51 protein-coding genes (2 of these 51 running past the window's edge) are annotated in these 57,671 nt (G+C 70.1%); 40 read left to right on the top strand and 11 right to left on the bottom strand.

What is annotated here, in order from left to right; all coding sequences use genetic code 11:
• From QCZ28_RS02125 to QCZ28_RS02140, 4 genes are all read left to right on the top strand, one after another.
• Positions 1 to 1,127 carry the 3' portion of an IucA/IucC family protein gene (locus QCZ28_RS02125; RefSeq protein ID WP_279514955.1) on the top strand. Its footprint begins 472 nt before the window's first position, so only the last 1,127 of its 1,599 coding nucleotides appear in the window; its start codon lies beyond the left edge, outside the window; the stop codon is at positions 1,125 to 1,127.
• Positions 1,124 to 2,269 carry an alanine racemase gene (locus QCZ28_RS02130; protein ID WP_279514956.1) on the top strand — a complete coding sequence of 382 codons (1,146 nt, stop codon included), beginning with the start codon at positions 1,124 to 1,126 and terminating at the stop codon, positions 2,267 to 2,269. The genes QCZ28_RS02125 and QCZ28_RS02130 overlap by 4 nt, the downstream gene beginning before the upstream one ends.
• A 288-nt stretch (positions 2,270 to 2,557) precedes the next feature.
• Positions 2,558 to 5,260, top strand: a complete 2,703-nt coding sequence (locus QCZ28_RS02135; protein ID WP_279514957.1) for a hypothetical protein — start codon at positions 2,558 to 2,560, stop codon at positions 5,258 to 5,260.
• Positions 5,261 to 5,677: 417 nt separating this feature from the next.
• Positions 5,678 to 6,964: a cellulose binding domain-containing protein gene (locus QCZ28_RS02140; RefSeq protein ID WP_279514958.1), complete on the top strand. Its 1,287-nt coding sequence runs from the start codon at positions 5,678 to 5,680 to the stop codon at positions 6,962 to 6,964.
• 78 nt (positions 6,965 to 7,042) lie between these two features.
• Here QCZ28_RS02140 and QCZ28_RS02145 read toward each other — a convergent pair whose 3' ends face one another.
• Positions 7,043 to 7,480 carry an SRPBCC family protein gene (locus tag QCZ28_RS02145; protein WP_279514959.1) on the bottom strand — a complete coding sequence of 146 codons (438 nt, stop codon included), beginning with the start codon at positions 7,478 to 7,480 and terminating at the stop codon, positions 7,043 to 7,045.
• Positions 7,481 to 7,498: 18 nt separating this feature from the next.
• The gene (locus QCZ28_RS02150; RefSeq protein ID WP_279514960.1) at positions 7,499 to 8,962 is read right to left on the bottom strand and encodes a multicopper oxidase domain-containing protein; all 1,464 of its coding nucleotides are present in this window, start codon (positions 8,960 to 8,962) and stop codon (positions 7,499 to 7,501) included.
• A 336-nt stretch (positions 8,963 to 9,298) separates the two neighbouring features.
• Between QCZ28_RS02150 and QCZ28_RS02155 the strand changes: the two genes are divergently transcribed.
• The 3 genes from QCZ28_RS02155 (at position 9,299) to QCZ28_RS02165 (ending at position 11,684) form a co-directional block, all read left to right on the top strand.
• The gene (locus QCZ28_RS02155) at positions 9,299 to 10,375 is read left to right on the top strand and encodes a histidine kinase (RefSeq protein WP_279514961.1); all 1,077 of its coding nucleotides are present in this window, start codon (positions 9,299 to 9,301) and stop codon (positions 10,373 to 10,375) included.
• Entirely contained in the window at positions 10,372 to 11,052 is a 681-nt protein-coding gene (locus QCZ28_RS02160) for a response regulator transcription factor (RefSeq protein ID WP_245233539.1), read from the top strand. The genes QCZ28_RS02155 and QCZ28_RS02160 overlap by 4 nt, the downstream gene beginning before the upstream one ends.
• Positions 11,053 to 11,117: 65 nt before the next feature.
• Positions 11,118 to 11,684 (top strand): PadR family transcriptional regulator, encoded by a 567-nt coding sequence (locus QCZ28_RS02165; RefSeq protein ID WP_279514962.1) that lies wholly within the window; start codon positions 11,118 to 11,120, stop codon positions 11,682 to 11,684.
• Positions 11,685 to 11,736: 52 nt separating this feature from the next.
• Here the strand turns inward: QCZ28_RS02165 and QCZ28_RS02170 are convergent, their stop codons facing one another.
• Complete coding sequence (locus QCZ28_RS02170; protein WP_279514963.1) at positions 11,737 to 13,434, bottom strand: MFS transporter; 1,698 nt, start codon at positions 13,432 to 13,434, stop codon at positions 11,737 to 11,739.
• Positions 13,435 to 13,597: 163 nt separating this feature from the next.
• On the bottom strand, positions 13,598 to 15,136 hold the full coding sequence (locus QCZ28_RS02175; RefSeq protein ID WP_279514964.1) for an aminotransferase class III-fold pyridoxal phosphate-dependent enzyme: 1,539 nt from the start codon (positions 15,134 to 15,136) through the stop codon (positions 13,598 to 13,600).
• Between the two features lie 127 nt (positions 15,137 to 15,263).
• Between QCZ28_RS02175 and QCZ28_RS02180 the strand changes: the two genes are divergently transcribed.
• From QCZ28_RS02180 to QCZ28_RS02205, 6 genes are all read left to right on the top strand, one after another.
• Positions 15,264 to 16,289 carry a methyltransferase gene (locus QCZ28_RS02180; protein WP_279514965.1) on the top strand — a complete coding sequence of 342 codons (1,026 nt, stop codon included), beginning with the start codon at positions 15,264 to 15,266 and terminating at the stop codon, positions 16,287 to 16,289.
• 84 nt (positions 16,290 to 16,373) lie between these two features.
• The gene (locus tag QCZ28_RS02185; protein ID WP_279514966.1) at positions 16,374 to 17,492 is read left to right on the top strand and encodes a sensor histidine kinase; all 1,119 of its coding nucleotides are present in this window, start codon (positions 16,374 to 16,376) and stop codon (positions 17,490 to 17,492) included.
• On the top strand, positions 17,489 to 18,148 hold the full coding sequence (locus tag QCZ28_RS02190; protein ID WP_030329380.1) for a response regulator transcription factor: 660 nt from the start codon (positions 17,489 to 17,491) through the stop codon (positions 18,146 to 18,148). The genes QCZ28_RS02185 and QCZ28_RS02190 overlap by 4 nt, the downstream gene beginning before the upstream one ends.
• 109 nt (positions 18,149 to 18,257) lie before the next feature.
• Positions 18,258 to 20,333 carry a multicopper oxidase family protein gene (locus QCZ28_RS02195; protein WP_279514967.1) on the top strand — a complete coding sequence of 692 codons (2,076 nt, stop codon included), beginning with the start codon at positions 18,258 to 18,260 and terminating at the stop codon, positions 20,331 to 20,333.
• A gap of 88 nt (positions 20,334 to 20,421) precedes the next feature.
• Positions 20,422 to 21,543 (top strand): ScyD/ScyE family protein, encoded by a 1,122-nt coding sequence (locus QCZ28_RS02200; RefSeq protein WP_279514968.1) that lies wholly within the window; start codon positions 20,422 to 20,424, stop codon positions 21,541 to 21,543.
• Positions 21,544 to 21,673: 130 nt separating this feature from the next.
• Entirely contained in the window at positions 21,674 to 22,372 is a 699-nt protein-coding gene (locus tag QCZ28_RS02205) for a response regulator transcription factor (RefSeq protein ID WP_279514969.1), read from the top strand.
• Positions 22,373 to 22,388: 16 nt separating this feature from the next.
• On the opposite strand, the gene metK is transcribed toward QCZ28_RS02205, so the two are convergent.
• Complete coding sequence (gene metK / locus QCZ28_RS02210) at positions 22,389 to 23,576, bottom strand: methionine adenosyltransferase (protein WP_279514970.1); 1,188 nt, start codon at positions 23,574 to 23,576, stop codon at positions 22,389 to 22,391.
• 233 nt (positions 23,577 to 23,809) lie between these two features.
• Between metK and QCZ28_RS02215 the strand changes: the two genes are divergently transcribed.
• The 17 genes from QCZ28_RS02215 (at position 23,810) to QCZ28_RS02295 (ending at position 40,345) form a co-directional block, all read left to right on the top strand.
• On the top strand, positions 23,810 to 24,598 hold the full coding sequence (locus QCZ28_RS02215) for an AfsR/SARP family transcriptional regulator (protein WP_051708209.1): 789 nt from the start codon (positions 23,810 to 23,812) through the stop codon (positions 24,596 to 24,598).
• 81 nt (positions 24,599 to 24,679) lie between these two features.
• Positions 24,680 to 25,942, top strand: coding sequence for a beta-ketoacyl-[acyl-carrier-protein] synthase family protein (locus QCZ28_RS02220; protein ID WP_279514971.1), 1,263 nt, complete (start codon positions 24,680 to 24,682; stop codon positions 25,940 to 25,942).
• Positions 25,939 to 27,159 carry a ketosynthase chain-length factor gene (locus QCZ28_RS02225; RefSeq protein WP_279514972.1) on the top strand — a complete coding sequence of 407 codons (1,221 nt, stop codon included), beginning with the start codon at positions 25,939 to 25,941 and terminating at the stop codon, positions 27,157 to 27,159. The genes QCZ28_RS02220 and QCZ28_RS02225 overlap by 4 nt, the downstream gene beginning before the upstream one ends.
• Complete coding sequence (locus tag QCZ28_RS02230; protein WP_210866526.1) at positions 27,156 to 28,214, top strand: methyltransferase; 1,059 nt, start codon at positions 27,156 to 27,158, stop codon at positions 28,212 to 28,214. The genes QCZ28_RS02225 and QCZ28_RS02230 overlap by 4 nt, the downstream gene beginning before the upstream one ends.
• 15 nt (positions 28,215 to 28,229) lie before the next feature.
• Complete coding sequence (locus QCZ28_RS02235) at positions 28,230 to 28,556, top strand: antibiotic biosynthesis monooxygenase family protein (protein ID WP_030329365.1); 327 nt, start codon at positions 28,230 to 28,232, stop codon at positions 28,554 to 28,556.
• A complete protein-coding gene (locus tag QCZ28_RS02240; RefSeq protein ID WP_279514973.1) occupies positions 28,549 to 30,171 on the top strand; it encodes an FAD-dependent oxidoreductase in 1,623 nt (540 codons plus the stop codon). The genes QCZ28_RS02235 and QCZ28_RS02240 overlap by 8 nt, the downstream gene beginning before the upstream one ends.
• 4 nt (positions 30,172 to 30,175) lie before the next feature.
• Positions 30,176 to 30,517, top strand: a complete 342-nt coding sequence (locus tag QCZ28_RS02245) for a TcmI family type II polyketide cyclase (RefSeq protein ID WP_279514974.1) — start codon at positions 30,176 to 30,178, stop codon at positions 30,515 to 30,517.
• Complete coding sequence (locus QCZ28_RS02250) at positions 30,514 to 31,521, top strand: methyltransferase (protein WP_279514975.1); 1,008 nt, start codon at positions 30,514 to 30,516, stop codon at positions 31,519 to 31,521. Before QCZ28_RS02245 ends, QCZ28_RS02250 begins: the two co-directional genes overlap by 4 nt.
• Before the next feature lie 2 nt (positions 31,522 to 31,523).
• On the top strand, positions 31,524 to 31,985 hold the full coding sequence (locus QCZ28_RS02255) for a cupin domain-containing protein (RefSeq protein ID WP_081883721.1): 462 nt from the start codon (positions 31,524 to 31,526) through the stop codon (positions 31,983 to 31,985).
• Positions 31,982 to 32,239: an acyl carrier protein gene (locus tag QCZ28_RS02260; protein WP_030329356.1), complete on the top strand. Its 258-nt coding sequence runs from the start codon at positions 31,982 to 31,984 to the stop codon at positions 32,237 to 32,239. Before QCZ28_RS02255 ends, QCZ28_RS02260 begins: the two co-directional genes overlap by 4 nt.
• Positions 32,240 to 32,243: 4 nt before the next feature.
• Positions 32,244 to 32,714, top strand: a complete 471-nt coding sequence (locus tag QCZ28_RS02265; RefSeq protein WP_279514976.1) for an SRPBCC family protein — start codon at positions 32,244 to 32,246, stop codon at positions 32,712 to 32,714.
• Entirely contained in the window at positions 32,711 to 34,372 is a 1,662-nt protein-coding gene (locus QCZ28_RS02270) for an acetyl-CoA carboxylase carboxyltransferase subunit alpha (RefSeq protein ID WP_279514977.1), read from the top strand. The genes QCZ28_RS02265 and QCZ28_RS02270 overlap by 4 nt, the downstream gene beginning before the upstream one ends.
• Positions 34,359 to 34,796 (top strand): biotin/lipoyl-containing protein, encoded by a 438-nt coding sequence (locus QCZ28_RS02275; protein ID WP_279514978.1) that lies wholly within the window; start codon positions 34,359 to 34,361, stop codon positions 34,794 to 34,796. Before QCZ28_RS02270 ends, QCZ28_RS02275 begins: the two co-directional genes overlap by 14 nt.
• 2 nt (positions 34,797 to 34,798) lie before the next feature.
• Complete coding sequence (locus QCZ28_RS02280) at positions 34,799 to 36,184, top strand: acetyl-CoA carboxylase biotin carboxylase subunit (RefSeq protein WP_279514979.1); 1,386 nt, start codon at positions 34,799 to 34,801, stop codon at positions 36,182 to 36,184.
• A gap of 82 nt (positions 36,185 to 36,266) precedes the next feature.
• On the top strand, positions 36,267 to 37,802 hold the full coding sequence (locus QCZ28_RS02285) for a peroxidase family protein (protein WP_279514980.1): 1,536 nt from the start codon (positions 36,267 to 36,269) through the stop codon (positions 37,800 to 37,802).
• 105 nt (positions 37,803 to 37,907) lie between these two features.
• On the top strand, positions 37,908 to 39,353 hold the full coding sequence (ahcY, locus tag QCZ28_RS02290) for an adenosylhomocysteinase (RefSeq protein WP_279514981.1): 1,446 nt from the start codon (positions 37,908 to 37,910) through the stop codon (positions 39,351 to 39,353).
• Positions 39,354 to 39,367: 14 nt separating this feature from the next.
• On the top strand, positions 39,368 to 40,345 hold the full coding sequence (locus QCZ28_RS02295) for a carbohydrate kinase family protein (RefSeq protein WP_279514982.1): 978 nt from the start codon (positions 39,368 to 39,370) through the stop codon (positions 40,343 to 40,345).
• 58 nt (positions 40,346 to 40,403) lie between these two features.
• Here QCZ28_RS02295 and QCZ28_RS02300 read toward each other — a convergent pair whose 3' ends face one another.
• Positions 40,404 to 41,357, bottom strand: a complete 954-nt coding sequence (locus QCZ28_RS02300; protein WP_279514983.1) for a DMT family transporter — start codon at positions 41,355 to 41,357, stop codon at positions 40,404 to 40,406.
• Here QCZ28_RS02300 and QCZ28_RS02305 point away from each other — a divergent pair.
• Both QCZ28_RS02305 and QCZ28_RS02310 read left to right on the top strand, forming a co-directional pair.
• The gene (locus QCZ28_RS02305) at positions 41,356 to 42,750 is read left to right on the top strand and encodes a PLP-dependent aminotransferase family protein (RefSeq protein ID WP_279514984.1); all 1,395 of its coding nucleotides are present in this window, start codon (positions 41,356 to 41,358) and stop codon (positions 42,748 to 42,750) included. The two genes, QCZ28_RS02300 and QCZ28_RS02305, sit on opposite strands and share 2 nt — an antisense overlap.
• Before the next feature lie 177 nt (positions 42,751 to 42,927).
• Positions 42,928 to 44,313, top strand: coding sequence for a glycoside hydrolase family 6 protein (locus QCZ28_RS02310; RefSeq protein WP_279515291.1), 1,386 nt, complete (start codon positions 42,928 to 42,930; stop codon positions 44,311 to 44,313).
• An 86-nt stretch (positions 44,314 to 44,399) separates the two neighbouring features.
• Here the strand turns inward: QCZ28_RS02310 and QCZ28_RS02315 are convergent, their stop codons facing one another.
• The 5 genes from QCZ28_RS02315 to QCZ28_RS02335 form a co-directional block, all read right to left on the bottom strand.
• Positions 44,400 to 45,392 carry an NAD-dependent epimerase/dehydratase family protein gene (locus tag QCZ28_RS02315; protein WP_279514985.1) on the bottom strand — a complete coding sequence of 331 codons (993 nt, stop codon included), beginning with the start codon at positions 45,390 to 45,392 and terminating at the stop codon, positions 44,400 to 44,402.
• 51 nt (positions 45,393 to 45,443) lie between these two features.
• Positions 45,444 to 46,157, bottom strand: a complete 714-nt coding sequence (locus QCZ28_RS02320; RefSeq protein ID WP_030329342.1) for a PIG-L deacetylase family protein — start codon at positions 46,155 to 46,157, stop codon at positions 45,444 to 45,446.
• Positions 46,158 to 46,206: 49 nt separating this feature from the next.
• Entirely contained in the window at positions 46,207 to 47,466 is a 1,260-nt protein-coding gene (locus tag QCZ28_RS02325) for a nucleotide sugar dehydrogenase (protein WP_036410874.1), read from the bottom strand.
• 678 nt (positions 47,467 to 48,144) lie between these two features.
• Positions 48,145 to 49,008 (bottom strand): glycosyltransferase, encoded by an 864-nt coding sequence (locus QCZ28_RS02330; RefSeq protein ID WP_279514986.1) that lies wholly within the window; start codon positions 49,006 to 49,008, stop codon positions 48,145 to 48,147.
• The gene (locus tag QCZ28_RS02335; protein ID WP_279514987.1) at positions 48,947 to 50,167 is read right to left on the bottom strand and encodes an MFS transporter; all 1,221 of its coding nucleotides are present in this window, start codon (positions 50,165 to 50,167) and stop codon (positions 48,947 to 48,949) included. The genes QCZ28_RS02330 and QCZ28_RS02335 overlap by 62 nt, the downstream gene beginning before the upstream one ends.
• A 469-nt stretch (positions 50,168 to 50,636) precedes the next feature.
• On the opposite strand from QCZ28_RS02335, the gene QCZ28_RS02340 reads away from it, so the two are divergent.
• The 8 genes in view from QCZ28_RS02340 to QCZ28_RS02375 are tightly spaced (at most 17 nt apart) and all read left to right on the top strand, a layout consistent with a single transcriptional unit that may run on beyond the window.
• The gene (locus QCZ28_RS02340; protein WP_279514988.1) at positions 50,637 to 51,341 is read left to right on the top strand and encodes a 2OG-Fe dioxygenase family protein; all 705 of its coding nucleotides are present in this window, start codon (positions 50,637 to 50,639) and stop codon (positions 51,339 to 51,341) included.
• A 17-nt stretch (positions 51,342 to 51,358) separates the two neighbouring features.
• Positions 51,359 to 51,544: a hypothetical protein gene (locus QCZ28_RS02345; RefSeq protein ID WP_030329330.1), complete on the top strand. Its 186-nt coding sequence runs from the start codon at positions 51,359 to 51,361 to the stop codon at positions 51,542 to 51,544.
• The gene (locus QCZ28_RS02350; RefSeq protein WP_279514989.1) at positions 51,537 to 52,415 is read left to right on the top strand and encodes a RimK family alpha-L-glutamate ligase; all 879 of its coding nucleotides are present in this window, start codon (positions 51,537 to 51,539) and stop codon (positions 52,413 to 52,415) included. Before QCZ28_RS02345 ends, QCZ28_RS02350 begins: the two co-directional genes overlap by 8 nt.
• A complete protein-coding gene (gene argC, locus QCZ28_RS02355; protein ID WP_279514990.1) occupies positions 52,412 to 53,440 on the top strand; it encodes an N-acetyl-gamma-glutamyl-phosphate reductase in 1,029 nt (342 codons plus the stop codon). The genes QCZ28_RS02350 and argC overlap by 4 nt, the downstream gene beginning before the upstream one ends.
• Entirely contained in the window at positions 53,431 to 55,278 is a 1,848-nt protein-coding gene (locus QCZ28_RS02360; RefSeq protein ID WP_279514991.1) for a M20/M25/M40 family metallo-hydrolase, read from the top strand. The genes argC and QCZ28_RS02360 overlap by 10 nt, the downstream gene beginning before the upstream one ends.
• Entirely contained in the window at positions 55,278 to 56,051 is a 774-nt protein-coding gene (locus QCZ28_RS02365) for a 1-deoxy-D-xylulose-5-phosphate synthase N-terminal domain-containing protein (RefSeq protein WP_279514992.1), read from the top strand. Before QCZ28_RS02360 ends, QCZ28_RS02365 begins: the two co-directional genes overlap by 1 nt.
• Positions 56,051 to 56,959, top strand: coding sequence for a transketolase (locus QCZ28_RS02370; RefSeq protein ID WP_279514993.1), 909 nt, complete (start codon positions 56,051 to 56,053; stop codon positions 56,957 to 56,959). Before QCZ28_RS02365 ends, QCZ28_RS02370 begins: the two co-directional genes overlap by 1 nt.
• Positions 56,956 to 57,671: the 5' portion of a family 3 encapsulin nanocompartment shell protein gene (locus QCZ28_RS02375; protein ID WP_279514994.1), read on the top strand. It continues 166 nt past the right edge of the window; only the first 716 of its 882 coding nucleotides appear in the window; it begins with the start codon at positions 56,956 to 56,958; its stop codon lies off the right edge, out of view. The genes QCZ28_RS02370 and QCZ28_RS02375 overlap by 4 nt, the downstream gene beginning before the upstream one ends.

Below are 57,671 nucleotides of genomic sequence, written 5' to 3' on the forward strand. Positions count from 1 at the left end.
GCCACCCGCACCACCCGACCCCGAAGTGGCGCAGCGGCGACCCGGACAGCTGGCGGGCGTACGCGCCGGAGTTGCGCACGGCGTTCCGGCTGCACTGGCTCGCCGTACCGGACGACCTGACCGCCGACGCCGGGCCGTTCGACGCGCTCGTGGCCGCGCTCGACCCGCCCCGGCCCCCGCGCGGGCACCGCGCCCTGCCGGTGCACCCCTGGCAGCTGTCGCTGGTACCGCCCACCCACCCACTGCTGCGCGACCTGGGGGCGGCCGGTGTGCCGGTCCGGCCGACGGCGAGCGTCCGCACCCTCTACGCCCCCGAGGCCGACCTGTTCGTGAAGACCAGCCTGCACGTGCGGATCACCAACTGCCTGCGCAAGAACGCCCGCTACGAACTCACCGGGGCGGTGGCGCTCACCGACCTGCTGGCCCGGGTGCCGCTGCCGGACGGGGTGGGGCTGCTCGCCGAACCCGCGTACCGCACTGTCGACGTCGCCGGCCCCGACGAGGCGTACGGGACGATCCTGCGCGGCGGTCTGTGCCCGCACCTGCGTCCCGGCGACACCCCGGTGCTGGCGGCGGCACTCGCCGGCGCACCGCTGGTGACAGCGGATCCGGTCGCCTGGTGGCGGGCGTACGTCGACCTGCTGGTGCCGGCGGTGCTGCGCAGCTGGCTCAGCCACGGCGTCGTGCACGAGGCGCACCTGCAGAACGTGGTCGTCGTGCTCGACCGGGACCGTCGTCCCGTACGCATGCTGCTGCGCGACCTGGAGGGGGTGAAGCTGGACGCCGACCGGTGGGCCACCTGGCCGGACGGCGTCCCGGCGCAGGTCCGTTACGGTCCCCGCGCCGCCCACCGCCGGATCGTGTACTGCCTGTTCGTCAACCATCTCGGTGGGATCAGCGGGGCTCTCGCCGACGCGCGGCCGGGAATCGAACTGCGGCTGTGGCAGGAGCTGCGGAGCGTCGTCGAGGCGGTCGCCGCCGACCTCGGTGATCCCGCCGAGCTGCGCGTGCTGCTCGACGGGGAGCCGTTGCCGGCCAAGGCGAACCTGCTGGTCCGCTGGCGGCGCGACGCCGACCGGGCCGCGCCGTTCGTGCCGGTGCCGAACCCGATGGGTGGGCCACGATGACCCGACCGGTCTACGTCCACGACCTCGACGCGCTGGCCGGGCAGGCCCGAGCCGTCCGGGCGGCGCTGCCCCCGCCGGTCGAGCTGCTCTACGCGGTCAAGGCCAACCCGGATCCCGGTGTGCTGCGAACCCTCGCCCCGATCGTCGACGGGTTCGAGGCCGCGAGCCGGGGCGAGCTGCGCAGGCTGGCCGAGGTGCTGCCGGGACGGTTGCCGGCCGCGTACGCCGGGCCGGGCAAGACCGACGCGGACCTCGCCGCCGCGCTCGACGCCGGGGTGCACCGCATCCACGTCGAGTCGCCCACCGAGCTGGCCCGGCTCGGCGCGCTCGCCACCGCCACGGGCCGGTCGGCCCAGGTGCTGCTGCGGGTGAACCTGCCGGTCGACGCGCCGGGCGCGAGCCTGGTCATGGGCGGTGGGCCCAGCCCGTTCGGGATGGACCCGGCCGACGCCGTCGGGTGGGCCCGCCGCCCGCCCGCCGGCATCGACGTCCGCGGAATCCACGCCCACCTGGCCAGCGGGATGGACGCACCGCTCGCCGCGACGGTCGCCGCCGCGGTGGTCGACTGGGCGGTGGCCGAGGTCGACGCCGCCGAGGTCGACGTCGGCGGCGGCATGACAGTCGACTACACCGACCCCGACGCGCGGTTCGACTGGGAGGGCTACGGCCGGGCCCTGGCGGACGTCCTGGACAGCTACCCGGGAGTGCGGTTGCGCATCGAGCCGGGCCGGTCGGTCACCGCCCACTGCGGGGCGTACCTGACCGAGGTCATCGACGTGAAGCGCTCCTACGGCGAGTGGTTCGTGGTGGTGGCCGGCGGGACGCACCACCTGCGGACACCGGCCGCGAAGGGGCACGCTCAGCCGTTCACCGTGCACTCGCGACAGGGTGCCGCCGGTCCCCGTACCGACGGCGGGCCGGTCACCGTGGTCGGGCAGCTCTGCACCCCGAAGGACGTGCTGTCCTTCTCCAGCACCGCCGGGCCGATCGGCGTGGGCGACGTGCTGGCCTTCGCCATGGCCGGCGCGTACGCCTGGAACATCAGCCACCGTGACTTCCTGCTGCACGAGCCCCCACTTTTTCGTTTCGGCGATCCGAGCCGGATTGCTGCCGAGTGGGCGGAACGGGAGCTGCGGGCCTGAATCGCGTGGTAAAGGCGCACGAATTGCCGGCTAGATCCACATAGGATCGCACGGCGAAAAATAGATGTCGGCCGTCGTTACGATGACGCGAAACGGTGTCGATCAAGGTGCCGTCAAGTGGAGGTATCCGTCCAAATGAAGCGCATCGGATCAGCGATGCTGGCATCCGTGGTGGGTGTTGCTACCGTCGTTCTGGCCACCAGCCAGCCGGCCCTCGCTGCCACCTCGGTCAATCTGCCTCTGTCGAGCTGGGCCTACCTCGATTCGCAGAGTCCCAAGACAAAGTTCGTGAACCCTGCGGTCGCGCCGCCCGTCGGTACCCTGCTCGACGACGCGAACAAGGCGCACACCTACCGCTCCTACTTCACCTATGACCTGACTCAGCTCAAGGGCACTGTCGTGCACAACTCGTACCTGTACACGTACGAGGACACCGTTACCGACTGCTCCACCGCCGCGACGATCGAGTTGTGGCGGACCGCCCCGGTCAAGACCGGCACGAGCTGGAACAACCCGCCCGCCGAGCTCGACAAGCTGATCTCCGTCAACCGCGGCGAAGGTGCGTACTACTGCCCCGGCTACCTGGGCATCGACATGGTGTCGACGCTCAACGCCGCGCTCGCCCGGCACGAGAAGTCGATCACCATCGAATACCGGATCACGGCAGCCCAGGAGGCGGACCCGCGGGCCGGCCGAACCTTTCAGCAGCCGACGCTGAGCTCCACGTCCAACCACCCGCCAACGGTGACCGAACCGCGCCTCGAGAGCCCGACCCGGCCGTGCGGCACTGTCGACAAGCCTTCGCCGGCCGCGGCCTCGACCCTGTTCAAGGCCACCGTGAACGACCCCGACGAGGGCGACTCACCGTCGATCCTCTACGCGATCTGGCCGGTCGACCACCCGGACCAGCGCCGCGAGTTCTCCAGCTACAACTACGGCACGGACCTCAACCAGTACGCCGACGGCGAGCTTCTTGCCTGGCAGGCACAGGCCCGCGACTACTATGACGCCGGCCCGTGGAGCAAGGTCTGCTACCTCGTCATGGACAAGACGGCACCGGCGAACCCGCCGGCCGTGGCCTCGAAGGTCTACCCCGAGGGCATGACTCCCGGTGGGGGCACCGGCCTCAAGGGGAAGTTCCGCCTCGACGCGGGCGGCGACCTCGACGTGGTCGGGTTCGCGTGGCGTGACTCGAGCGGTTACAGCGGGCAGGTCAAGGCGCGGCAGCCGGGCGGCACGGCGGTTCTCGGATACACCCCGAAGCGGGGCTGGCTCGAGGAGCTGACAATCACCTCGGTCGACGCGGTGGGTAACCGGGGGCCGGAGAGGCGCTACCGCTTCAACGTCGCCGAGACCGCGCCGAGCGTAGAGATCGAAATGGGTGGGGTCGGACTCGCGAGCACGCTCGCCTTCACCGCGAGGAAGCCCGAGACGACGGCTTTCGGCTATCAGATCAAGAGTGGCCCGGAAACCCGGGTGCCGGCCGTCGACGGCGGAGCCACCGGTCAGCTGACGTTCACCGCGACCGGCGAGGTCGAGGTTGTCGTCAGCAGCTACGTGAAGAACAAGCTCATCGGTCAGGACACCCTGCGGGTCTACGTCACCGACGCTCCCGGGGTGGAGTCGGCCGAGTTCAACTTCGACACCGACCAGATCGCCGGCAAGACCGGATCGTTCACGTTCACGCCGCGCAACAGTGACGTCGTCGCCTACGAGTACGTCCTGGACGACGTCACGCAGACGGTCCAGGCGGCTGCGGATGACACAGTGGTCGTACCGTGGACGGCGACCGCAGGCTGGCACGTCATGGTCGTGCGGTCGGTACGGGCGGACGGCGAGAGGTCGATGGAGACGTACCATCAGTTCAACGTCATCGACGCGGTGCCGCACCTGTACTCGCAGACGCTTGAACATCTGAACCGGATCGACGGCATCGGCCTGCCGGTGGAGTTCTATGTGAGCAGCCGGCTGCCGGACGTGACCGGGTTCGCCTACCGGTTCGACGGCGGCCCGGAGGTCGCGATCGCCAGCGGCGGGGGTAGCGCGGACTTCACCGTGACGCCGACGCACATCGGTGACAACACGCTGATCGTCCAGGCGCTGCTGGCCGACGGCACCCGGTCGCCGGAGAAGACCTTCACTTGGCAACCGTTCGAGGCGCCGGTGGTCACCACCGACCCGGCGAACGGCGGTGCGGAAGGTCAGCCGATGACGCTGACGTTCCGCTCGGCGTTGCCGGACACCAAGGAGTTCCGCTACTCGCTGGACTACAGCGAGTATCAGACCGTCGCGGCGCGGGCGGATGGCACGGCGACCGTCTCGTTCACACCGCAGTCCGGAGGCGGCTGGTTCTCGGCCCGGGTCACCGGTGTCGCTCAGGACGGAACGACGTCCCCGGAGCGCGCGATGACGGTCCCGGTCCGCGACACGCGGGTCTCGGTGTGGAGCGAGTTCTCCGAGTGGAGCCCGAGGGGTGGCATCGGCGTACCTGGCGACTTCAGCTTCAGCACCTCATGGACTCCCGAGGTGGTGGAGTACCGCTACCGGCTCAACGACGGCCCGGAGCTGAGCGTTCCCATCGGGGACAGCTGGAACACAGTGGTCACCGTCGTGCCGGACCGGAACGGGCTCAGCATTCTCACCGTGCAGGGCCGCACCGAGGACGGACGGCTCTCGCCGATCACCGAATACCCGTTCCAGGTCGGCACCGCGCCGTACGTCTTCTCCGAGGAGTATCCGCAGAGCATCCCCGGCGGCGGAGTGGGCGTCGAGGGCCGGTTCGAGTTCAGCGGCGGTACGACCGGAATCACGTCGTTCGAGTACACCATCGGCGGCGTCCCCGGGACGGTCGAGGCCAACGCCGAGGGTCGCGCGTCGATCACCTGGACGCCGACCGAGGCAACCGGCACCTACCTGGTCGTCAAGGGCCGCAAGGCCGATGGCAGCACCACCGACGAGGTCTGGTACTTCGTTGTGGTGCAGTCGGGCTGATCGGCCCAGGCATCTTCAGCAGCTGCCGAGTGACGCCCCGCAGGCCGATGAGCGCCTGCGGGGCGTCGCCGATTCGACGCACGGTCGCCCCGCCGGACGGTCGATGCGGATCAGCATGTTATCGATAACCTGCTATCTTTCACCCGGGAGTGAAGGGCACGCTCCCGGTCACCTGAGCCAGCCGGTGAAGACGCGCCGAGGGGCCCGCCCCTTCCGCCGCCTTCCCGGTCGGTGACCAGTCCGGGCCCCCGTCGATGCCAGGCGACAGTGGTTGGTCGCCGGACGACAATGCTCCGGCCGCATGCCCAGCTCCGACGCCCCACCGCAGGCAGCCCGGCGCCGACGGGTGGCGGCAGCACGCCCTGTGCCGCTGCCCAGCCACGAGCACCAGACGCCGAACGGCAAGGAGCCCAAGTAATGCTGAGACGTAGGTTCTTCCTCCCATCCATCGCGGCCGCGGCGCTTCTCCTCGCGGCCACCACCGGCGGCGCGTTGAGCGGCGGCCTCGGTGCGACAGCGGTGGCCGCCACCAACGGCACCCTCGCGGCGACCGCCGGCTGCGGCAAGGCCCCCACACTCGCCAGCGGGACCCGGACGATCCAGAGCAGCGGACAGAGCCGCACGTACAACCTGCGGATCCCGGACGGGTACGACCGGAATCGCCCGTACCGACTGATCTTCGGCTTCCACTGGTTGAACGGCTCGGCGAACAACGTCACCTCGGCCGGCTACTACGGCCTCCAGCCGTTGTCGAACAACAGCGCGATCTTCGTCGCCCCGCAGGGCATCAACGCCGGCTGGGCCAACACCAACGGTCGGGACCTGACCCTCTTCGACGACATCTCCCGGCAGATCGAGAACGACCTCTGCGTGGACACCACCCAGCGCTTCGCTCTGGGCTGGAGCTACGGCGGGGCGATGAGTTACGCGGTGGCCTGCGCCCGGCCCACCGTCATCCGCGCGGTCACCGTGATCTCCGGTGCCAACCTCAGCGGATGCAACGGCGGCACCCAGCCCGTCGCCTACTTCGGCATCCACGGCATCTACGACAGCGTGCTGAACATCTCGCAGGGGCGACAACTGCGCGACACGTTCGTCCGGAACAACGGGTGCACCGCGCAGAGTCCGCGCGAGCCGAGTCGGGGCAGCCTCACCCACATCACCACCGCCTACTCGGGTTGCCGGGCGGGCTACCCGGTGCAGTGGGCGGCCTTCGACGGGGACCACACGCCCAGCCCGGTCGACGGGTCGGGCAGCCCCAACGACTCGCGGACCTGGACCTCGGGTGAGATCTGGAGGTTCTTCAGCCAGTTCGAGTCGACCACGCCGCCGACCACTCCGCCGCCGACCGACCCGCCGCCCACCGACCCGCCGACGACTCCGCCGCCCACCGGCGAGCCGGGCACCTGCACTGCCACCTACCGGACGTTGAACACCTGGCCCGGCGGTTACCAGGCCGAGGTGACAGTGGCCAACAACTCCACGGCTGCCCTGACCGGCTGGACCGTGGGTCTGACCCTGGCCAGTGGTCAGGCCATCAGCAGCCTGTGGAGCGGCGTCAACACGGGCACCACCGGCAGTGTCACCGTCAGGAACGCCCCCTACAACGGCACTGTGGGTCCGAACGCCTCGACCAACTTCGGCTTCACCGCCACCGGCAACGGGGCCACCGCACCCAGCAGCGTCACCTGCACCAGCCCCTGACCGAGGGCAGGATGAGGGCCCGGAGCCGACCGACTCCGGGCCCGACATCCGTTGGCGGCTGCCGCCGGCGCTACCGGCTCACGCTTCGTTTTCCAGCAGGTCGCGCAGGGCGTCGAGGGCGGCGATCTCCTCCTCGAAGGTCTTGCCGACGACCGGCCCGAGGAAGCGCGACAGCCCGCTCGGCTGCCACGCCAACTTCAGCGTGAGGTTCGTCCCGCCGCCGCCGTCGGTCGGCGTGAGCGTGTATTCGCCCTGGGTGCGTACCACGCTGCCGGTGGCCTGGAAGGCCAGTCGCCGTCCCGGCTCGAACCCGGTCACCTCGTAGTCGGCCGGGATGCGGCTCCCGCCGGGGCCCTTGAGCCCCTGTCGGTAGCGAGCGCCGACCCCTTCGCCCGAGACGCGGGCGACGTCGAGCACGTTGGGACGCCAGCGTGCGTCGTTCTCGCCCCGGGCGAGGAAGGCGAAGACGACCTCGGGAGTCCGTCCGATCTGCACAGTCTTCTCTGCAGAGGGCACAAGAAACCTTTCTCAGGGTCAGGGAACGATCTTCATCTGTGCCATCATCCCACTCGCGGAATGGTCGATCATGTGGCAATGGTAGACATACCGGCCAAGGTACGGCCCGAATGTCGCCTGGAGCCGGACAGTCTCACCCGGTCCCACCGAGATGGTGTCCTTCAGCCCGGCCTCGCCCGGGGCGGGCGGCTGGCCGTTGCGGCTGAGCACCCGGAACTGGACCAGGTGCGGGTGGAAGTTGTGGGGGATGCCGAAGAGCGTGTCGCCGTTGGTCACCGTCCACACCTCGGTGGTGTTGCGTTTGATCTCGGTGTCGACACGGTCGGCGTCGAACTGCTGCCCGTTGATGAGGAACTGGCCGGTCGCCGGGTTGAGGTTGAGCGTGAACGCCCGTTCCTTCGTGGCCGTCGGCAGCGCGGAAATGGTGCTCAGCCGGTCGGGCACCCGGCTGGCGTCGGTGGCGGTTCGGTTGACGTCGAAGCGCAGCACCGGCCCGGCCACCGTGTCGTCGAGGAAGACCTGGCTGCCGACCGGGAACGCGCCGAAGTCGACGACGATCTCGATCCGTTCGCCGGGCGTCAGGCTCCACGAGCGGATCGGCGTCGGCCCGGCGAGCAGCCCGCCGTCGCTCGCGATCTGGGTGACCTCGGCGTCGTTGCCGAGCCGCAGGGTGAACGTGCGGAGGTTGGACGCGTTGACGAAGCGCAGCCGGTACTTGCGGGCGGCCACCTGGAAGAAGGGCTGCGGCTTGCCGTTGGCGAGGATCGTGTTGCGGAACTGGAAGTCGTCGTGCTCGAAGACCAGGCTCGCGTCGTCGGCGAACCGCGCGTCGCGCAACATGATCGGGACGTCGTAGTTGCCGGACGGCAGCCGGAGGTCGGCCTGGGCCGGGTCGTCGATCAGGAAGAAACCGGCGAGCCCACGGAACACGTGCTCCGCCTCCATGTGATGGGCATGGTCGTGGTACCAGAGCGTGGCAGCCCGCTGCTTGTTGGGATAGCTGTAGATCCGGCTCCTGCCCGGGTCGAGCACGTCGGTCGGGAACCCGTCGCTGCTCGACGGGGTCTGGCCTCCGTGCACGTGTACCGCGGTCGGCATGTCGAGGTGGTTGCTGTGGGCGATGACCGCGAGCCGACCCGTCTTGACCCGGAACGTCGGGCCGGGGAACAGCCCGTCATAGGTCAACACCTCGGTACGCGTCCCGGGCAGGATCTCGGCCTGAGCCTTACGGGTGGAAACGACGTAGAAGTCGGTGTTGCCTACCGAGGCGATCGGCTGCTGCACGGGCGGTATCGGCATCCGGACAGTGAACGGTGCGGCGGCGGCCGCGACGTGCGCCGTCCCCCGGTGGCCGGTGTGGGCGCCGTGGGCCGGCGTCGCGGGCGGGGTGGATCCGCGCGCCGCTGCCGCCGCGGTGGTCGTGACCAGCGCGGCTGCGCCCGCGGTGGCGCCGGCCTTCATGACGTTGCGTCTGCTCACCATTGGTCGCTCCGCTCCTGATGGGTCGAGGTGTCGGGGGAACTGTCGCGGAGGTCCCTCAACGCGGCGTCGAAAGCTGATAGCGGCGAAGTGTGGATTTCACCTTAAGTTTTGGTGTGACTACCAAAAGCTAAGCTTCGATGCTTCCAACGGTGTGTGGTGAGACCGTAGACTCGTGCGAGTAGTCGGCCGTGACAACTCGTAGAAGGCCGATCCGATCTGAGTGCTTTGTCGCCCGCGCAGGGGGGAGCCGGGCGACACGGCGGGCAGCCGGCGCTGGGGAGAGCCGTTCGTGCCCGCACCTGGGGAGCAACAAGGGCACACACCGGGGGATCCGCAATGGTGTATGGAAACGATGCGCTGCGGAGGACCGCTGCCGAGGTTCTCGAACGCAGGCGTCAACCGATTCTCGCCGCCTACCGTCAGCGTCTCGCCGCTGCGACTGATGATCTCGGCGCGGCCGCTGACCTGGTCGACAGTTACACGACGCAGGTCGACGTCCTGGTCCGGGAGACGGTCGTCGAGATTGGTCGCGAGACGACCGACCCGCTGTCGGCACCACCGCCGACGTCGCCCACCGAGGGCGTCGACCTTCACCCACGCGAGTGCTTCCGCGCTGTCGTCGCGCTGGCCGACATCCTGCTGGCCGACGCGCTGGAGCAGTTGTGTGGCCGGCCCGACCAGGGCGCGATCCTGGCGCTGGTCGCCGACGCGCTCACCCGCACGACACTGACCCGGCTGCTCGACGCGAGTGCGCGCTACGCCGCCGGCCTGATGAACGAGGTCCACCAGGCGCAGATCGCGGAACGCTCGCTGATCGCGCGCGAGTTGCACGACCGACTGGGCCACAGCCTCAGCGCGGCGTACCGCAACCTGGAGGCGCACGAGCTCGCCCAGGAGCGACACGGAGGCGACGTCGACCGCCGGGTGGTCATCGCCCGGGAGTCGCTCCATGACGCGGTCGGCTACCTGCGGGTGCTCATCGCCGATCTTCGCCTCTCCCAGCCGCTCGGGTCCCTCGACGAGGCGCTCGCCAACTTCCTGTCGACGGTCGAGACGGGCGAGACACGCCTGCACACCGAGATCAACGGCGACGAGTCGTGGGTGCCGCCCGAGGTGCTCGACGAGGTGTTCCTGGTCGTCCGCGAAGCGCTGCGCAACGCGGTCGCCCACGCCGGTGCCCGAGTGATCCATGCGGTCGTCGACATCACCCCGCACGAGCTGCGGGCGACCGTCGTCGACGACGGGGTGGGCTTCGACCTCGCGGCGGAGCGCGACGGTTCCGGCCTGCGCGCGATGGCTGAGCGCGCGGCCGCCGTGGGCGGTCGCCTCGCGGTGCGAGCGGCGGGCCGCCAGGGCGTGTCCGTCGAACTCGTCGTGCCGTTGCTCGCCGTCGGGGCGGGGGCCGGCCGGTGACCGCGACGATGGTCGAGCCGACCCGCATCGTGCTCGTCGACGACCACGTCGTGGTTCGCGACGGCCTCCGGGAGATCCTCGACGCCCAGCGTGACCTCGTTGTCGTCGGCGAGGCCGGCGACAGCTGTGCGGCGGTCAACGAGATCCGCGTCCGCCAGCCCGACATCGTGCTGCTCGACGTGCAGATCCCCGGCGACGGGGTGACCACGACGGTGCGCCGGATCCGTGATGTCGCCCCGGCGAGTCGGGTCATCATCCTCAGCATGTTCGACGGCCCGACGCTGCTGCGTGAGTTGTTGACCCTTGGCATCTGCGGCTATCTGCTGAAGAACTCGACGCGCCAGGAGTTGGTGGCGGCGATCCGCCGCGCCCGCGCCGACGACGCTCCGGTGATGCTGGCAGTGTCGCGCGAGAGCCTGACCCAGGTGCAGGGGCCGGTGCACAGCACACTGTCCGACCGCGAGCGCGAGGTGCTGCAGTTGGTCGGTCAGGCGATGAGCAACGCCCAGATCGCCGGGCGGCTCTGCCTGTCGGAGGCGACGGTCAAGCGCCACCTGCGCAACATCTTCGCCAAACTCGGTGCGGTGTCGCGCATCGACGCGGTCAACCGGGCCATCGCGGCTTCGCTGATCGTCCTGCCGAGGCTGTGCGTCGACCCGACGTTTCACGGGGGATAGCAGGTTGCTCAAGGATTGCTCTGCGCAACTTGCCCGCAAACGGGCACTCGTGTTGGACTAATGCCGTGAATAGCACTCGCCTGTTCGTGCTCGGAGCGCTCGCGCGTGGCGGCCCCATGCATGGGCACCAGATCCGCCGGGCGGCCCAGGTCGACCGTACCGAGCTGTGGAGCGACGTCAAACCGGGGTCGCTCTACGGCGCGCTGCACCGGATGCAGGTCGAGGGCGTCATCGAGGCGGTCCGGACCGAGCAGGAGGGCAACCGGCCCGCCCGCACGATCTACGCGCTCACCTCGGCCGGCGCGGCGGAGCTGATCGACCACCGCGACGAGGCGTTGCGTGACACCAAGCTCCGCCACGACCCGGTCGACCTGGCCCTGCAGAATGTGATCGATCTCGGCGAAGAAGCGCTCCGGGCCATCATCGTGGCGCGTCGGCAGGCCCTCGCCGCGCAGCTCGACTCGTGGCTGGCGCTTCGGGAGATCGCGGCGCCACACATCCGTGGTCTGGAGTGGACGACCTTCCGTCATACCGAGCTCCGACTCCGTACCGAGCTCGCCTGGCACGACGAGCTGCTGGACCAACTGCCCGAGCTGATGGCCAACCAACCGACGTCGATGACCACCTCGTGACGGTGCCAGCCCCGACCCCGGGGGCATCTGCGGGGCCGGGGCTGGCGGCATGTCACCGGGCGGGCTGGCGGGTGGCGGTCACGTTCCAGTCGGGCTTGCTCGCCTCGGCCCAGGGCTCTTCGGGCCGGCGCGGCAGCAGGTAGACGAGAAGGAACGTGAGGATCACGCCGACCAGGACGGCGCCCACCGTGAACTGGACCGCCCGGTTGAAGTTGGTCTCCAGCGCCGATGAGGCAGCGCTGTCGAAGGCCGCGCCGACCGGACCCGGTGCCGAGTCCGCACAGCCGGGCGGCGTGGCCGTCGGATCCGACGCGCGGGACTGGCGGATGAAGCAGTCGGCGAAGGCGGTCGTCGCCGCGCTCGCCTCCGCCGGTGGCAGCCCCGCGGCGACAAGCGACGCCTGAAGCTCCGGGCTGGCCTTCTCCGCGGCCGTGGCCGAGTAGGAGCCGAGCGTTCCGAAGAGGACCACGCCCGCCACCGCGACGCCGACAGCCTGGCCGAGACGCTGGGCGGTGCCGAGCACGCCGCTGGCCGCTCCCGCGTCCTGCCAGGGCACGCCGGCCAGCACGATCTCGACGCTCGGCGCGATCACCAGGCCCGAGCCGAAGCCGGCGAAGAGCAGGGCCGGCAGCAGTTCGAGGCCGGAGCCCCACCAGTGGATCGTGGCGATGATGCCCACCATGCCCACGATCACGATGCCCGCGCCCAGCATCAGGACGCCCCGGCCGAGGGCACGGGCGATGTTGTCGGAGATGGCCGCGCCGACGAGTGTGCCGAACGAGAACGGCAGCAGGATCAGGCCGGTCGTCAAGGCGGACTTCTCCAGGCCGATCTGCAGGTGCAGCGAGAGTGCGAAGAGCAGGCCGATGAAGCCCGCGAAGTAGCAGAGGCTGATGCCGACGCCGGCGGAGAACGAGCGGTGGGCGAACAGGCGCATGCTCACCAGCGGAACCTGGGCGCGTCGGGCGCGGCGCAACTCCCATGCGGCGAAGGCGGCCAGCGCGGGCAGCGCTGCTGCCATCGAGACGAACGTCCAGGCCGGCCAATCCAGCCGCTGGCCCTCGACCAGGGGAACGGCCAGCAGCAGGACGGCGGCCGAGACGAGCAGCATGCCGATCACGTCGAGCCCGCCGCGGCGGCCTCGCGACTCGGGCACCAGGATCAGCGCGGCGACGAACGTGGCCAGGCCGATCGGCACGTTGAGCAGGAACACCGGCCGCCAGTCCCAGCCGCCGAGGTCCCACGCGATCAGCAGGCCACCGAGGAGCGGGCCGCTGGCGGTCGCGATGCCGCCGATCGCGCCGTAGATGCCGTAGGCCTTACCCGTCTCCTTCGCCGGAAACGTGGTCTGGATCAGCGCCAGCACCGGCGGGTTGAGGATGCCGGCCATCATGCCCTGCACCACCTGGAAGGCGATCAGCTGGTTGGGTGTGGCCGCGAGCGCCGACGCCGCCGACGCGAGCGTGAACCCCGCGACGCCGATGAGGAACAGCTTGCGGTGGCCGAAGCGGTCGCCGATCCGGCCGGCGGGGATGAGCAGCAGCCCGTATCCGAGCGCGTAGCCGGCGATGACCCACTCCATCGCCGTGTAGGTCGAGCGGAGGTCGCGCTGGATCGGGGCGACCGCGACATTGACGATCGTCGTGGCCAGCAGGATCATGAACGCCCCGGCCAGAACGACGGCCAGGATCAGCCATCGGCGCGGATTGGGTGGCGCGGCGCTGTGCTCGTCGGTCCAGCTCTCCGTCATCGCGTTCCTCCTGAAGTCGGACGGGGGTCGACAGCGGACCCACCTTCCGACTACACGCCGTCGCGTACGATTAGTCAAGTACGGCTATTTGCGTATGACCTCTACGGCACATGAGGAGGGCCCGGGTCAGAAACTGACCCGGGCCCGGTGACGCAGGGTGCGGTTACGACCAGTCGGAGGAACCCGAGCCCCACTCGGCGGAACCCGAACCCCACTGGGACGTCGCCGGCCACGCCAGGTCGAAGGGGAAGTCGTTGGCGCGCAGCTCCAGCGTGCTCTCCAGTACGGCGTCGGTCAGCCGGTCGACGTCGGCGTCGCTGTGCGCGCCGCCGGCGAAGAACATCGGCATGCCGAGCGTGTAGATGCCGCGCTTGCGCAACAGCAGCGTGAGGATGAACGTCGCGGGGTTGAGCGCCCGCGAGTAGACCCGGTAGTCGGTGTAGGAGTCCTCCGGGAGGAACTGGAAACACCCGATGTAGTCGCCGAACCCCACCATCCGCAGCGGAATCCCCTCGGCCGCCCGGAACGCGGCCAGCCGCGCCTGGACCCGGTCGATCCTGGCGCTGAGGTCGGTGTAGTAGGCGGGCCCCTTGTCCCGGAGCAACTGGAGCGTGGCCAGCGACGCCGCCACCGACAGGTAGTTGCCGGTGTGGCTGCCCTGCAGACCGGTCTTCTGGCCGAAGTCGGTCCACGACTGCCCGCTGGTCTGCGAGATGTCGAGGATGTCGGCCCGACCGCCGATCGCCGACAGCGGCAGCCCGAGCCCGCTGATCACCTTGCCGTAGGTGACGAGGTCCGTCGGAATGTCGAACTTCTGCGCGGCGCCGCCGAGCCCCGACCGGAAACCCGTCAGCACCTCGTCCAGGATGAACGGCACCCCGAGCCGCCGGGCGGCCACCGCCACCTCACGGATCATCGGGATCGTCGTCTCCTCGAACGGGAACGACGAAGCGGCCGGCTCGGCGAGGATGCAGGCCAACTCGCCCGCGTGGCGCTCGATCAACTCCACGGCGAGCGCGGTGTCGTTGGGCAGGATCAGCAGGTCGCGCGGCTCGGCCGGGGTGACACCGGCGAACGCCGAGACCAGCGGGATGCCGTCCTTGCCGATCTCCGGGAACGGCACCGCCGGATGCCCGTGATACCACGGTGCGGTGTTGTGGACGGCCAGGTCGTGTGACCCGTGCAGGGTGCCCTCGAACTTGGCGACCATCCGCCGCCCGGTGAACGCACGGCAGAGCCGGATCGCCGACTGGGTGGCGCCCGTACCCGAGTGTTGGAAGGCGAACTTCTCGTTGTGCGGGAGGATCTCCCGCAGCAGCGTCGCGAGCTCCAGCTCCAGCGCGTTGGTGTAGCCGTTGCCGGTGCCCTTGCCGAGGCGCTCGCGGACGAAGTCGACGACCGGGGCCGGGTTGTGACCGTGCAGCGCCTGAGCCCCGTACCCCATGTGGCAGTCGAGGTAGTCGTTGCCGTCGATGTCGGTCAACGTCGAACCGCTCGCGGTGGCCGCGATGATCGGAAACGGCGGCGCCTGGAACGGCCAGAACACGTGCGCGGCGGCGTCGACCGCCCGCAGTTGCTCGACGTGCGCGGCCGAGGCACCCTGGCGCGCGCCGATCTCGCCGAACAGCTCGTAGACCCACTTCTGCTGCATGAGGTCCTGAATGACCTCGATCGCTCCGCGCTCCTGGTGGCTGGCGCCCATCGTGTCCCCTTCGCATGGCGGCCGTGACAGGCGCAGCCTGCGCGCGCCCACTCGAACCTGACTGGAGAACGGGTCGATCGACGTGGTTTCGAGCCGGTCTCGAGCGCCGTCGTCGAAGCTCGCCGCCATGACGGAAAATCGGGTCAATCTCTACTCGCTGACCGACACGATCACGCCGTGGGCAGTGCGGGCCGCGGCGACGCTCGGCCTCGCCGACCTGATCGCCGCGGGCACCACCACGCTCGACGAGCTCGCCGCGGCGACGAAGGCCAACCCCGACGCGCTGCACCGGCTGCTGCGCTACCTCTCGGTGCGCGGCGTCTTCAAGGAGACCGAACCCCGGGTGTACGCCCTGACGGAAGCGGCCGAGTTCCTCAAGACCGACCACCCCGCCGCCCAGCGCCCCTGGCTCGACGTCGACTCGATGGCCGGCCGGATCGAGGGCACGTTCAGCTCGCTGACCCACTCGATCCGCACCGGCGACGCGGCGTACCCGGTGCGTTACGGCATCGAGTTCTGGGACGACCTGGCCACCAACCCCGACCGGGCCACGTCGTTCGGCGCGCTGATGGCCACCCACGCGAGCTACTTCGACCAGGTCGTCCAGGGCTACGACTGGAGCACCGTCAACCACGTCGTCGACGTCGGCGGCGGCACCGGCGCCCTGCTCACCGAGATCCTCAAGGCCCAGCCGCACCTGCGTGGCACCGTGGTCGACCTGCCGGGCGTCGTCGAGCAGGGCCGGGCCCGGTTCGAGGCGGCGGGCATCGCCGACCGCGCCGAGGTGGTCAGCGGGAGCATCTTCGACCCGCTCCCGGCCGGCGCCGACATCTACATCCTGTCGAACGTGCTGCACGACTGGAACGACAGCTCCGCCGAGAGGATCCTCCAGCGGGCGGCGGACGCGATCGGCACGACCGGGAAGGTGCTGATCGTGCAGATCCTGGTGAAGGACGAGAACGACAACTTCCCCGAGGACCCGGCCCGGCTGATGTTCATCACCCAGATGGACCTGCGCCTGCTCTCGCTGATGGCCGGCAAGGCGAGGACCTGGCGCGAGTACGCCGAACTGGGCGAGAAGGCCGGGCTCCGGGTGGACGGCAGCACGGTGATCCCCACCGGGCAGACCCTGTTGACCCTCCGTCGCGGCTGAAGGGGCACGGGCCCCTTGCTGACGGATTCCGGTTAGGAAGGGGCCCGCGTTAACGGACCGTGCGCGCGTCGTACCGTTGCGGACATGACCCCGGCCATCCGACGGATCGCGATCGATGCCCTCATCGCGGTCGTCGTCGCGGCCGTCGTGGCGGTGGCGATCCGGGTCGCCGACGAGCCCGGCGCCCGGCCGCCGGACGCCCGCGCCTACGCGATCGGCGCGGTGATCGGGCTGCTGCTGGTCTTCCGGCGCCGCTGGCCGCTGCTGGTGCTCGTCGGCTCGGTCACCGCACTGATGATCTACTACGCGCTCGAGTACCCGGGCATCCCGCCCGCCCTCCCGCTGGCCGCCGCCCTCTTCTCCGTCGCGGCCGCCGGCCGGTTCACCTGGGCGCTCGTCGTCGCCGGGTTCTTCGTCGTCCTTGAGCTGATCATGCGTTACACGCTGCTCGGCGAGGGCTTCTTCCCCGCTCTGTCGGCGACGCTCGAAGAGGGCTCGCTGCTCGCGGCCGTGGTGCTGCTCGCCGAGACGATCCGCACCCGCCGGATCCGGCTGGCCGAGGCGCAGCAGCGCCTCGCCGTGATGCGCCAGGAGCGTCAGCACGAGGTGGCCCAGGAGCGGCTGCGCATCGCCCGCGAGGTCCACGACGTGCTCGGCCACACGATCGCCGCGATCAGCGTGCAGGCCAGCCTCGCCGACGACATCTTCGACAGCAAGCCGGCCGAGGCGCGGGCCGCCCTGCGGAGCATCCGGGGCGCGGCGCGCGACGCGATGCACGAGGTCCGCTCGGCGATCGGCATGCTCCGCGACGCCGGGGAGGTGCCCGACCTGGCCCGCGTCTTCGCTGTCGCCGAGCAGGCCGGCGTGAAGGTGCGCTCGGGGGTCGCCGGCATCCCGCGCCCCATCCCGCCGGAGGTGGCGCTCTCGGTCTACCGGATCGTGCAGGAGTCGATCACCAACACGGTCAAGCACGCCGAGGCGACCACCGTCGACGTCACCATCACCTACGCCGGTGACGCCGTCACGGTCGAGGTCGTCGACGACGGGGTCGGGGCCGCGGCGAGCCGGCGGGGGCACGGCGTGGCCGGCATGCGGGAACGGGCCACGGCCGCGGGCGGATCGCTCGATGTCGGTCCCCGGCCGGAGGGCGGGGGGTTCCGAGTGGCAGCGCGGCTGCCGGTCGAGGTGGAGGAGACAGCGTGACGATCCGGATGGTGCTGGCGGACGACCAGACGCTCGTGCGGGCCGGCTTCCGGGGCCTGCTCGACCACAGCGACGACCTGGAGGTGGTCGGTGAGGCGTCCAACGGCGCCCAGGCCGTCGAGATGGTCGCCGCGACCCGGCCCGACATCGTGCTGATGGACGTGCGGATGCCCGTGCTCGACGGGGTGAAGGCCACGGCCGCGATCGTCGAGCGGTTTCCGGCCGTGCGGGTCATCGTCCTGACCACCTTCGAGCTCGACGAGTACGTCTTCGAGGCGCTGCGGGCCGGCGCGAGCGGGTTCCTGCTCAAGGACATCGAGCCCGACGAGCTGCGCCAGGCGGTCCGGGTGGTGGCCGGCGGCGACATGCTGATCTCGCCGCGGGTGACGAGCCGGTTGGTGAGCGCGTTCGTCAGCAAGGTGGCCCCGGCGCCGGTCGACGGTGGCCGGCTGGCGGTGTTGACCGACCGCGAGCGCGAGGTGATGAGCCTGGTGGCCAGTGGGCTGACGAACGAGGAGATCGGGCGCCGGCTGTCGATGAGCCCCGCCACCGCCCGTACCCACGTGCACCGGGCCATGGTGAAGCTCCGCGTCCGCGACCGGGCGCAACTCGTCGTGCTCGCCTACCAGACCGGGCTCGTCGCGCCCGGCAGCTAGCCGACTACGGCAGCTGTTTCGCAGCGGCTCCCGGCTACGGTGATCGCCGTACCCCCCGGCCGTTCGTCAACGGATGTCGGGTGGTGCGCCCGCTCCGTATGTTGGCGTCATGTTTGAGGTCGGAGAGAACGCCGACGGGATCCTGGCCGGGGTCCTGTTCCTGATCTGGCTGCCCGCGGCGATCCTCGCCACGCGGTTGGCCTGGCGGCCGACGCCCGCGGCGCTGCGGACCAGCGCCCGTCGGCTGCTGCGCCTGCTCGTCGCCGCGCTGGTGGTGCTGGTCCTCAAGTGCGTCGCGATCGGGCTGATGCTCGCCGTCGACTGGATCTTCGCGGACAACCGCGTGATCGTGCAGATGCCGCTCCTGCTGCTGCCGATGCTTGCCGTCGCCGTGTGGACCGTGCCGGGCCTGCGCGCTCTGGCCAACCGCGACGACGCACCGATCGACGCCGAGACGCGCGCCGCCGTCGCCAACCCCAGATTCGTGGTGCCGGTCCAGGTGACGGCCGTGGCGACGGTCGTTGGCGTCTACTTCGCGTACGTGTCCCGTCCGGTCCCCTCCTACCTCGACGACATCGCGACGCACGCGGCGCCGATCCTGTTGTCGGTGGTGGTGCTGTGGCTCTGGCAGGGGCACCGCCTGCGGGTCGTCACCGCCACCGACTTCGCGCGCCGTGGCCGGCGGGCCGGCGCCCTGCGGGCCACCGCGCAGGCCGCCGTCGTGGTGCTCGTCGTGGCCGCCGGCATCACCTACGTGGCGCAGAGCAGCAGGCTGCCCGACCGGATGAGCATGATGTCCCACGACAACGTCGACTACGGCGGTGGCCCGTCGTTCGGGCACGGCGGTCACGGCGGGGTCTCCGTCGACGACCTGCGTGGGCCGCGGACCGGCAAGCCCAACAGGGCCTTCACCCTGACCGCGAAGAACGCCACGGTACGGCTGTCGTCCGGCACCGAGATCAACGCCCTGACGTACAACGGGCAGTCGCCCGGGCCGGAGCTGCGGGTCCGTGAAGGCGACCTGGTCGAGGTGACGCTGCACAACGAGATTCCCGACGAGAACGTGACCATCCACTGGCACGGGCTCGACGTGCCCAACGGCGAGGACGGCGTCGCCGGCGCGACGCAGAACGCGGTGGAGCCGGGCGGCACCTTCACCTACCGGTTCCTCGCCGAGCAGGTCGGCACGTTCTGGTACCACACCCACCAGAACCCCCTTGAGGCGATCCGGAGGGGACTGTTCGGCGCGCTGATCGTCGAGCCGCGCGACGGCCCACCGCCGGGCGAGCGGGACGTCGTGGTGATGGCGCACGAGTGGCGTACGCCGGACGACAACATCGTCTCGTTCGGCACCAGCGACACCCTGCAACGGCAGGAGATCGCGCCGGGCACGCCCGTGCGACTGCGCCTGATCAACACCGACAACAACCCGTCGACCGACAGCCGCCCACGGTCGTTGACGGTCAACGGCACGCCGGTGCGGGTCGCCGCGATCGATGGTGTCGACGTCAACGGTCCGACCCCGCTGACCAACCCGAGATTCGGGTTGGCGACCGGTGGACGCTACGACGTGACGTTCACGATGCCGGCGGGCTCGGTTCGGCTGACCGACCTCGCCAACCGCGACGCCGGGCTGGTCCTGGCGCCTCCCGGTGACACCTCGACGCCGAAGATCGTCGACGACGGCGATCCGTTCGACCCGCTCTCGTACGGCTCCGGCGGCTCGCGACCCTTCGACACGGGCTCGTCGTACGACCGCTCGTTCACCCAGCTCCTCGACGACCGGTTGTCCTTCTACAACGGCGGCCTCCACCTGGTGCCGATCATCAACGGGCACAGCTTCCCGCACACGCCGACGTTGATGGTCCGGATGGGCGACGTGGTCAAGGTGCGGATCGTCAACCGCAGCCACCAGAACCATCCGATGCACCTGCACGGCCATCACGCGTTGGTGTTGTCCCGCAACGGGGTCGCCGCGACCGGGTCGCCGTGGTGGATCGACAGTCTCGACATCATCCCCGGTGAGATCTACGAGATCGGCTTCAAGGCGGACAATCCGGGGCTCTGGATGGACCACTGCCACAACCTCGACCACGCGGCCAACGGCATGGTGATGCACCTCGCCTACGAGGGTGTGAGCTCCCCCTACGAGCTGGGGCGCGGCACCCCGAATCAGCCGGAGTAGGCGGGCCTGTCGAGCCTCCCTCCACCGGGCCTCGAGGCAACGCCGGCAGCGTCGAACGCATCCGAACCCCTCTTGCTGAGGAGAACCCATGCTCGACGCGATGCGACGAACGCTGTCGCTGGCCGTGCCGCTGGTACTGGTGGCCGGCATTGCCGCGCCCGCCACCGCGGCCACCTCGACCACCGGGCGACTGACAGTTGTCGCCCGCAACCTCGACAACCCCCGCGGTGTCGCCATCGACCGCGCCGGCACCGTCCTCGTCGCCGAGGCCGGGGTCGGCGGCGACGACGTCTGCATCCCCGGCACGTTCGGCACCAACCTCTGCTACGGCTCGACCGGGGCGATCACGGCGGTCCGTCACGGCTGGCAGAAGCGGGTCGTGACGGGCCTGCCGTCGCTGCGCAGCACCGGCGCCGGTTTCTCCGTGTACGGGGCGCACGACCTGGCCTTCGATCGGCAGGGCAAGCTGCTGGTGGCGATGGGCTACAGCACCGACCCGGTCTCGCGTGACCTGCTCGGTGCGGCCGGAGCCGCGATGGGAACGATCCTGCGGGTGGAGGGGAAGCGCCACTGGTCGGTCCTCGGCGACCTCTCCGCCTACGAGGGGCAGCACAACCCCGACGGCGTCATCCCGGAGAGCCAGCCCTACGCCGTCGTCGCCGACGGGCGTGACATCTACGCGCTCGACGCGGCCGCCAACGACGTGCTCCGGATCGACAGGCGCGGCGTGGTCACCACCGAACACGTCTGGCCGCAGGAGCAGGTCCCGGCGCCGCCGGAGTGGGGCCTGCCGCCCGGCTCGACGACGCCGATCCAGTTCGTGCCGGTCACCATCGCCAAGGGACCGGACGGCGCGCTCTACATCGGACAGTTGACCGGGCACCCGTTCCCGAACGGCGGCGCGCGGGTGTGGCGGCTGGTGCCGGGGCAGGATCCGACGATCTACGCGACCGGCTTCACCAACATCATCGACCTCGCGTTCGACAAGCGGGGCCGGCTGGTCGTGCTGGAGATCGCGAAGAACGGGCTCAGCTCGGGAGACTCCACCGGTGCGTTGATCCGGGTGGAGCGCGACGGTAGCCACCGGGAGTTGGCAAGCACCGGTCTCGACTCCCCGATGTCGTTCGCCATCGCCGGGGACGGCAGCTTCTACATCGCCAACAAGGGCCTCGGCATCGGTGAGTTGGTCCGTCTGTCCATCCGAGACTGACAGAGTCGCGCGGCGATCGTGGCGTTCTTCGTGTCGGGAGGGCGCCACGATAGCTGCGGCGTCATACGCCCGCGATACGGTGCGACATCATGGGCACGTTGGCGGCGGGGGACGGGGTCTGGGGGTTAGGTTGACGCGGTCCGACGACGGGTCTCACGCCGGCGCCACCACCATCCTCATCGTCGACGACCATGCTCTCGTCCGCGAGGGGTTGCGCTGGGTGCTCGAGGTCCACGCCGACCTCGACGTGGTCGACGAGGCGGGCGACTCCGCCACCGCGGTCGCCAAGGCGGCGTCGGAGCGCCCCGACGTGGTGTTGCTCGACGTGGAGATCCCCGGTGACGACCCGGTGGTCACGGTGCGCCGCATCCGGGAGGTGTCGCCCGACAGCGCCGTGGTCATCCTCAGCATGTACGACAGCCCTGACCTGCTGCGCCGTCTGATCGCCGCCGGGGTGCGCGCCTACCTGCTCAAGAGCGTGGGTCGTGAGGAGCTGGTGGCCGCGATCCACAAGGCGCGGGACGGCAGCGGCTCGGTGCTGCTTTCGGTCTCCGGTCAGAGCCTGGTGCAGGTGCAGAGCGCGGAGTCCGCCATGCTGTCCGCCGTCGAGCTGGAGATCCTCCAACTCGCGGCCGAGGCGATGACCAACGCTCAGATCGCGCGCCGGCTCGACCTGACCGAGGCCACTGTGAAGAGCCACCTGCGTCGCATCTTCGCCAAGCTGGGCGCGGTCTCCCGCATCGACGCGGTCAACAAGGCGGTGGCAGCGTCACTGGTGACGCTGCCACACGACCGGTTGGTGCCACGTCCTCGTCGGCCGTCGCGCTAGGGGCCGGGAAAGTCCCTCAGCAGGCGGCCTTGAGGTCGGCGGCACGGTCCGTGCGCTCCCAGGTCAGGTCCGGGAGTTCCCGGCCGAAGTGGCCGTAGGCCGCCGTCTGCTGGTAGATCGGCCGGAGCAGGTCCAGGTCCCGGATGATCGCCGCGGGACGCAGGTCGAAGACCTCGCCGATCGCCTTCTCGATCCGGTCGAGCGGCACCGTCTCCGTACCGAACGTCTCCACGAACAGGCTCACCGGGTGGGCCTTGCCGATCGCGTAGGCGACCTGCGCCTCACACCGTTCCGCCAGGCCCGCGGCGACCACGTTCTTCGCCACCCACCGCATCGCGTACGCCGCCGACCGGTCGACCTTCGACGGGTCCTTCCCCGAGAACGCGCCGCCACCGTGGCGGGCGTACCCGCCGTAGGTGTCGACGATGATCTTTCGTCCGGTCAGGCCCGCGTCGCCCATCGGGCCACCGATCTCGAACCGGCCGGTGGGGTTGACGAGCAGCCGGTAGCCCTCGGTGTCGAGGTCGAGCGCCTCCAACTCCGGCGTGATCACGTGGTCCCGGATGTCGGGGGTGAGCAGTTCGTCGAGGGAGATGTGGGCCGCGTGCTGCGTGGAGACGACGACGGTGTCGAGCCGTACCGGGCGGAGGCCGTCGTACTCGACGGTGACCTGGGTCTTGCCGTCCGGTCGCAGGTAGGGCACCGTCCCGTCCTTGCGGACGGCGGCCAGGCGACGGGCCAGGCGGTGGGCCAGCGCGATCGGCAGCGGCATCAGCTCCGGCGTCTCCGAGCAGGCGAAGCCGAACATCATGCCCTGGTCGCCGGCGCCCTGGGCGTCGAGCCCGCTGCCGGACGAGCCGTCGCGCAGCTCGATCGCCGTGTCGACGCCCTGGGCGATGTCGGGGGACTGGGCGCCGATCGAGATGCTGACGCCGCAGGAGCCGCCGTCGAAGCCCTTCTTCGACGAGTCGTAGCCGATACCCAGGACGGTGTCCCGCACGATGCGCGGGATGTCGGCGTAGGCCTGCGTGGTGACCTCGCCCGCGACGTGGACCTGACCGGTGGTGATCAGGCTCTCGACGGCGACCCGGCTGTGCGGGTCCTGCGCCAGTAGCGCGTCGAGGATCCCGTCGCTGATCTGATCGGCGATCTTGTCGGGATGACCTTCGGTGACCGACTCGGAGGTGAAGAGGCGGCGCGACATGTGTGACTCCTAACCCAGGGAGCGTGCGGGCCCGGCGAGTCTTCCCTCCTGCGGTGGAGGTTGCCTGGAGGAAGCATCGAGCGATCAAAGGGGTATCCGCCGTACAACTTTCGACACGCATCGATCCTCGGAAGAACCCGCGATGTCGCTACCCGCGGTCGTTCCGACCCACTCCGCCACCTCCATAGCTTGAGAGCGTCTCGACGAGTGCTCTGGGGAATGGGGGAACCACTGTGGTCAGGTACGAGATCCTCGGGTCGCTGGAAGTGATCCACGAGGGCCGGATCTGCACGCCGACGCCGCCGAAGGTGCGGACCGTGTTGGCGCTACTGGTGATGCGGGCCAACCGGGTCGTGCTGGTCGACTCGATCATCCGGGAGCTGTGGGGTGACGACCCGGCGCGGAGCGCTGTCACCACTGTGCAGACCTACATCTACCACCTGCGCAAGCTCTTCGCGAAAGAGGGCATCGAGACCCCGGACCGGACCGTGCTGGAGAGCCGCGCCCGCGGCTACCTGCTGCGGGTGGAGCCGGGCCAGCTCGACGCCGAGGTGTTCGAGACGTTGCTCGACCAGGGCCGTACGCACATCGAGTCGGACCGCCCCGAGGAGGGCGCCGAGGTGCTGCGACGGGCGCTGGCCATGTGGACGGGGCCGGTGGGCGCCAACGTGACGTTCGGGCCGGCGCTTGAGGCGCACGCGATCCACCTGCAGGAGCAGTGGATCCGGGCGTTGGAGCTGCGCATCCAGGCCGACATCACGCTCGGCCGGCACCGCGAGCTGATCGGCGAGCTGCGCTATCTGGTGGGCACGTACCCGCTCAACGAGTGGTTCCACCGCCAGCTCATCGTGGCGCTGAGCCGGTCCGGACGCCGTGGCGAGGCGTTGCAGGCGTACCACCACCTGCGCCGGGTGCTCAGTGAGGAGTTGGGCCTGGACCCTTCGCCTGACCTCCAGCGGCTCCAGCGGGAGGTGTTGGCCGCCGGCGGGCCACTGCGCCCGGGGCTCGCCAGGGCCTCGTGACAGGCCCTCGACCGACGCTCCAGCGCCGTTCGACCGGCCGTCCCTAGCTTTCACACGGACATCGCGGCCAGGAGGTCTTCCATGACGAGCACATCCGACCGTCGGGTGGTCATCACCGGGACAGGCGTCATCGCCCCCGGCGGGCTGGGCACCAAGGCGTTCTGGGAACTGTTGACCGCTGGCCGCACGGCCACCCGTACCCTGTCGTTCTTCGATGCGACCCCGTTCCGGTCGCGGGTGGCCGCGGAGGCCGACTTCGACCCGGTCGCCGAGGGCCTGTCGCCGCAGGAGGTCCGCCGGATGGACCGGGCGGCCCAGATGGCGGTGGTCTGCACCCGGGAGGCGCTCGCCGACAGCGGCTTCGAGGCCGCCGACCCGACCCGGGTCGGGGTCAGCGTCGGCACGGCGGTCGGGGCCACGATGAGCCTCGAAGAGGAGTACGTCGTGGTCAGCGACGGCGGCCGGAAATGGCTGACCGACCACCGGTACGCCACCCCGCACCTCTACGACTACCTGGTGCCGAGCTCGTTTGCCCGGGAGGTGGCGTGGTCGGTCGGTGCGGAAGGTCCGGCGACGGTGATCTCCACCGGCTGCACGTCCGGCCTCGACTCCGTCGGTCACGCCCGGGAGCTGATCCGCGAGGGCTCGGCCGACGTGATGATCGCCGGCGCGACCGACGCCCCGATCTCGCCGATCACGGTGGCCTGTTTCGACGCGATCAAGGCGACCACGGCCCGCAACGACGACCCGAGGCACGCGTCGCGGCCCTTCGACAACAGCCGCGACGGCTTCGTGCTCGGTGAGGGTTCGGCGATGTTCGTCCTCGAAGAGCTGGAGCACGCCCGCCGACGGGGTGCGCAGGTCTACGCCGAGCTGGTCGGGTTCGCCTCGCGCTCCAACGCGTTCCACATGACCGGCCTGCGACCCGACGGACGGGAGATGGCCGAGGCGATCCGGGTGGCGCTCGCCGACGCCCGGCTGAACGGCGACGCCGTCGACTACATCAACGCGCACGGCTCGGGTACGAAGCAGAACGACCGGCACGAGACGGCGGCGTTCAAGCGCAGCCTCGGCGACCACGCATACCGCACGCCGGTCAGCTCGATCAAGTCGATGATCGGCCACTCGCTCGGCGCCATCGGCTCGATCGAGATCGCGGCGTCGGCCCTGGCGATCAAGCACGGCGTGGTGCCGCCGACAGCCAACCTGCACGAACGCGACCCGGAGTGCGACCTCGACTACGTGCCGTTGACCGCGCGCGAGCAGCAGACCGACGTGGTCTTGAGCGTGGGCAGCGGCTTCGGCGGCTTCCAGAGCGCGATGCTCCTGGCGCGTGTGGCATGACCACCGTCGTCACCGGGGTCGGGGTGGCCGCGCCCAACGGGTTGGGGCGCGACGCCTTCTGGGCGGCCACCGTCGCCGGGGTGGGTGGCATCGGGCCGATCAGCCGTTTCGACCCCTCGGATTACCCGGCGCAGTTGGCCGGCGAGGTTCCCGGCTACGAGGCGGCCGAGCACATCCCGAGCCGGTTGATGGCGCAGACCGATCACATGACCCGGTTGTCGCTGACGGCGGCGCAGTGGGCACTGGCCGACGCGTCCGTCGACCCGTCGGCGCTGCCCGAGTTCGGCATGGGCGTGGTCACGGCCAGCGCGTCGGGCGGTTTCGAGTTCGGCCACCGTGAGCTGGAGAAGCTCTGGAGCAAGGGCTCCGAGCACGTCAGCGCCTACCAGTCGTTCGCCTGGTTCTACGCCGTCAACACCGGTCAGATCTCGATCCGGCACGGGATGCGGGGGCCGACCGGGGTGCTCGTCACCGAGCAGGCGGGTGGGCTCGACGCGGTGGCGCAGGCCCGGCGTCAGGTGCGCAAGGGCGTGCAGCTCGTGATGACCGGTGGGGTCGACGCGTCGCTCTGCCCGTGGGGTTGGACGGCCCAGCTCGCCAACGGCCTGCTCAGCACGGGGCGGGATCCGGCCACGGCGTTCCTGCCGTTCGACGTCAACGCGTCGGGTTACGTGCCCGGCGAGGGCGGGGCGATCCTCGTGCTGGAGGACGCGGACGCGGCGGCCCGGCGCGGCGCCGCCGTCTACGGGGTGATCGCCGGGTACGGCGCGACGTTCGACCCCCGGCCCGGCTCCGGCCGACCGCCGGGTCTGCGTCGGGCGGCCGAGAGGGCGGTGTCCGACGCCGGTCTCACGCCAGCCGACATCGACGTCGTCTTCGCCGACGGCGCCGGGGTCGCGGAGCTCGACCGCGTCGAGGCCGAGGCGATCAGTGCCGTCTTCGGCCCCCGGGGGGTGCCGGTGACCGCGCCCAAGACGATGACCGGCCGGCTCTACTCGGGCGGGGCGGCGCTCGACCTGGTCTCCGCGCTGCTGTCGATCCGACACGGCGTCATCCCGCCCACCACCAACATCCGCCAGCCGGCCGAGGGCCTGCGACTCGACCTGGTGCGCGACGTCGCGCGGGAGACACCCGTACGCGCGGCGCTCGTGCTCGCCAGGGGCTACGGCGGGTTCAACGCGGCCATGGTCGTGACCGACGAAAGGAATGGACGATGACCGACGCCAGCCTCGCCGCCGTCGCGAACTTCGACGAGCAGCAGGCACTTGACCTGCGTGAACGGCAGATCGCGGTGCTGGGAAGCGCCAAACAGATCGCCAACGTGATCTACGTGGTCACCGAGCTCGGCGTCGCCGACCTGCTCGTCAACGGGCCGGTGCCGGTCGCCCAACTGGCGGCGGCGACCGAGTCACACGAGGACGCGCTGCGCCGGATCCTCCGCGCCGCCGCGGCGGTCGGCATCTTCGACGAGCAGGAGGACGGGTCGTTCGCGCTGACGCCGCTCGGCGAGGGGCTGACGTCGGCCCGGATCGGCGGGCTGCGGCCGATGGTGCAGTTCAGCGGCGCCGACTTCAACCGCCTCCCGTACGCGGAGATCCTGCACAGTGTCCGGACCGGCGAGCCGGCCTTCAACAAGGTCTTCGGCATGGGCTTCTACGACTACCTGCAGGCCCACCCGGAGGCCAACCGGTTCTTCGAGGGCTTCATGGCGCACTGGAGCCGGCGGCTCGCCGACCGGTTCGCGGCGGAGTTGGCACCCGAGCGGTTCGGCCGGATCGCCGACATCGGCGGTAGCAACGGTTACTTCCTGGCCAAGATGCTCCAGCGCCACCCCGAGGGCACCGGCGTCCTCTTCGACCTGCCCGAGGTGGTGGCCGACGCCGAGCCGCTGCTCAAGGAGCACGGCGTCACCGAGCGGGTCGAGGTGCGCGGCGGCGACTTCTTCACCGACGAGCTGCCGGCCGGCGCCGACGCGTACATCCTGAAGTCGATCGTCCACAACTGGCCGGACGACACCTGCGTCACGCTGCTGCGTCGGATCCGGGCGGCGATCGGCGACGCCGACTCCCGCCTGATCGCGATCGACCAGATCGTGCCGCCGCGCAACCAGTGGGACCACGCCAAGATCATCGACATCGACATGCTGGTGCTCTTCGGCGGCAAGGAGCGCGACCTCCGCGAGTGGCAGGCGCTGTTCACCGCGTCCGGTTTCGAGCTGGTCAACACCCCCGCGTCCCGCGGCTGGGCCCTGCTCGAAGCGCGTCCGATCTAGGAAAGGAAGCCCGCAATGGCACACATCGGCATCGACCAGCCGGTCGTGACGATGGTCAACGTCTTCACCGTCGAGCCGGCCAACCAGCAGAAGCTCGTCGACATCCTGATCGAGGCGACCGACACGGTGATGTCCAAGGTCGACGGGTTCGTGTCGGCGAACATCCACGCCAGCCTCGACGGCACCCGGGTCGTCAACTACGCGCAGTGGAAGAGCGAAGAGCACTTCACCGCGATGCTGCAGAACCCCGAGGTCCATCCGCACTTCGGCGAGGTACGCGCGATCGCCACGCCGGAACGCCACCTCTACAAAGTCGTCTACACGGAGGACGCTCATGTCTGACGGAAGCACCGACGTCCTGATCGTCGGCGGTGGCCCGGTCGGCCTGTCGACCGCGCTCTTCCTGGCCCGTCAGGGGATCCGGCCGATCCTGGTCGAACGTCGGCCCCGGCTGTCGACGATCCCCCGCGCGACCGGTCTGCACGCCCGCACGGTGGAGATCTTCCGCACCGTCGGCCTGGAGCCGGCCGTGCAGGAGGCCGGCATGAAGATCGTCGGGCCGGGCGCCGAACTCGACCTCGTCCGCGCCGGCCGCGCCACGCCACTGGTCATGCTCGGCGCCCAGTCGCTGGCCGACCTCCACAAGTCGTTCGTCATGGAGGCCCACGACGTCGACTACGACGCGTTCACCCCGAGCTGGCCGATCTGGTGCGGCCAGGACCACTACGAGCCGCTGCTCTTCGACGCCGCCGACGAAGCGGGCGCGGAGATCCGCTTCCAGAACGAGCTGGTCGGGCTGGTCCAGGACTCCGACGGCGTGACGGCGACTGTCAACGACAACGGCACCACCCGCACGATCCGGGCGCGTTACGTCGTCGCGGCCGACGGCGTGAAGAGCCCCGTCCGCGACATGCTCCAGATCGGAAACCGCAGCAACGGTGTCGCCGGGAACTTCGTCAGCATCATCTTCCGCGCCAAGGTCGACCTGCCCGACACCGCACCACGGTTCACCCTGATCTACCTGATGAACCAGCTGGCCCAGGGCCTGCTGCTCTTCATCGAGCCGGGGCGGTGGATGTTCGGCGTCAACTACTACCCCGAGCGGGGGCAGTCGCCGGCCGACTTCACGCCGGAGCGCTGCGTCGAGCTGGCCCGCATCGCCGCCGGCGACCCCGAGCTGGAGGTGGAGGTCGAGTCGGCCCAGCCCTGGGACGCGCGGCACATGGTCGCCGACGCGTACCGGTCGGGGCGGGTCTTCCTCGCCGGCGACGCCTGTCACGCGCATCCGCCGGCCGGTGGCTTCGGCGTCAACGCCGGCATCCAGGACGCGCACAACCTGGCCTGGAAGCTCGCCGAGGTGCTCCAGGGGCACGCCGACGAGAGCCTGCTCGACTCCTACGAGGCCGAGCGTCGGCCGGTCGGGGCGGCGACCGCCGACCAGGCATGGATGCTCTTCCGCACCCGGGGTCAGCTCGCCGACGAGGACAAGGCCGCCTATCGGGACTTCGTCATCGTGACGATGGGCTACCGCTACACCTCGAACGCGATCGTCGGCGCGCCCGCCGACACCGAGCTGCTGCCCCGCGAGCTGAGCTTCACCGGCCAACCCGGATCACGCGCGCCGCACGGCTGGGTCGACCACCACGGCAGCCGGGCCTCCACGATCGACGTGCTGACCGAGGGCTGGACGCTGGCCACCGCCCCCGGCGACGGCACCTGGCTCGCGGCGGCCCAGACCGTCGCCTCGCAGACCGGCGTCCCGATCCGGGCACTGACCGCCGGCCCCGACGGCGACCTCGCCGACGACGGCTCGTGGCTCGCCAGCTGTGGCGTCGGCACCGGCGGCGCGCTGCTGGTACGCCCCGACGGCATCGTCGCCTGGCGTAGCGCCGGCCCGGTGGACGACGCGGCGCAGACCCTGGCCGCCGCCCTGGCCACGATCCTGCGGGGAGCGTGAGCAGATGTCCTACCGCGCCCTCATGGTCATGCGGATGGCCCCCGGTCACGCCGACGCCGTCGCCGAGCTCTTCGCCGAACACGACAAGGGCGACATGCCCCACGTCGTCGGTATCTCGCGGCGCACCCTCTTTCGCTACCAGGACCTCTACATGCACCTGCTCGAGGCGGACACCGACGTCTTCGACAAGCTCCTCGCGGCCCGCGCCCGCGCGGACTTCCAGGAGGTCAACCGCCGCCTCTCGGCCTACCTGCAGCGCTACGCGCCGGACAGCATGACCGAGCTGCAGGACTCGAAGGCCACGCCCTTCTACACCTGGAGCCCCGAGACAGGGAGCATCACGTGACGCTGACCCGCCGCGACATCAACGACATGATGCAGGCATACAAGAAGACGAGCCTGCTACGTACCGGCGTCGAGCTGGGCGTCTTCGACGCCCTGGCCGCGGGCCCGGCGACGGCCGGTGGGCTCGCCCCGAAGCTCGGCATCCACCCGCGCGGCGCGCGCATCCTGCTCGACGCGCTCACCGCGATCCGCCTCACCGACCGGACCGGCGAGCACTTCTCGCTCACCCCGGCGGCCGCCGACCACCTGGTCAGCACCCGTCCGGACTACCTGGGCGGGATGGTCAAGGTGATGTCCAGCGACTGGGAGTGGGACGCGCTGCGCGACCTCAGCGCCGCGGTGAAGGCCGGCGGCACGGTGCTCGACGTGCACGCCGAAACCCCCGAGTACACCTACTGGGAGGACTTCGCCGCGTACGCGACGAAGGTCGCCCAGCCGACCGCCGAGGTGATGGCCGAGGCGCTGGCGCCGTGGACGAAGGAGCGGGCCGAGCTCGACATCCTCGACGTCGCCTGCGGCCACGGTGTCTACGGCTACACACTCGCGCAGCACAACCCGCAGGCGACGGTGACTTCGCTGGACTGGCCCAACGTGCTCGCCGTGACCGAGAAGCACGCCGAGCGGCTCGGCGTACGCGACCGGGCGTCGTTCCTGCCCGGTGACATGTTCACCACCGATCTCGGCGGTCCCTACGACGTCGCGCTGCTCACCAACGTCACCCACCACTTCTCCGAGGAGCGGGTGCACGAGCTGGTGAAACGGCTCGGTTCCGTGGTCAAACCCGGTGGCCGGCTGGTCATCGTCGGCTTCACCACCGGCGACGAGTCGCCGGCACTGGACCCGGCGCCGTACCTCTTCTCGGTGCTGATGTTGGTCTGGACCTTCGAGGGGGAGTCGCACTCCGTCGCCGCCTACAACCGGGCCCTCGCCGCGGCGGGCTTCGGCCCGGCCACCGTCCACCCGACGGACCTGCCGTTCCGCGTGCTCGTCGCAGAGAAGGGATGACCATGCATCGGCAACCGGTAGTGAAGGTCGCCGCCACCGACGTGCCCGGCATCAACCGGATCGGCGGCGAGGTGCGGATCCTGCTCAGCCCGAAGACCGTCGACGCGACGGAGGGCTTCATGGGCACCGTCCGGCTGGAGCCGGGCGAGTTCCTGGCGGAGCAGTACAACCCGTACTCGGACAAGTTCTGTTATCTGGTGCGCGGCGAGGTCGTGATCCGGGTCGACGGCACGGAGGTCAAGCTCGCGGCCGACGAAGCTCTCATGGTCCGTCGCGGCCAGCGGCACCGCATCGTCAATGCCGGTGGTGAGACCGCGCTGATCGTGTTCCAGATCAGTCCGCTCGCGCCCCGCCCCGAACTGGGCCACGTCGACACCGAGGAGGTCCCGCATCCCGAGTCGCCGGTGCCGCAGGTCGGCGGCGTCCGCGACGGGTGGCAGCGACCGACGGGAGGAAACTCATGAGCCAGCTGACCCTCGACGACCTGCGCCGGATCCTGGAGAGCAGCTCCGGCGTGGTCGAGCAGACCGACTGGGCCGACCCGGCGACGCTCGACGCGCCGTTCGAAGACCTCGGCTACGACTCGCTCGCGCTGCTGGAACTGGCGGCGCGGGTGCAGCAGGAGTACGAGGTGCGCATCCCCGACGACGCCGTGTCGATCATGCAGACGCCCCGGCTCGCCGTCGACTACGTCAACCAACGACTCGCGGATCGGTGAACCCATGGCCGGACACACTGACAACGCGATCGTCATCAACGCACCGTTCGACCTCGTCTGGGACCTGACCAACGACATCCCCAACTGGCCCTCCCTGTTCAGCGAGTACGCCAGCACGGAAGTGCTCTCGACGTCCGCCGACGGGGCCGTCGTCTTCCGCCTGACGATGCACCCCGACCCGGCCGGCCGGGTCTGGAGCTGGGTCTCCGAGCGGGTGCCCGACTGCGCCGACCGGGTGGTGCGGGCCCGACGGCTGGAGACCGGCGCGTTCAAGTACATGAACCTGTTCTGGGAATACACCGAGATTCCGGACGGCGGCGTGCGGATGCGGTGGGTGCAGGACTTCGAGATGCGGCCGGGCGGGCACGCCGACGACGAGGGCATGACCGCCCACCTCAACCGGACCACACGTGAGCAGCAGGCACGCATCCGGGAGATCGTGGAGAAGGCCGCGGCCGAACGCGGGCAGTCATGACCGCCACCGTCAACACGCCCGTCGGTAAGAGCTGGCTGGTCTGCCCGGGTTGCCGGGCGTTGCTCTACCAGCGCCGGGTCGAGCGCAACCTGGGCGTCTGCCCGGAGTGCGACCACCACGACCAGGTCACCGCGCACCAGCGGATCGAGCAGCTCTTCGACCTCGACTCGGTCGAGGAGTTGGGCCCGGTCGGCGCGTTCGGTGATCTGCTCGGGTTCGTCGACACCAAGCCCTACCCGCAGCGGCTCGAAGCCGCCCGTCGGCGTACCGGGCTGGACGAGGCAGTCGTCTGTGTCCGGGGCACTGTCGAGGGGCAGCCGTTGATCGCCGCGGTGATGGACTTCCGGTTCCTTGGCGGCAGCCTCGGCGCGGGTGTCGGTGAGCGGATCACCCGGGCCGCCGAGTTGGCGCTGGAGACCCGTACGCCGCTGCTGATCGTCAGCGCCTCCGGCGGTGCCCGGATGCAGGAGGGCGCCCTGTCGCTCATGCAGATGGCCAAGACCAGCGCGGCGCTCGGTGCCCTCGACGAGGCGGGGGTCCTGACGATCTCGCTGGTCAGCGACCCGACCTACGGTGGCGTCGCGGCATCGTTCGCGACCCTCTGCGACGTCATCCTCGCCGAGCCGGGGGCCCGCCTCGGCTTCGCCGGGCCGAGGGTGATCCAGCAGACGCTGCGCCAGCCACTGCCGGCCGGCTTCCAGACCGCCGAGTACCTCTTTGCCCGCGGCATGCTCGACGACCTGGTACCCCGGTCGAACCTGCGGCCGACCATCGCCCGGCTGCTGGCCTTCGCGGTGGCCGGGCCGTTCACCCCGGAGCCCTCCCGGGTACGGGCGACCGCGCCCGCCGACCCGGCGGCCCCGTGGACGGTGGTGGCACGGTCCCGTGCTCTCGGTCGCCCCTCCACGCTCGACTACATCGGCCACTTCGTGGACGGCTTCGTGGAGCTGCACGGCGACCGGCTCGCGAGTGACTGCCCGGCGATCGTCGGCGGCGTGGGACTGATCGACGGGCGGCCGGTCGTGGTGATCGGCCACCAGAAGGGCCACACGGTCGCCGAGGTGGCCAGCCGCAACTTCGGCATGGCGACACCGGCCGGCTACCGCAAGGCGGCCCGGCTGATGCGCCTGGCCGAGAAGCTCGGCGTGCCGATCGTGACGCTGATCGACACACCCGGCGCGTACCACGGCATCTCGGCGGAGGAGAACGGGCAGGCTCTCGCCATCGCCGACAACATCCGCCTGATGGCCGGGCTGACGGTGCCGGTCGTCGCGGTGGTGACCGGCGAGGGCGGCAGCGGGGGTGCGCTCGCCCTCGGCGTCGGCAACCGGGTGCTGATGCTCGAGAACGCGACGTACTCGGTGATCAGCCCGGAGGGTTGCGCCGCGATCCTCTGGAACGACTCCGGCCGGGCCGACGAGGCCGCCGCACAGCTCAAACTCCAGGCCGGCGACCTGCTTGCGCTCGGCATCGTCGACGGGGTGGTTCCCGAACCGCCCGGCGGGGCGCCCGCCGATCCCGGTGCGACCGCGTCGGCCGTACACCGGGCGGTCGTCGACGCGTTGGCGGAGCTGGCCGGTCTGCACCGCGAGGAGGTGCGGGTCCATCGCCGGGCCCGCTTCCGACAGATCGGAGGTGTGACGAATGCCGGAGGGTAACGCGGATCCGCTGGACGCCGCGGTCCGCAGCCTCGCGCGGCTGATCGGGTCGACGCCGGGCCCGGTCCGTCGCGCCCGGCTCCAGCACGGCGACCTGGTGGTCGAGGTGGAGTGGCCGGACGGCGCGGCTGTGGCGCCGGCGGCCCCGGCGGTCCCGCCGGTGGAGGCCGACGCCGGGCTGCACTACGTGTGCGCGCCGATGGTCGCGACGCTCTACCTCGCGCCCTCGCCCGGCGCCGACCCGTTCGTCCGGGAGGGCGACCAGGTCGTGCCCGGCCAGCAGGTCGCGATCCTGGAAGCGATGAAGATGATGATCCCGGTTGAGGCCGACCGCGCGGGCGAGGTCGTGAAGGTGCTGGTGCCCAACGCGACTCCGGTCGAGTACGGCGAGCGGCTGATCGCCTTAGCTGTGTCGGAGGACTGACGGTGTTCGAGTCGGTGCTGATCGCCAACCGGGGCGAGATCGCGGTCCGGATCGCGCGGACCTGCCGGGAGATGGGGCTGCGGACAGTTGCGGTCTACTCGACAGTCGACCGCGACTCGGCGGTGGTGCGGTTGGCGGACGAGGCCGTCCAGATCGGGCCGGGCCCGAGCCGGCGCAGCTACCTGAGCGCCCCGGCCATCATCGAGGCGGCCCGCCGCACGGGGGCCGACGCGATCCACCCGGGTTACGGCTTCCTCTCCGAGGACCCGGACTTCGCCGAGATCTGTGCGGCCGACGGGATCACGTTCATCGGGCCGCCGCCCGCCGTGATGGCCGCGCTGGGCGACAAGGCCCGGACGCGGGGCATCATGGCGGGCCTCGGCCTGCCGGTGCTCCCCGGCACCACCGACGCCGTCGAGTCGGCGGCCCACGCCCGCGCGGTCGCGGAGGAGATCGGCTTTCCGCTGATCATCAAGGCGGTCGCCGGTGGTGGCGGCCGGGGCGTACGGGTGGTCCGCGACGCGGCCTCGTTCCTGGGCGAGTTCGCCACCGCGCGGGCCGAGGCGCAGTTGCTCTTCGGCGACAACCGGGTCTACATCGAGCGTTACCTCGAATCGGCGCGCCACGTCGAGGTGCAGGTGCTCACCGACCGTTACGGCAACGGCGTCCACCTCGGCGAGCGCGACTGCTCGGTGCAACGGCGTCACCAGAAACTGATCGAGGAGTCGCCCGCACCCGGGTTGCCGCAACACCTTGTCGACCGGATGACCGCCGCCGCGGTCACCGGCGCGCTCGGCGTCGGCTACGTGGGCGCGGGCACGTTCGAGTTCCTGGTCGGCGGCGGGGACGACTTCCACCTCATGGAGGTCAACTGCCGGCTCCAGGTCGAACACCCGGTCTCCGAGTTGGTGACCGGCGTGGACCTGGTGCGGCAACAGATCCTCGTCGCGGCCGGCGAACGGCTCGCGCTGACCCAGGCCGAGGTGGTGCCGCGTGGTACGGCGATCGAGTGCCGCCTCAACGTCGAGGACCCGGCGCGCGGCTTCGTTCCGACGCCGGGTGAGCTGACCCGCTTCGACCTGCCCGGTGGGCCGTTCGTCCGGGTCGACACGCACGGGTACGCCGGCTACCGGGTGCCGGCCGACTACGACTCGTTGCTCGCGAAGGTGGTCGTCTGGGCGCCTGACCGGGCCCAGGCGCTGGCCCGGATGGCCCGCGCCCTCGACGAGTGCGCCGTCGAAGGGCCGGGTGTGGCCACCACCCGGGACTTCCTCCGGTCGACGCTCGACCACCCGCTGTTCCGCGCCGCCAAACACGACACCTCGCTTGTCGACACCATGCTCACCGGTCTCCAGCCGGACACCACCGAAGCTCCAGAGCGCCACTAGAGGAAGGGTTCACACTGCTGCCGGTTCGCGGGTTTACCGCCCGTGCGTCCACGCGGGCGCCCGCGGACGGAAGGTGGCCGACATGGCAATTGGCAACGCTTCTCCAGGTGTCAGCCGACGGCGACTATTGGCCGGAGTCGGCGCGGGCGCGCTCCTCGCCGGCACCGGGGGAGTCCTGCTCGACGCGGCGCCGGCGGCGGCCGCGTTCTCCAACCGGTTCGGTCGGATGTTCCCGTCGTTACCGGCGTTCGGGTCGGCGACGACCCAGATGCGCAACGCGCTGATCGACCTGTCCCGCGTCGGTGGCCCGATGGACGCCCGCGACCCGCTCGGTGTCGGCGCCGAGGCCCTCTCCGACCTGCAGCAGCACAGCATCAACAACCCCGACAACTTCTCGGTCCCGCAGGGCATGACGTACTTCGGGCAGTTCGTCGACCACGACCTGGCCTTCGAGACGACGGCACCGCTGGGCACGCCGGTCGACCCGACCACGGTGCCCAATCCCCGGACGCCGGCCCTCGACCTCGACTCGCTCTACGGTGCCGGGCCGACCGGGAACCCGGAGCTCTACACCTCGTCCGACCCCGCCAAACTGAGGATCGAGTCGGGCGGGCGCTTCGAGGACCTGCCGCGCAACTCCAGCGGTAGGGCGATCGTCTTCGACCCCCGCAACGACGAGAACCTGCCGATCGCGCAGATCACTGCCGCGTTCATCCTCTTCCACAACCGGGTGGTCGACCTGGTGCGTGCCCAGGGCACAGCGGAGTCGCAGGTCTTCGCCGCCGCCCGCAGGCTCGTCACCTGGCACTACCAGTGGATCGTGCTCAACGAGTTCCTCCCGTTGATCGCCGGGCCGGGCGCCGTCTCCACAGTGCTCAGCGGCGGCCGGCGCTTCTACCGGCCGGAGCCGAACGCGACGTTCATCCCGGTCGAGTTCACCGCGGCGGCGTTCCGCTTCGGTCACAGCCAGCCGCGACCGGCCTACCTGGTCAACCGCACCGGCAACGGCGGCGACGAGTTCTACGCCATGCTCTTCGACTCGGCGCTGGGCGGCGCCGACCCGGCCGACCTGCGCGGCGGGAAGCGGGCCGCCCGCCGCTACCTCGACTACCAGTTCTGGTTCCAGTTCTTCGACGGCCAGGTGCGCTGGAGCAAGTGGATCGACGTACGCAACTCGACGCCGCTGTTCGGTTTCCCGCTGCCACCGCCGCCGTCCGGCTCGCCGTCGGCCAACCTGCTCGGCCGTGACCTGCTCCGGCAGTTGACCTTCGGCATCCCGTCGGGCCAGCGGATCGCCGCGCACATCGGGGCGCCCGCGCTCGGCAGCTTCAACTTCCCCGAGCTCAGTGGGTACGGCCTCGGCCTGGACGCCAACACCCCGCTCTTCTACTACATCCTCAAGGAGGCGCAGCTCCAGGCCGGGGGCGGTTCGTTGGGCGCGGTGGGTGGGCGGATCGTGGCGGAGGTGCTCATCGGCGTCGCCCAGCTCGACCCGGCGAGCTACCTGACCGTGCAGCCCAACTGGCGCCCGACCCTGCCCGCCCGCTTCTCCGGCCAGTTCACGATGGCGGACCTGCTCACGTACGCCCGGGTCGACCCGGCCAGCCGCAACTCCTGACGGCTCCTGCTCCGCACCCGGGCCCCGGGCGGCCCGGGTGCGGCGCACGAACACTGTTGAACCGGACTCCAACGGTCCTCGACGCCGCTGGGGGAGGGTGCGGGCATGACTGGCAACTTCAGCGATTTCAAGGTGGCGGACCTGTCGTTGGCGGCCTTCGGGCGTAAGGAGATCGAGCTGGCCGAGCATGAGATGCCGGGGTTGATGTCGATCCGGCGGGAGTTCGCCTCGCGGCAGCCGCTGAAGGGTGCGCGGATCACCGGCTCGCTGCACATGACGATTCAGACGGCGGTGCTGATCGAGACGCTGGTGGCGCTCGGCGCGCAGGTCAGGTGGGCGTCCTGCAACATCTTCTCGACCCAGGACCACGCGGCGGCAGCGATCGTGGTCGGCCCGACCGGCACCCCGGACGCCCCGGTGGGTGTCCCGGTCTACGCCTGGAAGGGCGAGACCCTCGACGAGTACTGGTGGTGCACCCAGCAGGTGCTGCTCTGGCCCGACGGGCAGGGCCCGAACATGATCCTCGACGACGGTGGTGACGCCACCCTGCTGGTGCACAAGGGCGCCGAGTTCGAGGCGATCGGGGCGGTGCCGTCGCCGGAGAGCGCGGACTCGGAGGAGTACGAGGTCATCCTCGGTGTGCTGACCCGGTCGCTGCGGGAGGACAACCGTCGCTGGACGCGGGTCGCCGCCGGGATCAGGGGCGTGACCGAGGAGACCACCACCGGTGTGCACCGGCTGTACGAGATGCAGCAGGCGGGGAACCTGCTGTTCCCGGCGATCAACGTCAACGACTCGGTGACCAAGAGCAAGTTCGACAACAAGTACGGCTGCCGGCACTCGCTCATCGACGGGATCAACCGGGCCACCGATGTGCTGATCGGCGGGAAGGTCGCCGTCGTGTTCGGTTACGGCGACGTCGGTAAGGGCTGCGCCGAGAGTCTGCGCGGTCAGGGCGCGCGGGTCATCGTGACCGAGGTGGACCCGATCTGCGCCCTGCAGGCGGCGATGGACGGCTACCAGGTCGCGACCATCGATGACGTTGTCGAGACCGCTGACATCTTCGTGACCGCGACGGGCTGCTTCAGCGTGATCACCAACGAGCACATGGCCCGGATGAAGCACCAGGCGATAGTGGGGAACATCGGTCACTTCGACAACGAGATCGACATGGCCGGTCTCGCGAAGCGCGGGGACGTCGAGCGGATCACGGTGAAACCGCAGGTGGACGAGTGGCGCTTCGCGGACGGCCACTCGATCATCGTGTTGTCCGAGGGGCGGCTGCTGAACCTCGGCAACGCCACCGGGCATCCGAGCTTCGTGATGTCGAACAGCTTCGCCAACCAGACCATCGCGCAGGTCGAGCTGTTCACCCGCGCCGACCAGTACCCGGTCGGCGTCCACACCCTCCCCAAGCACCTGGACGAGAAGGTCGCCCGGCTTCACCTCGCCGCGTTGGGTGTCCGCCTCACCGAGCTGACCAAGGAACAAGCCACCTACCTCGGTGTCCCGGTCGAGGGGCCCTACAAGCCCGACCACTACCGCTACTGAGAGGGCCCGTCCGCATGATCGCCGTATCCGGTTCGATCGCGACCGACCATCTGATGCGCTTCCCGGGGCGGTTCGCCGAGCAACTCGTCGCCGGCAGCCTCGACACCGTCTCGCTCTCGTTCCTCGTCGACGACCTCGTCGTCCGTCGCGGCGGGGTCGCTGCCAACATCGCCTTCGGGCTGGCTCAACTCGGGCACCGGCCGGTGCTGCTCGGCGCGGTCGGTGGCGACTTCGGCGACTACCGGAGCTGGCTGGAGCGCAACGGGGTCGACTGCACGGAGGTGCAGGTCAGCTCCATCGCACACACCGCACGGTTCATCTGCACCACCGACACCGACCTCTGCCAGATCGCGTCGTTCTATCCGGGTGCCATGGGCGAGCCCGACCGGATCAGCCTCGACGGTGTCGCAACCCGGGCCGGTGGCCTGCGGCTCGTCATCGTCGCCGCGGAGAATCCGGACACCATGCTCGCCCGTGCCGCCGCCTGCCGCCGACTGGGTCTGCCCTTCGCCGCCGACCCGTCGCAGCAGCTGGCCCGGATGCCGTCGGCCGACATCGAGGCGATGATCACCGGCGCGCACTATCTCTTGACGAACGAGTACGAGGCGGCGCTGCTGGAGTCGAAGACCGGCCTGAGCGAGGACGACATCCTGCGCCGGGTGGGCGTGCGGGTCGTGACCCTGGGCGCCAACGGGGTACGGATCACCGGGCGCGACGGCGAGTTCCTGGTCCCGGCGGCGCGGGTGGGCACCATCGTCGACCCGACCGGCGTCGGCGACGGCTTCCGGGCCGGCTTCTTCGCCGCGCTCGCCGCGGACCTGCCCATCGAGCGGGCGGCGCAGGTGGGCTGCGTGCTGGCGGCGCACGTGCTGGAGGTCGAGGGCCCGCAGGAATACACCGTCGACGCCGACGTCTTCGAGCGCCGCATCGTCGAGTCGTACGGCCCTGAGGTCGCGGTCGACCTGCGCGCGTTGCGGCTGGCGCCGGTCTGACCGGGCCGGCCGGCGGCGCTGACCTGCGGCGAGGAGCACGGATCCGCCGTCGTGACGGTCAGCGGCCGGGCTGTGTCGCCGACGCGGGCATGGTCACCTGGGCGCTGGCCCGGGTTCGCTGGATCAGCACGACGCAGGCCAGAACCACCACCGCCGCCGCGATCGAGGCGGGTGTGACGGTCTCGCCGAGCAGCAGCGCCGACCAGATCAGGGTCAGTACGGGCTGGGCCAGCTGAATCTGGCCGACCTTGGCGATGCCACCCCGGGCGAGCCCTGCGTACCAGGCGAAGAAGCCGAGGAACATCGAGACGACGGTGAGGTAACCGAACGCCGACCAGACGACGGCGTCCGCCTGTGGGGGACGGGCGACGGCCGCCACGGCCGTGACGGGCACCGTGGCGGGCAGGGAGAGCAGCAACGCCCAGCAGATCGTCCGGGCCCCGCCGAGTTCGCGGGCGAGCACCCCGCCCTCGGCGTACCCGAGGCCGCAGAGCACGACCGCTGCCAGCAGGAACAGGTCGGCGAGGGACAGGGCGCCGTGCACCGCGCCGCTGGCGGCGAGGAACGTGAGCACCGACAGCAGTCCAGCGACAGTGGCGATCCAGAACAACGGTGGCGGGCGTTCGTTCGACCGCAGCACCGCGAAGACGGCCGTCATGGCGGGCAGCACCGTGATGACCACCGCGCCGTGCGCGGAGGTCTGCGTGGTGAGCGCGAGCGACGTGAACAGTGGAAAGCCGACGACGACACCGAGTGCGACGATCGAGAGCCGCTGCCACTGGCCCCGGGTGGGTCGCGGCGCTCTGGTGAGCCGCAGGTACGCGTACGCCAGCAGCGCCGCGCCGACCGCCCGGCCGAATGCGACGAACCACGGGTCGAGATCCTGCACCGCGATGCGGGTGGCCGGCAGCGACATGCTGAAGGCGAGCACCCCCAGTGCGCCGAGGGCGAGACCGGTGCCGCGCCCCGCTGTTATCGTCGCCGGGGCAGTAGCGCTACTCTGTACCGTCATGAGCAACGGTAACGCTGTTGATTCTGTTGTTCAAGATCTGCGGAGCCTGGTGGACGCGGCGGCACCAGGTACGCGCCTGCCCTCGGTGCGCGAGCTGACCGCCCGCCACCACGCCTCCCCGGTGACGGTGGCGGCGGCGATCCGGCAGCTCGTTGCGGAGGGCCTGATCGAGACCCGATCCGGCCGGGGCACCTTTGTGGCCAGTCGGTCAGCCCAACGCAGCGCGCCCGACCTGTCGTGGCAGACGGTGGCGCTCGGCCCCCGCCGGCCGGGCGAGGAGGAGATGCAGGCGTTACTCGCGTTACCGCCCGCAGGCGCGATTCCGCTGTCCGGTGGTTATCTGGAGCCGAATCTTCAGCCCGCCGGCCCGCTCGGCGCGGCGTTGGCCCGCGCGGCCCGGCAGCCGTCCTCCTGGGAGCGCGGACCGGCCGAGGGGCGCGGGGATCTGCGCGCCTGGTTCGCCCGCGAGGCCGGCGCGGGGCTGCGCCCCGACGACATGGTGATCTGCCCCGGCGGGCAAGCCGCACTGTCGTCGACGCTGCGCGCGCTGACCACGCCCGGCGACACCCTGCTCGTGGAGTCCCCGACCTACCTGGGCGCGCTGGCCGCCGCCCGCGCAGCGGGGCTGCGACTGGTGCCCGTGCCCGCCGACGTCGACGGCGTACGGCCCGACCAGCTCGCCGTCGCGTTCGCCCGTACCGGCGCCCGGCTGTTCTACTGCCAGCCGCTCTACGCCAACCCGCACGGCGCGACGCTCGCCGTCCAGCGCCGAGCGGCGGTCGCCGCCGCGGTTCGCGACGCCGGGGCGTTCCTGATCGAGGACGACTACGCCCGCGACCTGGCCATCGACGGCGAGCCGCCGCCGCCACTGGCCGCCGACGACCCGGACGGGCACGTCATCTACCTGCGCTCGCTGACCAAATCCGCCGCACCCGGTCTCCGGGTCGCCGCGATCGGTGCGCGCGGCCCGGCTGGCGCCCGACTACGGGCTGCCCGGCTGCTCGACGACTTCTTCGTCGCCGGGCCGCTGCAACAGGCCACGCTGGAGTTCGTCACCGCACCTGCCTGGGCCCGGCATCGTCGCAACCTGCGAAACGAGCTGCGTTCCCGGCGCGAGGCGCTGCTGTCCGCGCTGGCGCGGCATCTGCCGTCGCCGACCCCGCAGGGCGTTCCCCGCGGTGGGCTGCACCTGTGGGTCCGGCTGCCCGACGGCACTGACGATGTGGCGTTGGCCGCCGCTTCTGCCGCCGCGGGCGTCATCGTCTTCCCCGGTCGGCCCTGGTACGCGGCCGAGGCTCCAGCGCCCCACCTGCGCCTCACCTACGCGGCTGCCCCGGCGGAGTTGATGGACGAGGCGGTCCGCCGACTCGCTGTAGCACTCGGCCGCCCATAGCGCCCGGCGTTGTGCGGGATCGTGAGGCCGGCGGCGGTGGCTGCCGTGCCATCCGAACCGCTGCGTCGTCTCATCGACGACCGTTCACATCTTGGCAGTGGTGTGCGCCTCCGCTAACGTCCATGGGAACGCTCCCATTAACTTAGATACATCGATGTGATCTGGAGGCAACACGACGTGGCCATCCTCTCCTCGCTCCGCCGCAGATCGGCGGCCATCGGTGTGGCGGCCGTCGCGGGCGCCACCGCTGTCGGCGTCTGCCTCGCCGTCGGCAGCGCATCCGCCGGCACACTGTCCGGGTCGCTCTACCGCGACCCGAGTTCCGCCGTCGTCCGCTGGGTCGCCGCCAACCCCGGTGACTCGCGTGCCGCCGTCATCCGCGACAAGATCGCTAGTCAGCCGCAGGCGCGCTGGTTCGCCAACTTCAACCCCTCGACCGTGCAGTCCGAGGTCTCCGGGTTCATCGGCGCCGCCAACGCGGCGCAGCAGATCCCGGTCCTGGCGGTCTACGAGATCACCAACCGGGACTGCGGCGGGGCCAGCGCTGGTGGGGCGCCGGACCTCAACCAGTACCAGACGTGGGTGTCCAACTTCGCCAGGGGACTCGGCAACCAGACCGTCATCATCATCCTGGAAACCGACTCGCTCGCCCTGCTGACCTGCCTGAACACCAGTGAGATCAACGCGCGCAACCAGGCGATCTCGACGGCCACCCGCACCATCAAGTCGGGCAACCCCAACGCCAAGGTGTACCTCGACGGCGGCCACTCCACCTGGAACAGCGCCGGTGAGACGGCCAACCGGCTCCGGGCGGCCGGCGTGCAGTACGCCGACGGCTTCTTCACCAACGTGTCGAACTACAACTCGACCTCCAACGAGGCGAACTTCGGCCGGGCGGTCATCTCCTCCCTCAACGGCATGGGGATCTCGGGCAAGCGCCAGGTCATCGACACCAGCCGTAACGGGGGCGCCAGCGGGGACTGGTGCGGCGACGACAACACCGACCGGCGCATCGGTCAGTACCCGACGACCAACACCGGCGACAACAACATCGACGCGTACCTCTGGGTGAAGCCGCCGGGTGAGGCGGACGGCTGCCGCTTCACTGCCGGTTCGTTCCAGCCCGATCTGGCCTTCAGCCTGGCCAACGGCGCGCCGAACCCGCCCACCACCACCCCGCCCACCACGACGCCGCCGACCACCACGCCGCCGACCACGACTCCGCCCACCACCCCGCCGGTCACCCCGCCGAACACCACGCCGCCGGCCGGTGACGGCTGCTACGCATCGGTGGCGATCAACCAGTGGGCCGGGGGCTTCACCGCGAGCGTGACGGTCACCGCCGGCAAGTCGGACATCAACGGCTGGACCGTGACCATCGTGCTGCCCGGCGGCGCCGCAGTCACCGGCACATGGAACGCCCAGGCCAGTGGCTCCAGCGGCACTGTCGATTTCACCAACGTGAGCTACAACGGCCGGGTCGCCGGCCGGCAGTCGACCAACTTCGGCTTCCAGGGCACCGGCACCGGCCCGGGTGTGCTGGCGGAGTGTGTGACCGCCTGACCCGATCCGATGTCACGGCCCGGCGCGGAGGATACTCTCCGCGCCGGGCCGGTCCCTGCCGTGGCGACGCGACCGGGAGTCCGGAGTTACGGGGCGGCCAGCAGCGACTCGCGTGCGCCTGCGCGCTGCATGTCGGTGACGACTGACCGCACGATGTCGTCGAGGTCGTAGCGGGCGGTGTAGCCGATGAGTTCGTGGGCCAGTGACAGATCCGGCATGCGGCGGGCCATGTCCTCGAAGCCGCTACCGTAGGCGACCTCGTACGGCACCGTCTGGATGTCGCTGGTCGAGCCGGTGAAATCCTTGATCTTCTCGGCCAGTCCGCGGATGGAGACCTCCTCACGCCCGCCGAGGTTCACCGCCCTTCCGTGCGCCGCAGGGGTCTGCAGCAGCTTGACGATCGCGGGCACCACGTCGTAGACCGACCCGAAGCACCGGCGCTGCGTGCCGTCGCCGTACACGGTGATCGGTTCGTGGTTGAGCGCCTGCGCGACGAACCGCGGCAGGACCATGCCGTACCGGCCGGTCTGCCGCGGTCCGACGACGTTGAACAGTCGGTAACTCACGCAGGGGGTGCCCGTCTCGGACGCGCGGATGTGCGCCACCAACTCGTCGAGACCCTTGGCCGCCGCGTACGACCACCGGCTGAGCAGCGGGGACCCCAGGATCCGGTCGGCGTCCTCACGGAGCCCGTCGGCGTCGTTCTTGCCGTACACCTCGCTCGTCGACGTGACGCCGAACGGCACGCCGTGCGAGACCGCCGCCTCGACGACGTTCTCCGTGCCGTACAGGTTGACCCGCAGTGAATGCAGGGGACTGTCGACGATGGTTCGCACGCCGACGGCGGCGGCGAGATGGAAGACCAGATCCTTGCCACGGACGCACTCGTTCACCAGGTCCCGGTCGAGGATCGACCCCTCGACCAGGCGTACGGTGCCGGCGTCCAGGCAACTGGCGAGGTTTGCCACCGAACCAGTGGACAGCTCGTCGAGCACTGTGACGTCGTGTTCTTGCTCAACCAGGAATTCACAGAGGTGGGAGCCGATGAATCCGGCGCCCCCGGTGACAAGAATTCGCATTGCTCGCTTCCTTTCGGCAGCAGGTGGGGTGCGGGTGTCGGGCGCGGACGGTCAGGCCAGGCACCGCATGATGTGGTACGCCTCGGCCAGCGGTACGCCGGCCTGCATGCCGCGCAGGACCGCGAGGCTGCGGAGGGTTTCTTCGGACCGTGTATGTGGATGCTCGTGAATCTGGGTGGCGTACTGCCGCATCGCTTCGAGCTTGCTGCCGAGGTCTTCCTCGGTGAGCTCGACCAGGAGGTTGGGCATGGGAACCGAATCGGTTCGCCACTGATCCGCCGCCTCCTCGTAGGCCAGCACGAAGTCGGGGTGATGGCGTAGCCGGTTGTTGGACGGCCGGGTCGCGGTGTGGGCCGCCTCAGCCACGGCCTGGTGGTCCTGGTTGTAGCTCGAACGGTGCGGAGCGATCAACATCGTGGGCCGCAGCCTGGCGATGGCGAGTGGGCTCTCCTGCTCCACCATGTTGGCGAGTTCGAGTCGGGGGAGCTGGTCGAGCCGGAGGTGGTACTCGTCGCCCGGAAAGGCCATGTGCCAGCCGTCCCACTGTTGGTGGTCGGCGACCCGCTTGATCTCGTCGTTGCGGTCCTCCGGGCTGGTAGAGACCGACGAGGACTGGTCGGTGGTGTTGCCGACCGTGAGGAACTGGACGAAGACCTCGGCGCCTGCGGACTTCGCCTTGTGGATCAATCCGCCACAGCCGAGAACCTCGTCGTCGGGGTGCGGCGAAAGGATGAGAATGCGCTGTTGGGACCAGCTGAACGTCATCGTGGGTGTCCGTTTCCGTGAGTCATCCGAAGGTCTTCTGGAGCGCGGCTCAGAGTCGTTCGACGTTGTCGTAGCGGCCCATGCGGCCGCTTGTGTCGAGCACCAGCCGGGAGCGCCGGGCAATGGCCGCGAGGTCGAACGCCGAGTGCGGCTGCAGCAGCACGACGGCGTCGCAGTCGTGGACCGCGTACAGGGGTGCCTCGACCGGAGTGATGCTCACCCCGTCGACGGTCCAGTTCCGTACGTAGGGATCGGCGAAACACAACTCGGCGCCGAGGCTGAGCAGCTCACGGGCCAGTGGCAGGGCGGGGGTCTCGCGGTCGTCGGCGATGTCCGGCTTGTACGTGACACCCAGCAGCATCACGCGCGCGCCGTTGACCGACTTCCGCTCCCGGTTGAGCGCCCGCTGCAGGCGGCTGGCGACGTACTTCGGCATCCGCCCGTTGATCTCGTCAGCCGTCTCGGCCAGCCGGAAGGTGTAACCGAGCTTGCGGACGGTGTGCGACAGGTAGGAGGGGTCGACCGGGATGCAGTGGCCGCCGACCCCCGGCCCGGGGAGGAACTTGTGGAAGCCGAATGGCTTGGTGGCCGCGGCCTCGATGGTCTCCCACAGGTCGATGCCCAGTTCCTCGCAGAAGATCGCCATCTCGTTGACCAGGGCGATGTTCACGTTGCGGTAGGTGTTCTCCAGCAGCTTCGCCATTTCGGCTTCGCGTAGGCCGGAGGTGGGCACCACCCGGGACACGAGCTTGCCGTAGAAGGTGGCCGCCTGGTCCCGGCAGCTCTCGGTGAGGCCGCCGACGACCTTTGGCGTGTTCCGCAGTCCGAACTGCCCGTTGCCCGGATCGATGCGCTCGGGCGAGTACGCCAGGCTGAAGTCGCGTCCCGCCGTGAGGCCCGACTTCTCCAGGATCGGCCGGACGACCTCCTCGGTCGTGCCGGGATACGTGGTGGACTCGAGCACGACCAGGGTGCCCGGCGTCAGGCAGGCGGCAACCATGTGTGCCGCGCTGCGCACCGCCGACAGGTCCGGCCCGTGATCGTCGCTGAGTGGCGTCGGCACGCAGACGATGATGACCGCGCTCTCGGCGAACGAAGCCGGGTCCGTCGTCGCCCGGAAACCGGCGTCGAGCATCTCGCCGAGATCGTCCTTGGAGATGTCGTCGATGTAGGATTTCCCGCTGTTCAGCATGTCGACGCGATTGGCGTCGATATCCACTCCGATGACGCGCAGTCCGGCAGCGGCCGCCTCTTTCAACAGAGGCAGACCCACATAGCCAAGACCAACAACTGCCAGATCGTACGACACGCGAGAACTCTCACCTGTTGGTCCCTCGGCTATTGAGGTTGGTGAGTAGTCCTTCTCGAACGACCGATGCGACCGGGCATCGTCCAATATCATGGAGGTAACCGACTCTTGTCCCATGACCGCCTCATTTCGACCAGACTTCTACCGTCCGCCGGTTCGCGTGCCCGCGACCGGGCCGCGTTCCGGCTGCGCCCGAGCTCCTTTCGGTGCGCCGGACCTGCCTATTGAGAGTCCGGCGGCCAAAGGGTCGACCTTCCTGGTCGATTGCCGGGTGCCAGCCCCTGGTGGACCTCGGACCATCTCGTACGCGCTTGCTGCTCGACTCGTTGGAACCAGTGACGGGAGAGCGCACAATTCGTGTCCGCTCTCCCGATAGGCTGAACGCGATCCCGCCCTTCCGCAGTTCCTTTATATTCGTAGCAGCAACGTACTCCGGCGGCGGTACCGCATTAGCGTTCTCTCGATTACTCAATAGATTCTGTGGAACTGCTCATCAGAACGGGGATTTACTACTGAGGAGATTTCCCCGAGAGCCGGCAGAAGTGCCGGGGGATCCAGGCTGCGGAAGTCGCCGAACAGCGCAGCGCGCCGGCCGGTGTCGCATTGACGGTGGCCGGCGCGCTGGGGGCGCCGCGAAGGTATGTGGCCCGTGCGGGCCGCACACCAGCTGCGATCAGATCAGTGGGTCAGCTTCCTGCCCCGGATGACGTCGTTGATGACGAAGAAGTTGATGGTCGGGACGATGTCCAGCAGTCGCGTGATGGGGGTGTCGTACTTGCGGGCCATGTACTGGTAGTTGGCGACCGCGTCGGCGCCTTCGCCGTCCCGCGCGTGCGGCCAGTGCAGCGACACCGCGTCGCGGTTGAGGAACATGCGGGCCCCGTCGCGGTGCAGTCGGTAGCCGAGGTCGACGTCCTCGCCGCCCCAGGCGCGGAACGCGTCGTCGAACATGCCGACCCGCCGTAGCTGCTCCGTGCGCACCGAGGAGTTGAACGTCCAGTACATGAGCCAGGGCGCCGGTGCGGCGGAGAAGTCGTCGCCCTCCCGGATGAAGAAGTCCTCCCTGATGTCGGGGTGCAGGCCCTTCTCGCGCCACTGCTCGATCGTGCCGTCCACATCGTTGACGTCGAGGTCGGCCAGGACCTCGTCGGCATTCTCGTTGTTCAGGCTGTAGCCGAAGACATACCCGCACAGGGCGATCGGTTCGCTGTAGGCCTCGTGGGTGGCGAGGTGCACGCGCAGGAGGCTGGAGTGCGCCATCACACCCGCGTCCATGAAGACGGTGATCTCGCCCTCGGCGTGGCTGATGCCGACGTTGCGGGCCCCGGCGGCCCGGTATCCCTCGTCCTCCTGGAAGAAGTAGCGCAGGTTCATCTGGTCCATGTACTTCTTCACGACGTCCGCGGTGTCGTCCGACGATCCGTCGTCGACCACCAGCACCTCGTAGTCGTCGTGATCCAGGTCCTGGCGGACCAGGGACTCAAGGGTGAGCTGCAGAATGTCCGACCGGTTGTAGGTCGGGATTACGACGGACAGTTTCATGGCCTCTCCTCTTCTTGCGGGACATTTCGTGGAAGGCGAGCAGCGCGAACGCGGCGGCCGTCAGCAGGCCACCGAACAACGGGATGACGCGGACCCCGGCCGTCGCCAGCAGGCCCGCGCCGATGAACGAGCCGGCCGCGAGGCCGAAGTTGAACGCGACGCTGAGGCTGGCGGACGCCATGTCGGTGGTCGACGGGGCCACCTGCATGATTCGGTGCTGGATTCCCGCGATCAGCGAACTGAACGACATGCCCGCCACGGCGAGCAGGGGGATCGTCAATATCTTGCTCGAACCAACCCCGTAGAGGCCGAGCATCGCCGCGGTGATGAGCCCGAGCAGCCCCAGCACGACACCGAGTGGGAACCGGTCCAGGACCCGACCGACCGCCCACGTGCCGGCGACGCCGAACGAGCCCTGGACGAAGAGCAGCAGGCCGAGAGATGCCGCGGCGAACCCGCTCACGTCGAGGAGGAACACGGTCATGTAGGTGAACGCGCCCATGGCGCCGGTGACCGCGAGGATGGTGGCGACGAGGAGCACCACGAAACGCTGCCGGTCCGGCATCGGCCCCACGTCGCTCGCGCTCTGTTGCGGTGCGACGCTCGGCAGGAGCAGGGCGACCGCGATGCAGGTGACGAAGCCGAGGGCGGCCATCGCGACGAAGGCGGTCCGCCAGCCGGCCTGTCCGCCCAACCAGGTGCCCAGCGGTACGCCGAGGACCGGGCCGAGAGCGTTGCCTATCGACAGTCGCGCCACGATGCGGCCTCTGATGTTCTCGGGGAACATCGAGATCGCCACGGGGAACACGACCGCCCAGAAGACACCGTTGGTGATCGCGGACACCAGCCGGGCGGCGAGCAGCACCTCGTACGAGGTGGCGAGGGCTGACACCGCCGTCGCCGCGGCGAACACGCCGAGGGCGCCGGCGAGCAGCGGACGTCGAGGTACCCGTCGAGTGACCCGGGTCAGCGGAAGAGCCACGATCATGACGACCACCGCGTACCCGGTCACCAGCAGACCGGTCTCCGACCTGGAGCGTCCCAGGTCCGGCGCGATCAGCGTGAGCAGACCGATCGGAAGCACTTCGGTGGTGACGTAACAGAAAGTGGCGGCGGACAACGCGGTGAGGGCATAGACCGCGCGTCTTTGGTGCACCATGGCTACCTCCCAATTCCTGGACAAGGTGTAGCAAGAAGTCGCCACGCAAGCGGTACACAACAGACACTCGTTCGTCTCGACGGCGCTACTCAACCGCAGGCCCGCTTACGTGATACCGGCTAACCGGGTTTTGAAGGTAGCATATCCGGACCGTCTTCCCTCGCCATGTCCACACTAGAGACGTTTGCGCACTCCAGTCGCGTGTCGGAGCGGCGCGGGCGATGCGTACAGGCCGGCGAGCTACCACCGCCACTCGATTGGCAGGAAGCTTTGCAGGTCCGGCCGGGTCCGAGCGCAGGGCACGGCGACCAGGGCCTCGCGAGCGGGCGGCAGCTCGACGCACAACGGCGTGGGTGGCGGCTCAAACGGCTTCTGGGTGCCATTTACAGAGGTCTTGAGTGGAGCTCAGTCGGGTGCAGAGTACCGCCCCGCGAGTACGTTCATTCCTGGATAAGAAGGGAGGCACGCAATGCCTATCAACAATTTCGCCCTGCTCCGCGCGCAGGACATCGTGAAGAACGGGTGGGCCCACGAGCAACTACCCGTTTCCGTCAGTGACGGGTGGTATGAATTCGCGAAATTATGGGAGGACCTTCCAATCGACCCGTACGTCCAACCGAGCCACCGGACACGCCGATACCGCCGGTTGGGGCGGCTGCTGGGACGCGCCGGAGGTGGCCTCGAAACGCTGCCCGCCCAGCCGTTCTACCAGGCGACGGACGTGAACCGGGTCTACGGTGGGCAGGCCAGGCAGTTCGCGCCAATCACGCCGGAGGCGTACGAGAACGCGAACTTCCAAGCCGTCGTCACACACGACCTGGGCTTTGTCAGCCGGGCCAGCGGAATTGACAGCGACTGGTTGATAACCGTCCACATGATCCGTGTGACGGCCGACAGTGAAGGCACTTCGGCGCCGGCCCCGGAGGGGCGGCACAGCGACGGTCACGACTATGTGGCCATCCACCTGGTCGGCCGGCAGAATTGCGCCGGTGGTATCAGCCGTGTCTTCCGCAAGGGTGAGAGCGAGCCGTTGTTCGAGCACGCGATGGTGAATCCGATGGAAACCATTCTGCTCGACGACCGTGCAATGGAACACGAAGTTACCCCGATCGGACCCGAGGGTGCGACAGTCGCGACCCGCGACATGATGATCATCGATTTCGAGCGAGCCTAGTCTTCCGGAGGGATCCCATGTCCAATCTGACCACCGCACCGGTCTGCCTGGAGTGCGACACCGAGGTCGTCGTGTCGACCGAGGCGGAGCTGGGCGACATCCTGTCGTGCCGCGGCTGCGGCCAGGAACACGAGGTAGTCGAGGTCACGCCCGCGATCCGGCTCGACCGCGCACCGGAGATCGAGGAGGACTGGGGTGAGTGAGACGGCCGATGTGCTGGTCTCCGTGACCATGGTGCGCCCGGAGGAGCGGCTGCTCCTGGGGGCGCTGCGGGCGACCGGGCTGACCGCGCAGTCGGCGCTGCCCCGCCATACCGCCGCCATACTCAACAACGCCGCGCCGCGGCCCCGGATGGTGCTGCTGCGCAACGTGTCCCACCGGGAACTGGCCTCGATGGCGGCCCGGTTCGAGCACGCCGACATCGAGACGCTGAACACGCCGCGCGCGGTGCGGCTGTGTCTCGCCAAGGACCTTCAGGCGATCGCCTTCGCCAACCACGACGTCCCGCACCCGACGACGCACGTCGCGTTCACCGTCGAGCAGGTTCGTGGCTACGTCGACGAGCTCGGCGGGGACGCTGTCGTCAAGCCGATCAGCGGCTCGTGGGGACGCGGGATCGTCCGCATCACCGACGAGGCGCAGTTCGACGCCTGGGCCGGCGGCCGGGAGGCGTTGGACCCGGCCGGCAAGGAGTTCCCCGTCGTGGTGCAGCAGTACGTGCCCAAGCCCGGCTTCAACGAGCGGGTGCACGTGGTGGGGGACCGTCCGATCGTGGCGTACCGCCAGGTGGGCGCCGGTCTGCGCACCAACACCCACCAGGGCGGCGCCGTGGAGCCCATCCCGATCTCGGACCGCGCCCGCGAACTGTGCGCCCGGGTCGTGGCGTGCTTCGGCCCCGGGTTCTACGGCGTCGACCTGGCCGAGTCCAGGGAGACCGGCGAGATGTACGTGCTGGAGGTCAACACCAACCCGGACTTCGCCCAGTCCTCGAAGATCCACGGCGTTGACATCGCCGGCCACGTCGCCGCGTACGTGCGGGACGCGGTGTTCGCACGGGCGGGGGTGGCGGCGTGAGCGAGCACATCAGCGCCGCCGTCCTCGGTGGCAGCGGGTTCATCGGAGCCGAGCTGATCCGGCTGCTTGCCGCCCACCCCCGGGTGGTGCCGACGTTCGTGTCCTCGGCCCGGCACGCCGGTCAGCGCGTCGGGCAGGTCGTGCCGGGGTTGCGCAACACGTCGATCGGCGGGCACCACATGCGCAAGCTCGACGAGATGCCGGACGTGGACGTCGCGTTCGCCTGCCTGCCCAACGGCGTACTGCCGTCCGTGCTCGACGACGTGGCCAACCGCGCCAACGTCGTGATCAACCTGGCCGGCGACTACCGGCTGCGCCAGACGGACCAGGTCGAGCGCCACTATCCCGCGTCGGCTGGCGGCTGGCGCCAGCCCATCCCCTACTACATCCCGGAGTTCGCGCCCACCCCCACAGAGCCGGTGCTCAACCTGCCGGGCTGCATGGCGGCGGCCACCATCTACGCGCTCTACCCGCTGTTCAAGGCTGACCTGGCGGCGGAGGACGTGGTGGTGGACGCCAAGTCGGGGTCGAGCGGCAGCGGCACCGGCAGTGTCGAGCACCCGGCCGTACGCGACGGGAACGTTCGGGTGCACCGGCTGCACGGGCACCGGCACGCCCCCGAGGTGCGCCAGGCCCTCAACGACCTGACCGGTCGGGCTCCGGACCTGCAGTTCTCCACCTTCAGCCTGCCGGTCGCGCGCGGCGTCATGGTCTCGGCGTACGGGCGGCTGAAGCCCGGTGCGGGGGAGAGCGACGTGCGCCGGGCGTTCGCCCGGGCGTACGCCGACGCGCCCTTCGTGCGGGTGGCGGCCGGGCGGTCCCCGATGGGGATGCCGATGCTCAAGACGGTCGTGGGCGCCAACGTCGCCGAGGTCGCGGCGGTGGTGTCCGGTGACCGCTGGGTGGTGGTGTCCGCCCTGGACAACCTCATCAAGGGCGGCGCCGGCCAGGCGGTGCAGACGGTGAACCGAATCCACGGAATGGACGAACGGCTAGGACTCCCGGAGGCCGGCGGATGGCCGTGATGAATAACAAGGCGTTGGCGGGGATCTTCCCCTACCGGCCGCTGTACGTGGTCAAGGTGGGCAGTTCGAGCCTGCGGCACGCCTCCGTCTACGACGACCTGGCCGCGCTGAGCGCGGGCGGTGCCCGACTGTTGCTGGTCGCCGGCGGCGCGGCCGACATCGCTGACTACTACGCCGGTATCGAGCGCCCGATGCGGATGCTGCGACTGGCCTCCGGCGACGAGGTGCGGTACTGCCCGCCCGACGAGATGCCGCACATCGTCGCCGCGTACGAACAGCTGACCCTCCCCCGGATCCGGGAGAACCTGGGCCAGCGTGAGTTGACGGTGTTCGCCGCGACGGCCACGCCGGAAGGGCTGGTCACGGGTACCCCGAACCGGCCGCTGCGGGTGGTCGAGGGTGACCGGCAGCGGCTGGTCCGCGACCACCGGGCCGGCGCGGTCTCGGCGGTGGACGTGGCGCGGCTGCTGTCCCTGCTGGACACCTTCGACGTGGTCTGCGTGTCACCGCCGGTGACCGCGAGCGACGGCGGCGCGCCGATCAACGTCGATGCCGACGTGCTCGCCGCCGAGGTGGCGAACGCGCTCGACGCCGATCACCTGCGCCTGGTGACCGGCACCCCGGGCCTGCTCGCCGACCCGTCCGACCGCACCAGCACCCTGCCGCACCTGTGCAGTGGTGAGGGAATGGCGTACGCGAGCGGACGGATGCGGCAGAAGGTCCGGGCGGCGGAGCTGGCCCTGAAGGGGACCGCGGACGTCGCCATCACCGGCCCGCACACCGCCAACACCCACGGCGGTAGCCGGTTCTGGCGGGCCGCCGCACCGGAGCCGGACCTGGACCTGCTGACCCGCATGGTGGAGATCTCCTCGGTCTCCGGCGGCGAGCGGGAACTGGCGCTGTACCTGCTGAAGTGGCTGACCGAGAAGGGCGTGCACGCGGTCATCGACCCGGCCGGCAACCTGGTCGCCACGCGCGGCAGCGGGCCACGCCGGCTGCTGATGCTCGGCCACCTGGACACCGTCCCGTACCGCTGGCCGGTGGCCTGGGACGGTGCCTCGTTGACCGGGCGGGGCTGCGTGGACGCCAAGGCCAGCCTGGCCGTGTTCCTGCAGACGCTCGTGGAGTTCGAACCACCCGAGGGTGTCACGGTGCGGGTGGTCGGCACCGTGGAGGAGGAGCGGACGGCGTCCGGTTCGCTCTACGCGCGTGACCACTACCCGGCGGACGCGGTCATCATCGGCGAGCCCAGCGGCGCCGGCGCGGTGACCATCGGCTACCACGGCGTCTGCAAGGTGCGGATGGATGTCGCCCGGACCACCGGTCACACGGCGGGCAAGGAACGGCGGACCGCCGCCAGTTCCCTCGTCGACCTCATCGGCGAGGTCGAGGCCGAGGTCGGCAAGTGCAGTCCGGAAGCGTTGTTCGCGGTGCTCGACCTGGCCTCGGGCGGCTCCGGTGGCACGCAGACCGCCTCGGCGGTGCTGGACGTCCGGGTCCCACCGGGAACCGAACTGGACAGCATGCTGTCCGTCTTCGAGGACGGTGAGCTGCTGCTCGCCACGCCGCCGGTGAGCACACCCCGGACCGACCCGCTGGTACGGGCGTTCACCCGGGCGCTGCGCGCGGCGACCGGTGACGCTCCACGGCTGCTCGCGAAGAAGGGGAGCAGCGACATGAACACGCTCGCCAGCAGGTGGCGCGGCGTTCCGATGGTGGCGTACGGGCCGGGAGATGCTCACCTGGACCACACGCCCGACGAGCGGCTGTCAGCCGACGAGTACCGGCGGGCGCGGACGGTGTTGTCCGCTGCCGTACGGGATTGGTGTGTGCGGTGATGGACGAGATCGATCTGCTTCGGGAACAGGCCAGCCAGGCGCGCCGGCTGGTGGTCGACATGGCGGCCAGCGGGGTCGGCTGTCACCTCGGCGGCAGCCTCTCGGTGGTGGACATCCTGGTCGCCGCGTATGCCGTCGCCCGGTCCCAGCCGGGCACGGAGGTCGTCCTGAGCAAGGGCCACGCGGCGGCCGCCCTCTACGCGGTGCTGCACGAGGTCGGCGTCATCGAGGAGAACCCGGCGCCCCGGTACGGCCGCGCCGGGTCGCCCTACACCGGACATCCCGGCCCGAAGGTGCCCGGCGTCCGGTTCCCCACCGGCAGTCTCGGCCACGGGCTCGCGTACGCGGTCGGTTGGGCCCTCTCCCGACGGTTGCTGAACCGGCCGGGCGGGGCCATCGCGGTGGTCGGTGACGGCGAGTTGCAGGAGGGCCTGGTCTGGGAGGCGCTACAGGTGGCCCAGGCCAAGCGGGTCAGCGGACTCACCGTGGTGGTGGACCTCAACGGTGGCCAGAACGACGGTTACGTCTCGGACATCTCGCCACTGACCGACCTGCCGGCCCGGCTGGCCGCGTTCGGGTTCGAGGTGGCCGAGGTCGACGGGCACGACATCGAGAAGTTGGTGCGGACGATGGCACCGACCGACCGGCCGCTCGCGGTGCTGGCCACCACCGTCAAGGGCAAGGGCGTGCCGGCCACCGAGGGTAAGGCCGGCTCGCACTACGTGAAGATCAGTCCCGCGCGGGCACGGCAGTGGAAGGCGGCGATCCGGTGATGACGGCCACGGTGTCCGCGCGGGAGGCGTACCGGCTCGAGCTGACCGAGCTGGCCGCGGACGACCCGCGCATTGTGTGCCTGGAGGCGGACCTCGGCGGCCCCAAGCACTGTTTCCAAGACCGGTTTCCCGACCGGTTCCTGAACCTCGGTATCGCCGAGGCGTCCGCAGTGGACATCGCGGTGGGGCTCGCCTCAGCCGGGCTGCGGCCGTTCGTCAGCACGTTCGCCACGTTCGCGGCGCTCCGCGCGGGGGAGAGCGTCAAGCTCGGCCTCGGGTACCTCGGGGCCCCCGTGGTCCTGGTCAGCCCGTACGGCGGGGTGTCCGGCGCGTGGTTCGGGCCGACCCACCACTGCCTGGAGGACCTGGCGGTGATGCAGAGCCTGCCGGGTGTGCGGATCGCCGTACCCGCCGGTGAGGCCGAGACCCGCGAGGCGATCCGGGCCGCCGCCGACGGCGACTGGCCGTGCTACGTGCGGCTGGGCCGCAACGAGGTGTTCGACGCGTCGTTCGCCCCGGCCGGTCGGGGCGCTGTCACCTGGTTGAGCCCGATGGGTGGTGACACCTGCGTCGTATCCATCGGGGAGAAGCCGACGGCGCTGTGCCAGGCCGCCACCGAGCAGCAGCCGGACCTCGGCCACGCGCACCTGTGCTGGGTGGACGAGGAAAGCCTGACGCTCGCCCTGCCGCAGCTGGCCGACGCGCGACGGCTGGTCGTCGTCGAGGAGCACCGCGCTGCCGGCAGCGTGGCCTCCACCCTTGCGCTGCTGCTGCCCGACCGCGAGGTGCTGAGTGTGAACGCCGGCGCCGACTGGCCGGCCGAGGGCGGCAACCACGACGAGACACTCGCCGCGTTGGGGCTCACGACATCCGCGGTTCTCAGCGCTGTCCTGAAGGGGAGAAGATGACCACCACGATGCAACCCAGCGCCAGCGCGCTGGAAGTGACCCGACAGACGCTTGCGGACCCCACGCTCGCCCGGCGCAGTCCGGGTGAGGAATTCGCCATGTCGGTTGCCCGGGTGCAGAACGGCGACGACGTGGTGGTGCCGATCCGGGCACACCTGACCGCCTCGTTCCCGCTGTTCAAGAGCCGCCCGCGCTACACCGTGCGGCACCTGTTGAAGGTGGCCTCGGTCTCCGACCAGACGCTCGCCTACGTACGCGAGGCTCCGAAGAACGAGTACGCGAACGCGGGCACGGCGTACGCCAGCACCCCGGAGGCCACCTTCGAGCCGACGGTCGAGTACGCCGAGCTGACCGAGCTGAGCGTGTCCGTGCCCCTGCCCGCCGACCTGCGGCACGAGCCCGCGTTGCTCGCCGCGTTCATCGACTACCGGGTGCTGGTCCGGATGGGCGTGGTGGAGAACCAGGCCCTGCTGCACGGCACCGCCGACGGTCGGATCGCGGGGCTGCTCAAGCTGCCCGAGATGCGCAGGTCGACCATTGGCGGCGACCTCGGTGCGGCGTTGACCGCCGCGGCGGGGGCGGTCGAGGAGACCGGTGGTTCCTGCGACGGCATCGTCGTGCACCCGGCCCATTACTGGGACCTGGTCCGCGACGGGCTGCTCGGCCGACTCGCCGAGGCCGGCATCAAGGTCTCGCGTACCCGGATGATGCC

The organism is Micromonospora sp. DH14, from assembly GCF_029809455.1.
Lineage (GTDB): Bacteria > Actinomycetota > Actinomycetes > Mycobacteriales > Micromonosporaceae > Micromonospora > Micromonospora parva.

Coding starts and splice junctions, on each gene's coding strand:
- QCZ28_RS02130 (WP_279514956.1), top strand. CDS start 1,124: ATGACCCGACCGGTCTACGTCCACGACCTCGACGCGCTGGCCGGGCAG.
- QCZ28_RS02140 (WP_279514958.1), top strand. CDS start 5,678: ATGCTGAGACGTAGGTTCTTCCTCCCATCCATCGCGGCCGCGGCGCTT.
- QCZ28_RS02150 (WP_279514960.1), bottom strand. CDS start 8,962: ATGGTGAGCAGACGCAACGTCATGAAGGCCGGCGCCACCGCGGGCGCA.
- QCZ28_RS02155 (WP_279514961.1), top strand. CDS start 9,299: ATGGTGTATGGAAACGATGCGCTGCGGAGGACCGCTGCCGAGGTTCTC.
- QCZ28_RS02170 (WP_279514963.1), bottom strand. CDS start 13,434: ATGACGGAGAGCTGGACCGACGAGCACAGCGCCGCGCCACCCAATCCG.
- QCZ28_RS02175 (WP_279514964.1), bottom strand. CDS start 15,136: ATGGGCGCCAGCCACCAGGAGCGCGGAGCGATCGAGGTCATTCAGGAC.
- QCZ28_RS02180 (WP_279514965.1), top strand. CDS start 15,264: ATGACGGAAAATCGGGTCAATCTCTACTCGCTGACCGACACGATCACG.
- QCZ28_RS02185 (WP_279514966.1), top strand. CDS start 16,374: ATGACCCCGGCCATCCGACGGATCGCGATCGATGCCCTCATCGCGGTC.
- QCZ28_RS02195 (WP_279514967.1), top strand. CDS start 18,258: ATGTTTGAGGTCGGAGAGAACGCCGACGGGATCCTGGCCGGGGTCCTG.
- QCZ28_RS02200 (WP_279514968.1), top strand. CDS start 20,422: ATGCTCGACGCGATGCGACGAACGCTGTCGCTGGCCGTGCCGCTGGTA.
- metK (WP_279514970.1), bottom strand. CDS start 23,576: ATGTCGCGCCGCCTCTTCACCTCCGAGTCGGTCACCGAAGGTCATCCC.
- QCZ28_RS02220 (WP_279514971.1), top strand. CDS start 24,680: ATGACGAGCACATCCGACCGTCGGGTGGTCATCACCGGGACAGGCGTC.
- QCZ28_RS02225 (WP_279514972.1), top strand. CDS start 25,939: ATGACCACCGTCGTCACCGGGGTCGGGGTGGCCGCGCCCAACGGGTTG.
- QCZ28_RS02230 (WP_210866526.1), top strand. CDS start 27,156: ATGACCGACGCCAGCCTCGCCGCCGTCGCGAACTTCGACGAGCAGCAG.
- QCZ28_RS02235 (WP_030329365.1), top strand. CDS start 28,230: ATGGCACACATCGGCATCGACCAGCCGGTCGTGACGATGGTCAACGTC.
- QCZ28_RS02240 (WP_279514973.1), top strand. CDS start 28,549: ATGTCTGACGGAAGCACCGACGTCCTGATCGTCGGCGGTGGCCCGGTC.
- QCZ28_RS02245 (WP_279514974.1), top strand. CDS start 30,176: ATGTCCTACCGCGCCCTCATGGTCATGCGGATGGCCCCCGGTCACGCC.
- QCZ28_RS02255 (WP_081883721.1), top strand. CDS start 31,524: ATGCATCGGCAACCGGTAGTGAAGGTCGCCGCCACCGACGTGCCCGGC.
- QCZ28_RS02260 (WP_030329356.1), top strand. CDS start 31,982: ATGAGCCAGCTGACCCTCGACGACCTGCGCCGGATCCTGGAGAGCAGC.
- QCZ28_RS02265 (WP_279514976.1), top strand. CDS start 32,244: ATGGCCGGACACACTGACAACGCGATCGTCATCAACGCACCGTTCGAC.
- QCZ28_RS02270 (WP_279514977.1), top strand. CDS start 32,711: ATGACCGCCACCGTCAACACGCCCGTCGGTAAGAGCTGGCTGGTCTGC.
- QCZ28_RS02275 (WP_279514978.1), top strand. CDS start 34,359: ATGCCGGAGGGTAACGCGGATCCGCTGGACGCCGCGGTCCGCAGCCTC.
- QCZ28_RS02285 (WP_279514980.1), top strand. CDS start 36,267: ATGGCAATTGGCAACGCTTCTCCAGGTGTCAGCCGACGGCGACTATTG.
- ahcY (WP_279514981.1), top strand. CDS start 37,908: ATGACTGGCAACTTCAGCGATTTCAAGGTGGCGGACCTGTCGTTGGCG.
- QCZ28_RS02295 (WP_279514982.1), top strand. CDS start 39,368: ATGATCGCCGTATCCGGTTCGATCGCGACCGACCATCTGATGCGCTTC.
- QCZ28_RS02305 (WP_279514984.1), top strand. CDS start 41,356: ATGAGCAACGGTAACGCTGTTGATTCTGTTGTTCAAGATCTGCGGAGC.
- QCZ28_RS02300 (WP_279514983.1), bottom strand. CDS start 41,357: ATGACGGTACAGAGTAGCGCTACTGCCCCGGCGACGATAACAGCGGGG.
- QCZ28_RS02315 (WP_279514985.1), bottom strand. CDS start 45,392: ATGCGAATTCTTGTCACCGGGGGCGCCGGATTCATCGGCTCCCACCTC.
- QCZ28_RS02320 (WP_030329342.1), bottom strand. CDS start 46,157: ATGACGTTCAGCTGGTCCCAACAGCGCATTCTCATCCTTTCGCCGCAC.
- QCZ28_RS02330 (WP_279514986.1), bottom strand. CDS start 49,008: ATGAAACTGTCCGTCGTAATCCCGACCTACAACCGGTCGGACATTCTG.
- QCZ28_RS02335 (WP_279514987.1), bottom strand. CDS start 50,167: ATGGTGCACCAAAGACGCGCGGTCTATGCCCTCACCGCGTTGTCCGCC.
- QCZ28_RS02340 (WP_279514988.1), top strand. CDS start 50,637: ATGCCTATCAACAATTTCGCCCTGCTCCGCGCGCAGGACATCGTGAAG.
- QCZ28_RS02345 (WP_030329330.1), top strand. CDS start 51,359: ATGTCCAATCTGACCACCGCACCGGTCTGCCTGGAGTGCGACACCGAG.
- QCZ28_RS02360 (WP_279514991.1), top strand. CDS start 53,431: ATGGCCGTGATGAATAACAAGGCGTTGGCGGGGATCTTCCCCTACCGG.
- QCZ28_RS02365 (WP_279514992.1), top strand. CDS start 55,278: ATGGACGAGATCGATCTGCTTCGGGAACAGGCCAGCCAGGCGCGCCGG.
- QCZ28_RS02370 (WP_279514993.1), top strand. CDS start 56,051: ATGACGGCCACGGTGTCCGCGCGGGAGGCGTACCGGCTCGAGCTGACC.